The sequence below is a fragment of the Flavobacterium sp. UM26 genome (assembly GCF_057922445.1).
Genome location: NZ_JBVHCY010000003.1, coordinates 1 through 57671, shown reverse-complemented (window position 1 = coordinate 57671; position 57671 = coordinate 1). Strand labels below are relative to the sequence as shown.

Annotated in this window: 49 protein-coding genes and 1 tRNA gene (1 of these 50 running past the window's edge); 26 read left to right on the top strand and 24 right to left on the bottom strand. The window is 35.0% G+C overall.

The features are described 5' to 3' along the window. From ACZ1AQ_RS04670 to hemN, 7 genes are all read left to right on the top strand, one after another. Window positions 1–1330, top strand: the 3' portion of a protein-coding gene (locus ACZ1AQ_RS04670; protein WP_489631786.1) for a tetratricopeptide repeat protein. 65 nt of this gene lie to the left of the window's left edge; 1330 of the gene's 1395 nt are visible here — the last part of the coding sequence; its start codon lies beyond the left edge, outside the window; the stop codon is at window positions 1328–1330. Between the two features lie 2 nt (window positions 1331–1332). Then, a complete protein-coding gene (locus tag ACZ1AQ_RS04665; RefSeq protein WP_489631785.1) occupies window positions 1333–2082 on the top strand; it encodes a shikimate dehydrogenase family protein in 750 nt (249 codons plus the stop codon). A gap of 170 nt (window positions 2083–2252) precedes the next feature. Beyond that, window positions 2253–3011 carry a lipid A phosphoethanolamine transferase gene (locus tag ACZ1AQ_RS04660; protein ID WP_489631784.1) on the top strand — a complete coding sequence of 253 codons (759 nt, stop codon included), beginning with the start codon at window positions 2253–2255 and terminating at the stop codon, window positions 3009–3011. Window positions 3012–3151: 140 nt separating this feature from the next. After that, complete coding sequence (locus ACZ1AQ_RS04655; RefSeq protein ID WP_489631783.1) at window positions 3152–5110, top strand: DUF349 domain-containing protein; 1959 nt, start codon at window positions 3152–3154, stop codon at window positions 5108–5110. A 127-nt stretch (window positions 5111–5237) separates the two neighbouring features. Continuing rightward, the gene (locus tag ACZ1AQ_RS04650) at window positions 5238–5576 is read left to right on the top strand and encodes a hypothetical protein (protein WP_489631782.1); all 339 of its coding nucleotides are present in this window, start codon (window positions 5238–5240) and stop codon (window positions 5574–5576) included. 101 nt (window positions 5577–5677) lie between these two features. Further along, window positions 5678–6151: a hypothetical protein gene (locus tag ACZ1AQ_RS04645; protein WP_489631781.1), complete on the top strand. Its 474-nt coding sequence runs from the start codon at window positions 5678–5680 to the stop codon at window positions 6149–6151. Window positions 6152–6287: 136 nt separating this feature from the next. After that, window positions 6288–7652 (top strand): oxygen-independent coproporphyrinogen III oxidase, encoded by a 1365-nt coding sequence (gene hemN, locus ACZ1AQ_RS04640; protein ID WP_489631780.1) that lies wholly within the window; start codon window positions 6288–6290, stop codon window positions 7650–7652. Window positions 7653–7659: 7 nt separating this feature from the next. On the opposite strand, the gene ACZ1AQ_RS04635 is transcribed toward hemN, so the two are convergent. From ACZ1AQ_RS04635 to ACZ1AQ_RS04600, 8 genes are all read right to left on the bottom strand, one after another. Next, window positions 7660–8361, bottom strand: coding sequence for a sulfite exporter TauE/SafE family protein (locus ACZ1AQ_RS04635; RefSeq protein WP_489631779.1), 702 nt, complete (start codon window positions 8359–8361; stop codon window positions 7660–7662). Window positions 8362–8388: 27 nt separating this feature from the next. Continuing rightward, window positions 8389–8844, bottom strand: coding sequence for a FixH family protein (locus ACZ1AQ_RS04630; protein WP_489631778.1), 456 nt, complete (start codon window positions 8842–8844; stop codon window positions 8389–8391). A gap of 29 nt (window positions 8845–8873) precedes the next feature. Beyond that, on the bottom strand, window positions 8874–10292 hold the full coding sequence (ccoG, locus tag ACZ1AQ_RS04625) for a cytochrome c oxidase accessory protein CcoG (protein ID WP_489631777.1): 1419 nt from the start codon (window positions 10290–10292) through the stop codon (window positions 8874–8876). Window positions 10293–10376: 84 nt separating this feature from the next. Continuing rightward, window positions 10377–11321 carry a cbb3-type cytochrome c oxidase N-terminal domain-containing protein gene (locus tag ACZ1AQ_RS04620; RefSeq protein ID WP_489631776.1) on the bottom strand — a complete coding sequence of 315 codons (945 nt, stop codon included), beginning with the start codon at window positions 11319–11321 and terminating at the stop codon, window positions 10377–10379. A gap of 17 nt (window positions 11322–11338) precedes the next feature. Further along, a complete protein-coding gene (locus ACZ1AQ_RS04615; protein ID WP_438060115.1) occupies window positions 11339–11518 on the bottom strand; it encodes a CcoQ/FixQ family Cbb3-type cytochrome c oxidase assembly chaperone in 180 nt (59 codons plus the stop codon). A gap of 8 nt (window positions 11519–11526) precedes the next feature. Next, on the bottom strand, window positions 11527–13710 hold the full coding sequence (gene ccoN / locus ACZ1AQ_RS04610) for a cytochrome-c oxidase, cbb3-type subunit I (protein ID WP_489631775.1): 2184 nt from the start codon (window positions 13708–13710) through the stop codon (window positions 11527–11529). Between the two features lie 7 nt (window positions 13711–13717). Beyond that, a complete protein-coding gene (ccoS, locus tag ACZ1AQ_RS04605) occupies window positions 13718–13900 on the bottom strand; it encodes a cbb3-type cytochrome oxidase assembly protein CcoS (protein WP_064715144.1) in 183 nt (60 codons plus the stop codon). A 107-nt stretch (window positions 13901–14007) separates the two neighbouring features. Further along, on the bottom strand, window positions 14008–16398 hold the full coding sequence (locus ACZ1AQ_RS04600; RefSeq protein WP_489631774.1) for a heavy metal translocating P-type ATPase: 2391 nt from the start codon (window positions 16396–16398) through the stop codon (window positions 14008–14010). A gap of 109 nt (window positions 16399–16507) precedes the next feature. Between ACZ1AQ_RS04600 and ACZ1AQ_RS04595 the strand changes: the two genes are divergently transcribed. Next, window positions 16508–17188, top strand: a complete 681-nt coding sequence (locus tag ACZ1AQ_RS04595) for a Crp/Fnr family transcriptional regulator (RefSeq protein WP_489631773.1) — start codon at window positions 16508–16510, stop codon at window positions 17186–17188. Window positions 17189–17193: 5 nt separating this feature from the next. Here the strand turns inward: ACZ1AQ_RS04595 and ACZ1AQ_RS04590 are convergent, their stop codons facing one another. The 4 genes from ACZ1AQ_RS04590 to def form a co-directional block, all read right to left on the bottom strand. Beyond that, window positions 17194–18636 carry an APC family permease gene (locus ACZ1AQ_RS04590; RefSeq protein WP_489631772.1) on the bottom strand — a complete coding sequence of 481 codons (1443 nt, stop codon included), beginning with the start codon at window positions 18634–18636 and terminating at the stop codon, window positions 17194–17196. Between the two features lie 37 nt (window positions 18637–18673). Further along, window positions 18674–19447 (bottom strand): nucleoside triphosphate pyrophosphohydrolase, encoded by a 774-nt coding sequence (gene mazG, locus ACZ1AQ_RS04585; protein ID WP_489631771.1) that lies wholly within the window; start codon window positions 19445–19447, stop codon window positions 18674–18676. A gap of 80 nt (window positions 19448–19527) precedes the next feature. Next, the gene (locus ACZ1AQ_RS04580; protein ID WP_489631770.1) at window positions 19528–20001 is read right to left on the bottom strand and encodes a DUF5606 family protein; all 474 of its coding nucleotides are present in this window, start codon (window positions 19999–20001) and stop codon (window positions 19528–19530) included. 78 nt (window positions 20002–20079) lie between these two features. Then, a complete protein-coding gene (gene def, locus ACZ1AQ_RS04575; protein WP_489631769.1) occupies window positions 20080–20667 on the bottom strand; it encodes a peptide deformylase in 588 nt (195 codons plus the stop codon). Window positions 20668–20860: 193 nt separating this feature from the next. Here def and ACZ1AQ_RS04570 point away from each other — a divergent pair, with 193 nt between their 5' ends. Next, window positions 20861–23074: an FUSC family protein gene (locus tag ACZ1AQ_RS04570; protein ID WP_489631768.1), complete on the top strand. Its 2214-nt coding sequence runs from the start codon at window positions 20861–20863 to the stop codon at window positions 23072–23074. 51 nt (window positions 23075–23125) lie between these two features. On the opposite strand, the gene ACZ1AQ_RS04565 is transcribed toward ACZ1AQ_RS04570, so the two are convergent. The 3 genes from ACZ1AQ_RS04565 to ACZ1AQ_RS04555 all read right to left on the bottom strand — a co-directional run bounded on the left by ACZ1AQ_RS04565 (window position 23126) and on the right by ACZ1AQ_RS04555 (window position 25880). Continuing rightward, window positions 23126–24616, bottom strand: coding sequence for a malate:quinone oxidoreductase (locus ACZ1AQ_RS04565; RefSeq protein ID WP_489631767.1), 1491 nt, complete (start codon window positions 24614–24616; stop codon window positions 23126–23128). A gap of 131 nt (window positions 24617–24747) precedes the next feature. Then, a complete protein-coding gene (gene ruvX / locus ACZ1AQ_RS04560) occupies window positions 24748–25158 on the bottom strand; it encodes a Holliday junction resolvase RuvX (protein WP_489631766.1) in 411 nt (136 codons plus the stop codon). A 107-nt stretch (window positions 25159–25265) separates the two neighbouring features. Then, on the bottom strand, window positions 25266–25880 hold the full coding sequence (locus ACZ1AQ_RS04555) for a PAS domain-containing protein (RefSeq protein ID WP_489631765.1): 615 nt from the start codon (window positions 25878–25880) through the stop codon (window positions 25266–25268). Between the two features lie 271 nt (window positions 25881–26151). Here ACZ1AQ_RS04555 and ACZ1AQ_RS04550 point away from each other — a divergent pair, with 271 nt between their 5' ends. The 3 genes from ACZ1AQ_RS04550 to ACZ1AQ_RS04540 all read left to right on the top strand — a co-directional run bounded on the left by ACZ1AQ_RS04550 (window position 26152) and on the right by ACZ1AQ_RS04540 (window position 28959). Beyond that, the gene (locus tag ACZ1AQ_RS04550; protein WP_489631764.1) at window positions 26152–26967 is read left to right on the top strand and encodes a 2,3,4,5-tetrahydropyridine-2,6-dicarboxylate N-succinyltransferase; all 816 of its coding nucleotides are present in this window, start codon (window positions 26152–26154) and stop codon (window positions 26965–26967) included. 137 nt (window positions 26968–27104) lie between these two features. Continuing rightward, window positions 27105–28181, top strand: a complete 1077-nt coding sequence (locus tag ACZ1AQ_RS04545; RefSeq protein ID WP_489631763.1) for a glycosyltransferase family 9 protein — start codon at window positions 27105–27107, stop codon at window positions 28179–28181. Then, a complete protein-coding gene (locus tag ACZ1AQ_RS04540) occupies window positions 28171–28959 on the top strand; it encodes a glycosyltransferase family 2 protein (protein ID WP_489631762.1) in 789 nt (262 codons plus the stop codon). Before ACZ1AQ_RS04545 ends, ACZ1AQ_RS04540 begins: the two co-directional genes overlap by 11 nt. On the opposite strand, the gene ACZ1AQ_RS04535 is transcribed toward ACZ1AQ_RS04540, so the two are convergent. Both ACZ1AQ_RS04535 and ACZ1AQ_RS04530 read right to left on the bottom strand, forming a co-directional pair. Then, complete coding sequence (locus ACZ1AQ_RS04535) at window positions 28956–29726, bottom strand: lipopolysaccharide kinase InaA family protein (protein WP_489631761.1); 771 nt, start codon at window positions 29724–29726, stop codon at window positions 28956–28958. The two genes, ACZ1AQ_RS04540 and ACZ1AQ_RS04535, sit on opposite strands and share 4 nt — an antisense overlap. 17 nt (window positions 29727–29743) lie before the next feature. Further along, window positions 29744–30628: a hypothetical protein gene (locus ACZ1AQ_RS04530; protein ID WP_489631760.1), complete on the bottom strand. Its 885-nt coding sequence runs from the start codon at window positions 30626–30628 to the stop codon at window positions 29744–29746. Window positions 30629–30681: 53 nt separating this feature from the next. Between ACZ1AQ_RS04530 and glf the strand changes: the two genes are divergently transcribed. The 3 genes from glf (at window position 30682) to ACZ1AQ_RS04515 (ending at window position 33564) form a co-directional block, all read left to right on the top strand. Next, window positions 30682–31794, top strand: coding sequence for a UDP-galactopyranose mutase (gene glf, locus ACZ1AQ_RS04525; protein WP_489631759.1), 1113 nt, complete (start codon window positions 30682–30684; stop codon window positions 31792–31794). Then, window positions 31787–32551, top strand: a complete 765-nt coding sequence (locus ACZ1AQ_RS04520; RefSeq protein ID WP_489631758.1) for a DUF4422 domain-containing protein — start codon at window positions 31787–31789, stop codon at window positions 32549–32551. The genes glf and ACZ1AQ_RS04520 overlap by 8 nt, the downstream gene beginning before the upstream one ends. 350 nt (window positions 32552–32901) lie before the next feature. Beyond that, window positions 32902–33564: a peptidase inhibitor family I36 protein gene (locus tag ACZ1AQ_RS04515; RefSeq protein ID WP_489631757.1), complete on the top strand. Its 663-nt coding sequence runs from the start codon at window positions 32902–32904 to the stop codon at window positions 33562–33564. 441 nt (window positions 33565–34005) lie between these two features. Here the strand turns inward: ACZ1AQ_RS04515 and ACZ1AQ_RS04510 are convergent, their stop codons facing one another. Then, the gene (locus tag ACZ1AQ_RS04510; RefSeq protein WP_489631756.1) at window positions 34006–34962 is read right to left on the bottom strand and encodes an arginase; all 957 of its coding nucleotides are present in this window, start codon (window positions 34960–34962) and stop codon (window positions 34006–34008) included. Window positions 34963–34970: 8 nt separating this feature from the next. Then, window positions 34971–36254 carry an ornithine--oxo-acid transaminase gene (rocD, locus tag ACZ1AQ_RS04505; protein ID WP_489631755.1) on the bottom strand — a complete coding sequence of 428 codons (1284 nt, stop codon included), beginning with the start codon at window positions 36252–36254 and terminating at the stop codon, window positions 34971–34973. A 244-nt stretch (window positions 36255–36498) separates the two neighbouring features. On the opposite strand from rocD, the gene ACZ1AQ_RS04500 reads away from it, so the two are divergent. The 7 genes from ACZ1AQ_RS04500 to ACZ1AQ_RS04470 all read left to right on the top strand — a co-directional run bounded on the left by ACZ1AQ_RS04500 (window position 36499) and on the right by ACZ1AQ_RS04470 (window position 44435). Continuing rightward, the gene (locus ACZ1AQ_RS04500) at window positions 36499–36951 is read left to right on the top strand and encodes an Lrp/AsnC family transcriptional regulator (protein WP_489631754.1); all 453 of its coding nucleotides are present in this window, start codon (window positions 36499–36501) and stop codon (window positions 36949–36951) included. Between the two features lie 11 nt (window positions 36952–36962). Then, window positions 36963–38054: a cyanophycinase gene (locus ACZ1AQ_RS04495; protein WP_489631753.1), complete on the top strand. Its 1092-nt coding sequence runs from the start codon at window positions 36963–36965 to the stop codon at window positions 38052–38054. Window positions 38055–38108: 54 nt separating this feature from the next. Further along, window positions 38109–38963, top strand: a complete 855-nt coding sequence (locus ACZ1AQ_RS04490) for a cyanophycinase (RefSeq protein ID WP_489631752.1) — start codon at window positions 38109–38111, stop codon at window positions 38961–38963. Window position 38964: 1 nt separating this feature from the next. Then, window positions 38965–41166, top strand: coding sequence for a penicillin acylase family protein (locus ACZ1AQ_RS04485; RefSeq protein ID WP_489631751.1), 2202 nt, complete (start codon window positions 38965–38967; stop codon window positions 41164–41166). Window positions 41167–41349: 183 nt separating this feature from the next. After that, on the top strand, window positions 41350–42120 hold the full coding sequence (locus ACZ1AQ_RS04480; RefSeq protein WP_489631750.1) for a dienelactone hydrolase family protein: 771 nt from the start codon (window positions 41350–41352) through the stop codon (window positions 42118–42120). A 184-nt stretch (window positions 42121–42304) separates the two neighbouring features. Beyond that, window positions 42305–43318 (top strand): M28 family metallopeptidase, encoded by a 1014-nt coding sequence (locus ACZ1AQ_RS04475; protein WP_489631749.1) that lies wholly within the window; start codon window positions 42305–42307, stop codon window positions 43316–43318. Window positions 43319–43556: 238 nt separating this feature from the next. After that, on the top strand, window positions 43557–44435 hold the full coding sequence (locus tag ACZ1AQ_RS04470; protein WP_489631748.1) for a DUF4238 domain-containing protein: 879 nt from the start codon (window positions 43557–43559) through the stop codon (window positions 44433–44435). Between the two features lie 327 nt (window positions 44436–44762). Here the strand turns inward: ACZ1AQ_RS04470 and ACZ1AQ_RS04465 are convergent, their stop codons facing one another. The 5 genes from ACZ1AQ_RS04465 to ACZ1AQ_RS04445 all read right to left on the bottom strand — a co-directional run bounded on the left by ACZ1AQ_RS04465 (window position 44763) and on the right by ACZ1AQ_RS04445 (window position 47873). Then, window positions 44763–44966, bottom strand: a complete 204-nt coding sequence (locus ACZ1AQ_RS04465) for a hypothetical protein (protein ID WP_489631747.1) — start codon at window positions 44964–44966, stop codon at window positions 44763–44765. Window positions 44967–45225: 259 nt separating this feature from the next. Continuing rightward, window positions 45226–45299 (bottom strand) — tRNA-His (locus ACZ1AQ_RS04460). Between the two features lie 76 nt (window positions 45300–45375). Continuing rightward, window positions 45376–46092: a bacillithiol biosynthesis deacetylase BshB1 gene (bshB1, locus tag ACZ1AQ_RS04455; RefSeq protein WP_489631746.1), complete on the bottom strand. Its 717-nt coding sequence runs from the start codon at window positions 46090–46092 to the stop codon at window positions 45376–45378. Between the two features lie 227 nt (window positions 46093–46319). Further along, entirely contained in the window at window positions 46320–47420 is a 1101-nt protein-coding gene (locus ACZ1AQ_RS04450) for an isochorismate synthase (RefSeq protein WP_489631745.1), read from the bottom strand. A 27-nt stretch (window positions 47421–47447) separates the two neighbouring features. Continuing rightward, a complete protein-coding gene (locus ACZ1AQ_RS04445; protein ID WP_489631744.1) occupies window positions 47448–47873 on the bottom strand; it encodes a PaaI family thioesterase in 426 nt (141 codons plus the stop codon). Between the two features lie 169 nt (window positions 47874–48042). On the opposite strand from ACZ1AQ_RS04445, the gene ACZ1AQ_RS04440 reads away from it, so the two are divergent. The 4 genes from ACZ1AQ_RS04440 (at window position 48043) to purL (ending at window position 57444) form a co-directional block, all read left to right on the top strand. Continuing rightward, on the top strand, window positions 48043–49575 hold the full coding sequence (locus ACZ1AQ_RS04440; protein WP_489631743.1) for a hypothetical protein: 1533 nt from the start codon (window positions 48043–48045) through the stop codon (window positions 49573–49575). A gap of 295 nt (window positions 49576–49870) precedes the next feature. Then, entirely contained in the window at window positions 49871–51712 is a 1842-nt protein-coding gene (locus ACZ1AQ_RS04435; RefSeq protein WP_489631742.1) for an endonuclease, read from the top strand. Between the two features lie 180 nt (window positions 51713–51892). Then, window positions 51893–53662: an endonuclease gene (locus ACZ1AQ_RS04430; RefSeq protein WP_489631741.1), complete on the top strand. Its 1770-nt coding sequence runs from the start codon at window positions 51893–51895 to the stop codon at window positions 53660–53662. Between the two features lie 101 nt (window positions 53663–53763). After that, on the top strand, window positions 53764–57444 hold the full coding sequence (purL, locus tag ACZ1AQ_RS04425) for a phosphoribosylformylglycinamidine synthase (protein WP_489631740.1): 3681 nt from the start codon (window positions 53764–53766) through the stop codon (window positions 57442–57444). Window positions 57445–57671: the final 227 nt, after the last annotated feature.

Genomic DNA, 57671 nt, shown 5'->3' with positions numbered 1-57671 from the left:
AACCAACAAAGTATTCTTTTTCGACTCCGAGGAATTTGAAGAAATCATTCTTCATTACCTTGATATGGGAAAAGCCAACTTGGCAAAAAAAGCCTTAAAACTAGCACTAGATCAACATCCTAAATCTACTGGACTAAAACTTGTCCAAGTAGAGATGTTGGTTTACGATGATAAATTAGATTTAGCTGAAAAAATGCTCAACGAATTGTACGCGATTGAGCCAACAAACGAAGAAATTTTTATTCAAAAAGCAAATATTTGGTCTAAAAGAGACCAACACGAAAAAGCAGTTGAACAGCTTAAAATTGCCTTAAAATACACTGATGATTACGCCGATGTGTACAACTTAATAGGTATGGAATATTTGTTTATGGATAATTTAGAATTAGCCAAACAAAGCTTCATCCAATGTTTAGAAGAAGACATAGAAGATCAATCTGCTTTGTATAACGTGGTGTATTGTTTTGAATTTTTAGATCAAAACCAAGAAGCCATAGCCTATCTCATCAAATACATCGATAGAAATCCCTACAGCGAAATTGCTTGGCATCAGTTAGGACGTTTACATTATAGCGTAAAAGAATACGAAAACGCCATTCGTGCTTTTGATTACGCTACACTCATTGACGAAGAATTCTTGGGCGCTTTTATGGAAAAAGCAAAAGCTTTAGAACGTCTAAAAAAATACGAAGAAGCCATTGTCAGTTACACTAGAACGATAGAATTAGACGATGCAACTTCATATGCCTTACTTCGTATTGGAAAATGTTATGAAAAATTAGGAAACAAAGCATTAGCGCTTAAATTTTTTAACCAAACGGTTCATGAAGATCCGCTATTAGATAAAGGCTGGATTGCCATTACTGATTTTTACATGCGTCAAAAAAACTACCAAAAAGCGTTGTTTTTTGTGAATAAAGCTTTGTCTATCGACAATCAAAATCGTTTGTATTGGAAACGCTATGCCACTATAAACAAACAAATGAACTTCTTTGAGGAAGCAGAATTTGGATATCGAAAAGCAGTAGAATTTGGCGATTATCAATTGGACACTTGGTTGTTTTGGGTTGATATTTTGCAATTTTTAGGTGAATTTGAAACAGCCATACAAACTTTGTTACAAGCTGCCGAATTTTTCCCAGAAGAAAATGAGATAGAGTACCGATTAGCTGGACTATATCTTATGATTCAAGAAGAAAGTAAAGGAAAAACCCATTTAAACAATGCTCTACGACTTAACTTCGATAACTACATTTTAATAGAAGATTTATTTCCAGTAGTTTGGAACCGAAAAATGGTTCAAAACTATATAGCAAAACACAAAAAATAACAATGATTGATTCTTTAAAGATGCGTTTTGGATTACTCGGACGCAATATAAGCTATTCATTTTCTAAAGGTCATTTTACAGAAAAGTTCAAAGACCCAATTTTTGAGGGCTATACTTATGAAAATTTTGACATTGAAGACATTAACTATTTTACCGAATTAATCAAAAACAATCCCGATCTAAGAGGACTAAACGTTACCATACCCTATAAAGAAGCTATACTCCCTTTTTTGGATAAAATTTCAAAAAAAGCATCAGTAATAGGCGCCGTAAATACGATTAAATTCACAAAAAGCGGAAAACTCAAAGGGTATAATACCGACTATTACGGATTCAAAAAATCATTAGAACCCTTATTACAACCTCATCACACAAAAGCGCTGATTTTGGGCACAGGTGGTGCTGCGAAAGGTGTTGCATTTGCTCTTGACGAGTTAGGCATTTTGTATACTTTTGTTTCTAGAGAAAACAAAGAAAAAACTATCCGCTACGACTTATTAAATGAAACCGTATTTGAAAACCATACAATTATCATCAATACCACACCATTAGGAACCAGCCCAAATACTGATAACTTTCCGGATATTCCTTATGAGTTCTTTACAGAAAAGCACATTGCTTATGATTTGATTTATAATCCCGCAGAAACTGTTTTTCTAAAGAAAGCCAAAAAACGTGGAGCCCAAACCAAAAACGGATTAGAAATGCTCATACTTCAAGCCGAAAAAGCTTGGCGAATTTGGAATAAATAGAAACTCTTATTATTCATAAAGTAAACATCAAAAGAATTCATTTGATGTTTTTTTTTATGTTTTTGAAGCAAATAGAAAATGTTTTTCAACAACAAGACTGAAAATCAAACCACAAACACCTAACAATCAATATATTTAACTAAATTAGCTCAACATAAATTTATTTTTTTATGAGAAAGCTATTGTTAGTTTTTTACTTTATAAGCTGTTACTCGGGCATTGTGGAAGCTCAAGACAAAAAAACGATTCGTAGCGAACAAAACCCTTTTTCTGAAGCTCGATTTACTTATTTTAAAGAAACGATAGTTTTATTCAATGAGTATTTAGACACTAAAAACGGATCATTTAACACCACTAATTTTCGTATTTTAAAACCCATTGGAAATCGCGCTTGGACAATTCGTTTTGACGCTCCTTTGATTTCTACAAATTCAAATACCAACAATAAAACTGGGCTTGGTGACCTTAGTTTCGCTACTTCATTTATACCCTATTTAACAAAAAAATCAGGTATAGCAACTCGGGTTAAAATAGCTTCGAATTCTGCAAACAACCCTAACTTTGGTTCTGGAAAATGGGTAATTTCACCAGCTATTTTTTATGGAACGTATATCGATACCAACAAAAAACTGCTGTTGATTTCAGACCTAGAATATCAATTTAGTTTTGCTGGCTCAAAAAATAGAGCTGATATTCGAACAACTGTACTTGAGAGTACTTTAGTGTATTCTTTTGCTAAAAATTGGGTCAGTTCAAACATTGCTTTTCGTTACAACGAGACTAGACAAGGTTTTCAAAATAGTGCATTTGTAGAATTCGGCAGAAAACTAACCCCCGATTCTTTGTTTTACATTCATCCAAGTGTAGGTTTCGGAGGGCAAAAATCATACAATTATGGTATTGAACTTGGAGTTGTTATTTTGTATTAATATAAATTTCGATAAAATTATCACAAAAAAAAGCACTTTTTTTAAAGGATAATCGCTATAAACTAAGGAAAAATTTTGCAATTAGCCAATCCTTTAGTACCTTTCGCATTCTTAAAAATTAACCCTAAACATTTCATAAAATGTTAGAAGAAAAGCATGATAACCTGCCCGATGCAGATGGAAGCCAATTATCAGAATCTATTGATAACCAAAACACTATCGAAAGCAACCTTGATAGTGACACAATTCCTGCATCAAGCTCAGAAGAATCTTTCACTGAGAATCAAACTATTTTGGATGCCATTGCTAATACCAATGCAGAAGAAAGCGAAGATGAAACTATTAAAGAACGTCACGATATTCCTATGCTTGACTATGAAGCATTGGACATGGAAACGCTTGTAAATGAACTAAAACGATTAGTCACTACTGAAAAAGTAATGTCTATCAAAGAACATGTTGAGGAGATAAAAAAAGCGTTCTTGGCGAAATATCATCATCTTTTAGAAGAGAAAAAAGAGGAATTTCTAGCAGAAAATACTGATCCAAACGAAACGTTTGAATATCATTTCCCCTTAAAAAGCAAGTTTGATCAATATTACACACAATTCAAAGAGAATAAAAATGCTCATTTTAAGAGTCTACAAACTAGTTTAAAGAGCAATTTAGAAACGAGATTAGCCATCGTAGAAGAGCTTAAAAACCTTATTGATCCGCAAGCTAATATCAAAGACACGCTAAAACATTTTAATGACTTAAGAGAGCGTTGGAAAAATGCTGGACCAATCCCTAAGGACAAATACAACCACGTTTGGAACAACTATCATTTTCATGTAGAAAATTTTTATGATTATTTGCATTTAGATCGTGAAGCAAGAGATATTGATTTTAAACACAACTTGGATTTAAAACTCAAAATTATTGCTAGAGTCGAGGAATTACTTCTTGAAGAAGATATCAATAAAGCATTCCGTGAATTACAAGATCTACATAGAATCTGGAAAGAAGATATTGGTCCTGTTTCCAAAGAACACCGTGATGAAATTTGGAATAAGTTTAGTGAATTGACTAAACAAATGCACGACAAACGTGAAAAATTGTTCGAAAAACAAAGAGGATCAGAGCTAGAAAACTTAGCAACAAAAAAAGAAATCATTGCAAAGATTGAACAATTAGCTACTGAAAAAGTCAATGCACACGCTCAATGGTTGATACAAATAGAAAAAGTAGAAGCGTTAAGAAATGCCTTTTTCACAGCTGGAAAAGTACCTTCTGATGTAAATGAAGCAACTTGGGCTGCTTTTAAGACAGCGGTAAGAAACTTTAATAGTTTCAAAAATTCGTTCTATAAGGATATCAAAAAAGACCAAACTGAGAATTTAAATAAAAAAATAGCTTTGGTGACTAAGGCCAAAGAACTACAAGAGAGTGAAGATTTTGCAACCACTACTCCAATAATGAAACAAATTCAAGAAGAGTGGAAACAAATTGGTCACGTACCAAGAAAATATTCCGATAAAATTTGGAATGAATTCAAAGAAGCGTGTAATCATTATTTTGCAAAAGTAAAGGAGCACCGCAATGAAGAAAACAGCGAGGAAATTGCAGCTTTCGAAAATAAAAAAGCGTACTTAGAAACCCTCAAAGAATTTCAACTTACTGGAGATCACAAAACCGATTTGGATGCAATAAAAAAACACATCGAAACATGGAAAAACTTTGGAAAGGTTCCTTTCCCAAGAAGACATATTGAAGGTAAATTCAATAAAATCTTAGACGCCTTGTTCGAAAAGTTGAGTCTTAGCAAAAAGGAAACCGATATGATGCGTTTTTCTAACCGTATGGAAAACTTATCCGAAAGTAATGACATACGTAAGTTAGATAACGAAAAGATTTTCTTAATGCGTAAAATTGAAGAAGTCCAAAACGAAATCTTTCAATTAGAAAACAACATTCAGTTCTTTACCAATACAAAAAACTCGAAGAAAGAAAATTCAATCGTGCTTGAGGTGAGAAAAAATATCGCTATTCACAAAGAAAGTCTTGAAGTGTGGAAAGAAAAACTGCAACAACTCAAAAATTTAAATTTAGAACAATAATTACTTAAATCCTCAATGTGAAAAAATTGAGGATTTTTTTTATCTGTGCTCTAAAGAATTAACAATCATTTAAGTCTATTAGTTATCCAAAGAAGCAAGAGAATTGTAGTTTTGTCAAATGACTTTCTTGCGTAAAATAGTATTGCTTTCAGGATTATTGTTTCTGTTTTGTCTTGCACAAAGCGAAAACAAAAGTCAGAATGTTTCAATTGAAGCAACACAAAAGGCTACAAATTTACAACAACAGTTTGTCAACTCATCTTATTTCATTCAGCCGACAACTGTTCATTTTACAGGTTTAAGTAACCGTTTTCATACACCAAATTTTGCCATATTCAGTGCGCTTTTTTTTACGCTTAAAATTGTAAAAACCGAAGAAGTTGTTGCTAAAGCATTTTCTTCGAAAAACATTAATAGAATACCTTTCGTATCATTTTTACTCTTTCCTGTCCATTATTTTTGGTGATAGCATTGAAATAATTGCAATTAGATACTCTTTGTATCGCAAAACTGATTTTCAAAAATGAATTTCAGTGTTTCATTATTTACCATTTAAAACAAAAAAGCATGGATACAGCAGTAACAATTATTGGTTTAGTAATAACCCTTTTAATAGCCATACCTCTATACTTTGTTATAAGAGGAAACAACAACAACAAAAAGAAAATTAAAGCAATACAAGCCCTTCATAATCCAAATAATACCTTAGATTTTGAAGAAACCGAAAAGCAGAACAAGAAAGTTTTTTCGATTGACAAAAAGAATAAAGCTTTTCTTTTTATTGATTTTAACCCTAAAGAAACGTTCTATAAATTCTTTGATTTAAATCAAATCGTAGGCTGTCACATGCTTTACACAACAGATCCGAAAACAAATAAAACAGTAAAAATTGAATTTGAGTTGTTGTATAAACATATCAATAAAAAAGAAGTTTTTACTGTTTATGATGCAAAATTCGATCCTATCAATCAAATCTGTCTTTTTGAAGATGAAAAACTAGCCAAAAACTGGAGACAAAAGATTAATTCTTTATTGGTATAACAGCATAATGCATACATAATTAACAACTGAGGAAAGATTTTTTTTATTCTTTTCTCAGTTTTTTAGTGTTTATGATAAATATCATTTCCTTGGGGAGCAATAACAGATATTTTTGTAGTCTAAATTTAAGTTAATTATGAAAAAAAATCTAATTCAAAAATACAACGTGCCAGGACCTAGATATACTAGTTACCCAACGGTACCGTATTGGAATGAATTGCTTTTTTCTAAAAACTTATGGATAGAAACACTAAAACGCTCATTCAAAGAAAGTAATTCTACTGAAGGCATTAGTTTATACATTCATTTGCCTTTTTGTGAAAGTCTTTGCACCTTTTGCGGATGCAACAAAAGAATTACAAAAAATCATAATGTTGAGCATCCTTACATCGAAGGATTATTAAAAGAATGGGATTTGTATTGTGAACTACTAAAAGAAAAACCATTCATAAAAGAGATTCATTTAGGAGGAGGTACTCCCACTTTCTTTTCTTCGGAACATTTAGAAAAATTAATTCATGGTATCTTAAATAAAGCACATAAAGCTCCAAACTATGAATTTAGTTTTGAAGGCCACCCAAACAACACCACTAAATCACAACTTCAATCACTGTATAACTTAGGTTTTCGAAGAGTAAGTTTTGGCGTTCAAGATTATTCAGAAAAAGTTCAAAACGCCATCCATAGGATACAACCTTTTCATAATGTAGCCAAAGTAACTTTTTGGGCCAAAGAAATTGGATATACCTCAATAGGTCACGATATTATTTTTGGTCTTCCGTTTCAAAAACTTGAAGATGTCGTTGATACCATTGAGAAAACAAAATCATTACATCCTGATCGATTAGCATTTTATAGCTATGCGCATGTACCATGGATAAAAGGAAATGGACAAAGAGGTTTTAAAGATTCAGACATTCCAAAAGACGAAGAGAAACGTAAATTGTATGAAGTTGGTAAAAAGTTATTGAGTAAAAATGGTTACCATGAGATTGGAATGGATCATTTTGCTCTAGAAGAAGATAGTCTTTTTGATTCCTTCAAAAACAAAAAACTACATCGTAATTTTATGGGGTACAGTTCCTCAAAAACTCAACTAATGATTGGTTTAGGTGTATCCTCAATTAGTGACAGCTGGTATAGTTTTGCTCAAAATGTCAAAACCATCGAAGAATACTATGACTGTTTACAAAAAGAGGAATTACCAGTATATCGTGGACATATTTTAACTCCAGAAGATTTAATCATCAGACAACACATTCTTAATTTAATGTGTCAATTTCAAACCTCTTGGAAAAATGAAAATACATATTTTGAAGAACTTCCTGAGGTTCTTACACAACTAGAAGAAATGCAAAAAGATGGTCTAATTTCCATAAAGAATCAAAAAATAACTGTCTTAGAGGCTGGAAAACCTTTTGTTCGTAATATATGTATGGCTTTCGACTTACTATTAAAAAGAAAAGCACCTGAAACGGCGCTTTTTTCTATGACTGTATAAACTTACTTTAATGGCAATTGGGATTTTGTTGCACAAATAAGCTTGTTGTATTAGGCGAAATATATGGAATCCCTAAACCTAAACCTCTTAGAATAAACAATACACCAATAACAACAGCAACATAAGGAATTATCTTTTGAATTTTATTCCTAACAGCCAGCGTCAAGAAAGAGTTGATATATACTACTGAACTCATCAAAGGGATCGTTCCCAATCCAAATAACAACATATAAAGTACGCCAAGCTCTGGACTTTGCATAGCAATAGCACCAAACAAAGCTACATAAACCATTCCGCAGGGTAGAAATCCATTAAACAAACCAATTGTAAATAATGATTTGTACGTTTTTTGCTTGAATTGACTTCCTAGTTTTTGCTTCAAACTAGAAATTAATCGATAAATGGGTTTTGAAAAATTGTACTTTGCAAAAATATTTTCTGGAATTAAAACCACTACAATCATTACGATACCGATAACAATAGAAAGTTTTTGCTGAATTCCAGCCATAAAAAAGCCTTTGCCTAATAGTCCAAAAAGCAATCCCATACTTCCGTAAGCTATGAGCCTACCAAAATGATAGGTCAAAATTTGAGTTACCTTCTTAGCCTGATTCGTGCGATCTACTGGTAAAAGCATTGCTATAGGTCCACACATTCCAACACAGTGAAAGCTACTTATTAATCCAAATAAAAAAGCGGTATAAAGCATTTGAAGATAACTTTAAGTATTAAACACTTACTTAATGTAAATCGTTTCTTTGGTCAAATATGCTTTGCCTTCATACTGCCATTCCATATTGATGTCCCAACTTCCTCCAACAAGATTTGTCTTGGGAATGTGCAAAACAGATTCTGCCAAAGCTAATTTTACTTGAAAATCCAATTTCTTATTGGAAGGACGGTATAATGCTACAGTACCCGTAATTTTTTTAGGATCAAAGTTCGCTGGAAAAGTAATTGTAACTTCATTTTCTAATTGTGTTACTAAAGGCTTATTAGGCAAATCTTGCGCATTTTGAACTCTTTGCATTTCTTCTTGATAATGAATATCATGTTTATAATACTCTTCAACCACTAAGTCATTATCGTATTTAGAATCAGATTGTACTTTTACAACAAAGTAGAGGATAAACGTCATAAACAAAGCAAAAGCTACTACAATGTATGTCCCCCAATTTAACTTTAATTTCATCTTTTATAATTTAATAATTAAAAATAGTGCTAATCGAAACTACGTGGTCCTAAAAAATTGGTCGCTGTAGTTTGAATTAACTCATCACCTTCATAAACTTCTATTTCAACTTTTGTTTTATCGCTCTCTAATAAATATTTATTGATTTCGATAAAAAGCGTTCCGCTACTCATACCTTGCCTTGGCACCACAAAATTTTGTTTTCCCACTACATTCAATGTTCCTTTAATATCTTTTAATTTAAAGTGAACATCTTTAATCTCATTATTGGACTTATTGATGATTTTGAAGGTATACACATTACTGATGTTATTCCCTTTGTGTTGAAACAATTGTCCAGGCAAGCGTAAAATAGACGTTTCTATTTCTGCACGTAAAAACAACAATCCAGAGAGAATTCCAATTAAAATTAATAACACAGCACTATAGCCTTTCATTCTAGTTGTAAACTTGAACTTTTCGTTTTTCTCGATTTCATCCTCTGAAGCATAACGAATTAATCCTTTTGGCAAGCCTACACTTTCCATAATTGTATCACACTCGTCAATACAAGCAGTACAATTGATACACTCTAATTGAGTTCCATTTCTAATATCAATTCCGGTAGGACAAACGTGTATACATTGTTTACAATCAATGCAGTCCCCTTTTCCAGTTGTCGCTCTATCTTCTTGCTTATTAAACTTTGCACGTCCTTTTTCTTTTTCACCACGCACAAAATCATAAGCGACATTTATTGATTTATTATCTAATAAAACACCTTGTAAACGACCATATGGACAAGCAATAATACAAACTTGTTCTCTGAACCAAGCGAAGACAAAATAAAATACTCCTGTAAATATCAATAGAGAAATTAAAGTGCTCAAATGTCCTTTAGGCCCATCTTCAATCATTTGAATCAATACATCACTACCTATCAAATAAGCCAAAAATACGTTGGCAATAAAGAAAGAAATCAAAAGAAAGATAAACCATTTTGTAACTTTCTTTCTTATTTTATCGGCATTCCACTCTTGCTTATCCAACCGAATTTGAGCTCCGCGATCACCTTCAATCCAATATTCTATTCTTCTAAAAACCATTTCTAAGAAAATGGTTTGAGGGCAAATCCATCCACAAAAAATACGTCCAAAAATCACAGTAAATAGTATTACAAATACTACTCCCACTATCATGAACAAAACAAAAAGATAGAAATCTTGCGGCCAAAATGGAAAGCTAAAAATATTAAAACGACGTTCTAGAACATTGAACATCATAAACTGATTGCCATTTATTTTTATGAATGGATTGGCAACAAGAATAATCAACAAAAAATAACTCAACCATTTGCGATAGTCGTAAAATTTACCCGAAGGTTTTTTGGGATAAATATACTTTCTATTGCCTTCTTTATCGATAGTTGCAATACTATCTCTAAAAGATTCATCAGGTAAAACTGCCATGGTTTTTTGATTTTAATAGACTTTTAAAACGACTGTGTCAAAGCAAAACACTTTGACACAGGCTATATAATTATTTGAATTATATTATTTAACTTGAGTGCTATCTTTCGCTACAGCAACTGGAGCAGCGGCACCATCTGCTTTTGGAGCAGCATCATCTACCCATATTTCTCCTTCGGGAGCTTTAGCATCTTTAGGATTGCTACCTTGTAACGATAAAATATAGCTCGCAACTTTTTGCATTTCTTTTGGTTTTAATGTACCTTTCCAAGAAATCATTCCTTTTCCGTCACGACCACCATTCATGATCGTATGAAAAACGTTTTTGATTCCTCCCCCCAAAATCCAATGATCATCGGTTAAGTTTGGACCAATTTGTCCTCCTGCATCTGCACGGTGACAAGCTACACAATTCGTAGTGAATATTTCTTTTCCAATAGCTAATTCAGCTGGATCAGTCAACAAAGTAACCGTTTTCTCATCCATCAAATCAGGAGCTGTTTTCATATATTCAGCCACTTCAATTTTGGCTTGAGCGATTTCATTTTTCAATTCTGTTTCTTGATCAGGTGCACCTAATATTTCATAACGAATTAAATATACAGCTGCAAAAACAATACAAGTATAGAATAAATACACCCACCATGGTGGCAAGCTATTATCTAACTCACGAATACCATCATAATCGTGATCCAAAAGCAACTCTCCTTCTTTTTCAATTGGAGCCGATTTGGTCAATTTTTTCATTAGGTTTTTGTACCAATCACTTTCTCCTAAACTTACGGAAGAAGCTTCCTCTAATTTGGCTTTTTGCTCGTCTGTCAGTAAACTATAAGTAATGGCATCAATAGCGCTAACGGTAATCTCGATGGCAATCAATAAGAAAAGAAAAACAAACAAGAACACCGAAACCATTGGAAATTTTATAAAAGCAGGACGATCCCCTGAGTCGATAAAATACTCCATCGCACCAAAAACAGCGAAGAAAATAAGGGGAACCCTAACGTATACTGGAATTAATTTTTTCATTTTTTTACGCTTTAAAATTATACAGAAGGATTGTCTTCAAGTGGAATATTGCTCATTTCTTGAATGGTTTCTTTTTTATATGAAAACACCCAAAAAGCTAATCCTACAAAGAAGAAAAAGAAAATCAATAATGAAAGTACTGGATAAATTGCAATCCCTGCAATTGTCTCCATATTGTGTTTAATTTGTTCAAACATTGTCTTTCTTATTTATTGTCCTTTACTTTGATATCAGTACCTAAACGTTGCATGTAAGCAATCAAAGCTACAATCTCTCTTTCGTTCATCGGAACAAATTTCTCCCCTCTTGCCTCTGCTTTCTTTTTACTTTCCTCGTAACTTTTTACGAAGTCGGGATCATTTTTCAAGCTCTCTTCAATTTTGATAGCTTGTGCTCTCAAATCTTTTTGTCCGTTTGCAATTTGTTCCTCAGTATATGGAACTCCTAAGGTAGCCATGGCTTTCATTTTCTTTTCAGTCATAGAAACGTCCATAGGTTTGTTATCAAACAACCATTTGTAACTTGGCATAATAGAACCTGCTGAAATACTTTGCGGGCTCCAGAAATGGTTAAAGTGCCAGTTATCGTTGTATTTTTGACCAACACGTTGCAAATCTGGACCTGTACGTTTTGATCCCCAAAGGAATGGATGATCGTATACAAATTCGCCTGCTTTGGCCTGAGGACCATAACGTTCTACCTCACTTCTGAATGGTCGAACAGATTGAGAGTGACAGCTAACACAACCTTCACGGATGTACAAATCACGTCCTTCTAGTTCTAGAGGAGTATAAGGTTTAACACTCGCTATGGTTGGAATATTCGATTTAACCATAATAGTTGGAACGATTTGAATAATACCTCCAATTAAAATAGCTATTGTAGCCAAAATTGCCATTTGTATTGGTCTTCTTTCTAACCAAGTATGGTATTTTTCTCCTTTAAAGCGTTTGTTACTTACTTCCTGCAACGCTGGAGCTTCAGCCAATTCATCTTCAATAGCGTCGCTGTTGCGCACGGTTTGTACAATGTTATACACTAACACCAACATTCCCGCTAAATATAAAGTACCACCAACAGCTCTCATCCAATACATTGGTATAATTTGAGTTACTGTTTCTAAGAAGTTTCCATAAGTTAATGTTCCATCAGGATTGAATTGTTTCCACATTGAAGCTTGTAAGAAACCTGCAACATACATTGGTAAGGCATAAAGAATAATTCCTAAAGTTCCAATCCAAAAGTGGAAATTCGCCAATTTAGTAGAGTATAAAGTCCCTTTTGACATTCTTGGGATTAACCAATAAATAATACCAAAAGCCATAAATCCGTTCCAAGCCAAGGCTCCTACGTGTACGTGTGCAATAATCCAATCCGTATAGTGTGCAATAGCGTTAACATTTTTCAGAGACAACATTGGTCCTTCAAAAGTTGCCATACCATAACCCGTCATTGCTACTACGAAGAATTTCAAAACAGGCTCAACTCTAACTTTGTCCCAAACTCCTCTCAAAGTCAACAATCCATTAATCATACCTCCCCAAGATGGAGCAATCAACATTACTGAGAAAACTACTCCTAGGTTTTGTGCCCAAGTAGGCAATGCAGAATACAATAAGTGGTGTGGTCCAGCCCAAATGTATAAGAAAATCAGAGACCAAAAGTGAATGATTGATAAACGATAAGAATAAACAGGACGATTGGCTACTTTAGGCACAAAATAGTACATCAATCCTAAGAACGGTGTAGTTAAGAAAAATGCTACTGCATTGTGACCATACCACCATTGTACTAAAGCATCTTGAACTCCAGCATAAACTGAGTAACTTTTTAATGCTGAAATAGGTAATTCTAAACTATTGAAGATATGTAAAACAGCTACGGTAATAAAAGTAGCTATGTAAAACCAAATCGCTACATACAAGTGACGCTCTCTTCTTTTGAGCATTGTTCCAATCATATTGATACCAAAAACAACCCAAATCAACGCAATAGCAATATCAATTGGCCACTCTAACTCAGCATATTCTTTTGATGAAGTGTATCCTAACGGCAAAGAGACTGCTGCGGCAACGATAATTAACTGCCAACCCCAAAAATTAAGATTACTCAAAAAATCGCTAAACATTCTGGCTTTTAGTAATCGCTGTAAAGAGTAGTAAACACCAGCAAACATGGCATTTCCTACAAAGGCAAAAATAACAGCGTTAGTATGTAAAGGTCTCAATCTACCAAAACTTAACCAAGAAATTCCCTCGGTTACGTTTGGAAACAGAAACATAAAAGCCAAAATAAGGCCCACAAGCATTCCCACAACTCCAAAAACGATGGTTGCGTAAATGAACTTCTTTACAATTTTGTTGTCGTAATAAAATTGTTGCATTTCCATAATTAAATTAGTTTTCTTTTGTTATTGTTGATTTTTGATTTTTTTTGGCTAACTCATCATCAAAGAGCATTCGCACAGAAGGGGTGTAATCGTCATCGTATTGTCCGGTTCTTACTGCAATAACAAAAGCAACAAAAAAGCCTATAGCGACAAAAATACTGATGGAAATTAAAAGATAAATGACACTCATACTATAAGTTTTATATGGACAAAAATACCTTTAAGAAAAATTTCAAAATATGACTTTTATCATATTTAATCTTGTTTTGTTAAAATTATGCAAAAAAAATAATATTACTACCTTAAACTGTTAGTTTTTTTTCGTGCGTAGTAATTACTCATAATCGTTACAAAACTCACTATCGTAATGGTACTCAGAGGCATAATGATGGCAGCAACCAATGGCAAGAGGTTTCCAGTAATGGCAAATGATAGCCCTACTACATTATACAATAAGGACAATCCAAAGCTCATTTTTATGGTTTTTATAGCGTCTTTGGATAGGTTTAAAAAGTAGTTTAATTTGAAAAATTCTGATGCATCGAGAATCGCATCACAAGCTGGTGAAAACACATTTACATTCTCTGAAATTGAAATTCCAACATTACTTTGAGCTAAGGCTCCGGCATCATTTAAACCATCACCCACCATCATCACATTTTTACCTTGCTCTTGCAATTGTTTGATAAAAGCTAATTTTTCATCTGGCTTTTGATTAAAAACCAATTCCACGCCCATAGGAAGTAATTTTTGTAAAGTAGGTCTTTCGCCTTCGTTATCTCCCGATAAAATCTTTATTTCATATTTATTGTTCAATACTTGAAATAAATCCTCTAAACCCGTTCGATATTCATTATTAAACACAAAATGACCATAGTATACCTCATCAATTTTAATATGAACCGCGGTTAGCTGTAACCCTTCCTCTTGTACTTTGCCCACAAAAGAAGCGGAACCAATTTGAATTTGCCTGTCAAAAATCTTGGCTTGAATTCCTTTTCCCGGAATTTCATCAAAAAGAATGACCTTTTCTCTTTTGGTTTCAGGTAAAAAGTCATAGAGCATTCTACTCAAAGGATGGTTAGAAGCTCTTAAAACACTTTTAATCAAAGCTTGTTCTTCAACGCTCAACTCGATACCCTTATAACTAATATTTGATTTTTTATTGGTCGTTATAGTCCCTGTTTTATCAAAAACTATAGTATCGACTTTGGCCAATTGTTCTATTACCAAAGCATTTTTGAGATAGAACTTTTGTTTTCCCATAATTCGTAACACATTCCCCATAGTAAATGGCGCGGTCAAAGCCAAAGCACAAGGACAAGCAACAATCAAAACTGCTGTGAAAACATTGAAAGCAGTATTGGCATCAAAAAATATCCAATACCCAAAACCTGCAAATGCAATCAATAACAAAATAGGGGTAAAATAACGCGAAATCGCATCGGTAATGGTTTTGTGTTTTTGCTCGACTTTCTTCTGAAAAACATCATTGCTCCACAATTGCGTCAAATAACTTTGAGAAACAGAATGCAAGACTTCCATTTCAATAACTTTCCCTATTTGTTTTCCTCCGGCAAAAACCTTATCGCCTGAACTTTTTACAATCGGAATCGCTTCACCCGTAACAAAACTATAATCGATCTCTGCTTTTTCGCTAATTAAAATACCATCAACAGGTATCAACTCTTGATTACGAATCAATAAACGATCCCCTTTTTGGATATCAAAAACAGGTATACTTTCTTCGGAAGTATCAGGATTAATTCTAGTTATAGCGATAGGGAAATAAGATTTAAAATCTCTTTCGAAACTTAAAAAACTATAGGTTTTTATCTGAAACATTTTCCCCAAAAGCATGAAAAAAATCAGCCCACATAAACTATCAAAAAATCCAGAACCGTAGTCCATGATAATATCAAAAGTACTTCTGATAAACATAACCACTATCCCAAGCGCAATTGGAATATCAATGTTGAGCATTTTGGAACGAATACTTTTATAAGCCGAGACATAATATCCACTTGCCGAATAAAAGAAACTGGGTAAAGAAAGGGCAAAAATCAACCAACGAAAAAAACCTCGATATTGATCCAACCAATATTCTTCAACCTCGAAATACTCAGGAAAAGAAAGCAACATGATGTTTCCAAAACTAAAAAATGCTACTCCTAACTTATATGTCAAACTTCTATCGATAATTTCTTTACCCGTCTCATAATTTTCAAGACTTATATAAGGTTCGTAACCTATAGAACTCAAAAGATAAACAATATCTTTTACCGTTACCAAACTTGGATTGTAATTGATTCTAACTTTCTTCTCTGGGAAATTAACCTGCGAAGTATTGATTCCAGTTTGTAATCGTTGCAGATTTTCTAAAATCCAAATACAAGAACTGCAATGAATATGTGGAATATTTAAGGTAATGATTTCGGTGTTTTCTTCTTGGAAATCTAGAAGCTTAGTAACAATGGTTGGATTATCTAAAAAGTCGTATTTTCCTTCAATATCAAGAGGTGTTGCTCCAGGTGATTGTTCAAAATCATAATAGCAAGAAAGGTCATTCGCACTAAATATTTCATAAACCGTTTTACAACCGTTGCAGCAAAAAACTTTAGTGTCGAAATGGATTTCTTCAGCCTTCTCAATGTCTAAGCCGCAGTGAAAACAATTTTGTTTTTCCATATTTTATTGTTACTGTTAAAGTGCCGCAAAGGTTACAAATTGATTAACCTAAAAATATGATTTTTGTCATAAATTTGCTTATTTTTGCCGAAAATTATTCCAAGCACAAATGAGTAAATGTGAGCACTGTATTGTACGTGAATTTAGTTCTTTAAAAGCACTAAATAAAGAAGAATTATTAAAAATTGCTAGCTGTAAAACTTCCTATACTATAAAAAAAGGAGAACCTATTTTTGAAGAAGGAGAAACCATAAATGGTGTGTATTGCATCAAAGAAGGTTTTTGTAAACTTTCTAAACTAAGCACTAACGGAAAAGATCAAATTGTTAAACTCGTTAAAGCGGGCGAACTTTTAGGTCAGCGTTCGATGGTTAGTGACGAACCAGCCAATTTAACAGCAGTTGCACTTGAAGATATGGAAGTATGTTTTATTCCAAAATCTGAAATTTTGAATTTCTTCAATAAAAACAATCAATTCTCATTAGGAATGATGAAAAGTATTTGTGGAGATTTGAAAGAGTCTGATTTACATGTAGTCTCTATGGCTCAAAAAACAGTAAAAAACAGATTAGCCGAAACCTTAATTTACCTACAAGAGACTTTTGGAAAAAATGCTGATAATACCTTGAAAATCCAACTTTCTAGAGAAGAATTAGCAGGTATGATTGGTACTGCAACCGAAAGCTGTATTCGTATTTTATCCGAATTCAACAAAAGCGGCTTGATTGAATTAGTGGGCAAAAAAATCGCCATTAAAGACTTGAATAAACTAAAAAAAGTAGCCGAATAAACGCGTTACTCTTTCTTAAAAACAGCATAGTAAATAGGAATTCCCAAAGCAACAATAGCTAGACCGATACCAGTATTTACTGTCTCATACACTAAAAGTGTCAAGCATATCCCTGTAGCAACTAGAGTGTAAAGTGCAGGAACAATAGGATATCCCAATGCTTTGTATGGTCGCAACGCGTTGGGTTCTTTTTTTCTTAAAACAAAGACACCTAATATCGTTAAGATATAAAACAACAGGGAAGCAAAAGTGGCATAGGTCAACAAATCGCCAAACTTTCCGGAAACACAAAGTACAGATGCCCAAATACATTGTACCCAAAGCGCCTTCGCTGGTACTTGATGTTTGTTGAGTTCGGTAGCTTTTCTAAAAAACAATCCTTGATTAGCCATTGCGTAAAACAACCGACTACCTGATAGAATTAATCCACTATTACAACCAAAAGTGGAAATCATTATTAATGCCGTCATCACGAAAACGCCCGTATTTCCCATAATCATACTAGCAGCCGCAGCCCCTACTCTATCATTAGAGGCAAACATAATTCCATTTGCAACTACATCATTACTATTAGGAGTTCCGTGTAATGGCAATAACGATAGATAAGCTAAATTGGCCAAAACATAAATCACAGTAACTATCAAAGTTCCCAAAAACAAACTTCTTGGAATATTTTTCTTGGGATCTTTTATTTCACCCGCAATAAAGGTGACGTTATTCCATGCATCACTAGAAAATAATGAATTAATCATTGTAGCAGTGGCAGCTCCTAAAATTGCTGTACCAACTAATTTTGTCACGGTAACAGAACCATCAGGATGCACAACTGTCTTACTAGCCTCCCACATATTGCTAAAATTAGCCGACAAAACATCTTTTTGTAAACCAACATAGATTCCTAATATTATAAGCGCAAAAAGAGCTATTAATTTGGCCGCTGTCAAAACTAATTGAATCCACTTGCCGTTCTCGATTCCCTTAGTATTAATATAAGTCAAAATAAAAATACTAAAAACCGCAAGTACCTGTTTATTAGAAAAAACAAAACTCCCAGATTGAAATAAAACGGTATCCAAAACAGGAAAAAATACAGCACTGTAATTCGCGAATGTAACAGCGATAGCAGCAATTACGCCCGTTTGTATCACCGAAAAAACCGTCCAACCATAGAGAAAAGAAACCAAGCGACCATAAGCTCTTTGAATGTAAACAAACTGACCTCCGGCATTAGGCATCATTCCAGCTAACTCTCCGTAACTCAAAGCTGCTGCAACGGTAATCAAACCGGTCACAACCCAAATCAATAGCAACCATGCGGCAGAACCAACATCTCTGGCCATCGCTGATGTAACAATAAATATACCTGAACCAATCATAGAACCAGCTACTAAACTTGTTGCATCAAGTAAGCCTAATGATCGTTTTAATTCGGTTTTGTTTTCTGACATGTAAAGTAGAATTTTATAAATGAGAGGTTATTTTTCTTTAAAGCTTCTTGGCTTCATTCCAAAAAACATCCATTTCAGCCAAAGTCATATCCATTAGTGGTTTCCCTAGTTCTTCTGCTTTGCTTTCTAGGTATTGAAATCGCTTGATAAACTTTTTGTTGGTTCGTTCCAAAGCATCTTCAGGATTGATATTTAAAAAACGGGCATAATTAATCATTGAAAATAAAACATCTCCAAACTCCGATTCCATTTTGTCTTGATTTCCCGATGTCACTTCTTCTTGAAGTTCTTGCAATTCCTCTTGCACTTTGTCCCAAACTTGATGGGGTTCTTCCCAATCAAACCCAACTCCTTTTACTTTATCTTGAATTCGGCTAGCTTTCACCAAGGCTGGTAAACTTCTAGGAACGCCTTCTAAAACTGATTTTTTTCCTTCTTTCAATTTAAGTTTTTCCCAATTTTGCTTTACCTCTTCCTCATTTTCTACAACAGTATCGCCATAAATATGAGGATGACGATGAATGAGTTTTTCACAAATTTCATTGCAGACATCGGCAATATCAAAATCTTGTGTTTCGCTTCCTATTTTGGCATAAAAAACCAAATGCAACAGCAAATCGCCAAGCTCTTTTTTGACTTCATTCAAATCATTGTCTAAAATAGCATCGCCTAATTCATAGGTTTCTTCAATGGTTAAATGACGTAAGGATTGCATGGTTTGCTTTTTGTCCCATGGGCATTTTTCTCGCAAGTCATCCATTATGTTCAATAATCGATCAAAGGCTTCTAATTGCTTGGCTCTATTATTCATGGTCATTGGTTTTTGGTAAAAATAAAAAAATCCTGTCAAGAAAACGACTCAACAGGATTTTATATTGGTTGTAATTACTACTACTCTTTTTTAGTTTTTGCTTTTTTAGGCTTTGCTTCGGCAGCTACTTCCTCAGTAACGGATTCTTCTTTTCCTACAGCTGATGGAGCATCATCTGTAACCAAACCTCTTTCTTGTAATATATTGTACCAGTTCAAGATTTTTTTAATGTCTGATGCGTATACTCTTTCTTCATCATATTCAGGAAGCACTTCTCTAAAATAAGCATTCAAAGTAGCGTTGTCTTCTTTATGAGAAATAGCTTTTCCGTTGTTCTCTTTTTTAGCAATATTCGACATTACTTCGGCCAATGGCTTCTCAGCATCATAAGTATAAACAGAAATTTCAGTCAACAAACTCACGTTGCTTTTTAAACTTACTGTTACTTTTTTTCCATCTAATAAAGATTCAGCAACAAAACCTGTTCTAGTTTGTACTTTCAATGCAAATAAACCTGGTTTACCTGAAATCGCTAAAATTTTTTCTAAATTCATTGTATCTATTTTTATTGTTGGTTGTTCATAGTTTGGCTTGCAATATTTTGAAAACAAGCCGCAAAACTACACCCTAATTTATCTTCCTTTTTTGGCAAAAAATTTCATTCGATAATCTTGAAACGTTTTCCCTTCTGTAATATTTTTGAGTTTCTTTTGAATTAATCTTTTTTTCAAAGATGATATTTTATCAGTGAACAAAATCCCCTCAATATGATCGTATTCGTGTTGAATAACTCTTGCAATTAAACCATCAAAAACTTCGGTTTTCATCACAAAATCCTCTTCACAGTATTCTATCGTCACAATCGGTTTTCTGTAAACGTCCTCGCGAACATCTGGAATACTCAAACAACCTTCATTAAAAGCCCATTCTTCACCTTCTTCTTTGATGATTTTGGCATTAATGAAAGTTCTTTTAAAACCTTTTAGCTGTTTTTGAGCCGCTGTTTCTAAATCGTCATCATCACTAAACGGAGTGGTGTCTACAACAAACAATCGTAAAGGTAAACCTACTTGCTCTGCAGCCAAACCAACTCCAGAAGCATTATACATGGTTTCGTACATGTTTGCAATTACTTCATTTAAGTTAGGATAATCTGGAGTAACTTCTTCTCCAACTTTTCTTAAAACCGGATCACCGTACCCTATAATTGGTAAAATCATTGTTATCGTAATTAAGTTTATGCCACAAAAGGGTTCTTTCCTTTTTTATTGGTTGGCAAAAATAGTAAAATTTCAACAATGCCGAATTCCTAATGAAGAATAAGTTTCGTTTTTCCTGAATTAACCAAATTCGAAGTACAATTGTATCCTTTAAGAAGTGCACAATTCTTACCTTTGACATGAAATTACCACCATGATTGAAGAAATAAGAAAATTTGCCGATAGTACGCATTTCACCAATGCTCTGAAAGTTACCATAGCTACAGTAACTCCTGTGTTGTTTTTTGTTTACTTGGGACATTTTGAAATAGGCTTTACAATTGCGCTTGGTGCTTTTTTCACCTACCCAAGCGATATTCCTAGCAGTTTAAAACACAAAATCAATGGTCTTATTGTGACTGCCATCTTGGTGGCTTTTGCTAATTTATTGGTCAACCTAGCCTATCCTTACGGCATTATTTTCTATCCTCTTTTTGGGCTTCTTATATTTCTATTCTCGATGATTTCGGTATATGGACAAAGAGCAACAGCAGTTTCTTTTTCGTGCTTATTGTCTATTTGTTTGGCTTTTGCTCATTTGCATTCAGGATGGGAAATGCTACAATATTGTGGATTAATGTTTGCTGGAGGCTTATTTTATCTTTTGATTTCGTTGCTTTTTTATTATCTAAATCCTTATCGATTTATTGAATTACAACTGGCTTCGTGCATTGATTTGACAGCCAAGTATCTAAAACTAAGAGCCGATTTATGGAAAATTGACGCCGACAAAAAAACGATAACCGAAAAACAACTGGCCTTACAAGTCGAAATCAACACCAATCACGAAAACATTCGAAAAGTGCTGATAGGCAATCAATCGCTTTCTTCGGATTCGGCTCAAAACCGAAAACTCTTGATTGTATTTGTGAATCTAGTCGAAATATTAGAGTTGGCATTGGCCACTGCTTTTGATCACAAAACACTACACGAAAAATTTGATGCGCATCCCCAAGTTATCAAAAGCTACTCGACAATTGCTACAAATTTGAAAAAAACATTAAAGCAGCTGAGTAAAAACATCGAAAACAGAACACAATACCGTTCCAAACATTCGTTAGTAGATGATTTGAAAAAATTTGAAGCTACTATTTTAGAATATGAAAAAAATCTAGGAGAAGATTTAGCAAAAGAAGGAGTGATTATGTTGACTACCATGTTGCATTATGCCGAAAGTCAGGTCGAAAAAATAAAGATTATTGAGCGTGCTTTTAATCTAAAAATAAAAGAGGAAGATGTGAAGGTACATCGAAAAGAGTTGGAAAAATTCCTAACACCTCAGTACTATCCTTTGTCTACATTTATTAATAACTTGAGCTTCTCCTCTACCCTTTTTAGACATTCCCTACGACTTTCTATTACCTTATTATTTGGCTTTTTGATTGGAACCTTTTTGCCTTTTCAAAATGTTTTTTGGATTTTACTCACTATCATCGTAATCATGCGACCCGGATACGGGTTGACCAAAGAACGATCTTTTCAGCGAACTTTTGGAACTTTCCTTGGAGGCTTCATTGCTTTTGGCTGTATTTATTTCATTAACAATAATGTAGTCTTGAGTTTGATGGCTATTTTATGCGTTCTTTTAGGTATGTCTTTTACTAACATTAGCTATAAAACGAGTGCTACTTTTGTGACGATGTATGTGGTTTTCTTGTACAGTATACTTACACCCAACATTGCTAATGTGATCGAATTTAGAATTATTGACACCATAGTTGGAGCTGTTTTGGCTTATACTTTCAATCATTTTGTTTGGCCTTCTTGGGAATTTATAAATACCCCCAACCATATAGAAAAAGCCATTCGAGCCAATAGAAAATACTTGAATGAAATTGCTCTTTTCTATAACAAAAAAGGAAGTGTTACCACGGTTTATAAAGTCGCTAGAAAAAATGCCTTTATTGAGATTGGAAACCTTATGGCATCGTTTCAACGGATGAGCCAAGAACCCAAATCACAACAAAAAAAGATTGCGCAAGTATACAAATTGACCGTTTTGAATCATACCTTACTTTCTTCCATTGCTTCAATGGGAACGTACATTCAATCACACCAAACAACGGCTGCTTCTAATGCTTTCAATCGTGTGATGGCGACTGTTTTACAAAACTTAGACCAGGCATTGCTTGTTTTGAATCCTTCGTATTCCTCTGAAACCAATCCGATTTCAACCTCTGAAAAAGCAAAAGGATTTACGGAACTTATGGCTATTCGCTTAAAAGAAATCACAGAAAAAGACACTTCTGACGCCGCCAATAAAATTTTGATGCAAGAAGCCCAACTTATTATTGAACAATTGATTTGGTTGATTAATCTTTCTGAGAATATTCTAAAGAACACGAAATTATTAGTAGAAAAAGAATAAAAAAGCCTCAATTTCTGATTGAAAAAGAGGCTTTCTAAAACTATTGTTATTTTATAATTTCAACACTTCAGCAGCATTTGCTCTAACTTCGGCCAACAAAGCTGGATTTTCATTCAACGCTTGACCATAAGAAGGAATCATTTTTTTGATTTTCTCTTGCCATTCTGCAGATTGCATTTCTTCGACAAAACATTTGCTAATTAATTCTAGCATAATACTTACGGCAGTAGAAGCACCAGGAGACGCACCAAGTAGCACGGCCAAACTTCCGTCTTGAGTATTGATTACCTCTGTTCCAAACTCCAAAACACCACCTTCTAACTCATCTCTTTTGATTACTTGCACACGTTGTCCAGCTTTCTCTAAATGCCAATCTTCGGAAGAAGCATTTGGAAAATATTCTTTTAACGCTTCGATACGCTCTTCTTGAGTAAGACGTACTTGTTCGATTAAATATTTAGTCAATGGCCAATTTTTTAATCCAGCAGAAATCATCGGGTAAATGTTATCCAACTGAATTGATTTTGGTAAATCAGTATAAGAACCATTCTTTAAAAATCGGGTAGAGAATCCAGCAAAAGGACCAAACAACAAGGCTTTTTGTCCATCAATCATTCTTGTATCCAAGTGAGGAACCGACATTGGAGGTGCACCAACACTAGCTTTTCCATAAACTTTAGCGGCATGCTGCGCAATAACTTCAGGATTAGTACACTTTAACCATTGTCCGCTAACTGGGAAACCGCCGTATCCTTTTCCTTCTTCTATTTTTGCTTTTTCTAACAACGGTAAAGAACCACCACCAGCGCCGATAAATACAAACTTAGTGTAGGCTTTTCTTTTTTGTCCAGTAGCTAAATCTGTGATTTTAATTCTCCAGCGCTTGTCCTCTCTTTGTTTTAACTTTCTAACTTCGTGGTCAAAATAGATAGTCACTCCATCCAATTGCGTAAGATAATGCAACATCTTCTTGGTCAATTCACCAAAATTCACATCGGTTCCAATATCCATTTTGGTAGCTGCTACCTTCTCTGATGCTGTTCTACCATTCATAACCAATGGCATCCATTTTTTTAATGCTTCAAAATCAGCAGCATACTCCATATCCTTGAATAAAGGACTTTTTTGAAGTAATTCAAATCTATTTTTGAGAAACTCTACATTTTTTTCTCCCCAAACAAAGCTTAAATGAGGTACTTTGCTAATAAACTCTTCGGGAGTAGTAATTTTATTTTGTTGAATGAGATAAGCCCAGAATTGCTTAGAAACCTCATACGATTCGGCAATAGCAATTGCTTTTTTATCCGAAATATTGCCCTCTTTATCTTCAGGTGTATAATTCAACTCACAAAAAGCAGAGTGTCCAGTCCCAGCATTGTTCCAAGCATCAGTGCTTTCTAATGCAGCTGCATCTAATCGCTCAAAAATTTCAATTTGTAAATCGGGTTGTAATTCTTTCAGTATCAAACCTAGCGTGGCACTCATAATTCCTGCACCAATTAAAACCACATCGCTATTGGTACGTATTGTTGTATCTGGCATAATCATTATTTTTTTTAAAGGTGCAAAAGTAGTCTTTAAAAAATCAAAATAAAACCAAATTTGTAAAGAGTTAATTTACAAAACCAACAATAGAAATAAAGTATGTTATAAGTCAAACTAAAGAAAGATAACTACTTTCGGTTCAGATAATCTTGTAGCATTATTGTAGCCGATATTTCATCGATTAGCGCTTTGTTTTGGCGTTGTTTTTTGCTTAATCCGCTATCAATCATGGTCTGAAAAGCCATTTTGGAAGTAAATCTTTCATCGACACGAATAACTTTCATATCGGGAAAATGATTGGTAAAATGCGTCACAAATCCTTTGATGATAGAGGCGCTTTGTGAAGGCTCTCCATTCATTTGTTTAGGCTCACCAATTAAAACTGCTTCGACTTTTTCTTTGGCAAAATAATCCTTCAAGAAATCAATTGTAGTAGCCGATGGAATTGTTGTTAAACCTGAAGCAATAATTTGCAACTCATCAGTAACCGCTATTCCAGTGCGTTTTTGTCCGTAATCTATGGCGAGAATTCTTGGCATTTGTAACTTTTTTATTGGAGCAAAGATACACAAAGAAATGTATCGAGTAAAAAAACACAAACCGCTCCATAGAGTGAAAGCGGTTTGGATATTGTAATGCAAAAAAACTAAAGAATACCGAAAAAACGTTTAAAGAAACCTCTTTCTTCTTCAACCGCGATTGGAGTATCTGGTTTTTGAGAACGTTCGTAATCGGTAAATAAATCATTAATGTATTCTACGTATGAACGATTTTTTTCTTCTAAAAAACCTATTAAATATTTTTCGCTGTATTCAACCCCGCTTGCCTTCTCAATTTGTAACAACTTTCTATATAATGGTTCAATATGATTAGTGATAATTTCTTGAGGAACCGCTCTTCTTCTGCCAAAGTAATGGGTAATTTCACCTTCTTCATTTTTGGTTGATTCAAAATCAGTAACCACCCAATAGTATCTTCCTGATTTTGCTAGATTTTTAACCACTGCGTGAAAATTAACCCCTTGTTTTAGATTTTCCCATAGAACTTTAAAAAGTACTTTGGGCATGTCTGGATGCCTAATAATGCTATGAGGTTGCCCCATAAGTTCGTAATCTTCGTATCCGCAAACATCTACAAAAACCTCATTAGCATACTCAATGATGCCTCGATGATCGGTTTTACTCATAATAATTCTAGACTTGTCCCATACTACTTCTTTGTCAATAATTACTGGTTGTTTAAATAATTCGTTGGTTTCCATTTTTAATAAATATTTTGTTGGTTTCTTGTTGAGTGCAATGCTAACGGACTACAATGCATGAAACAAAATTATGTATATCACATTTTTTAAAACATGATTTTTATCATTTGCCTTTCCGATATCGATATCGACACTAGATTTCGCTTTATTTACAGGCCTATAATTCAGTTTTTCTTAATTTTTTTTCACAAAAAGATTAAAAATGTTACTATTAATTGAACAAAGTTAGATTTACAAAAAATCGAATTATCTTTGCAAAAAATATTTTCACATGAACAAATTACAAACTATTATAGAACAAGCTTGGGAAAACAGAGCTTTATTACAAGAAACCACCACAACTGATGCAATTAGAGAAGTAATCGAATTACTTGACGCAGGTAAACTTCGTGTTGCAGAACCTGTAGGTGATGGATGGCAAGTAAACGAATGGGTAAAAAAAGCAGTGGTAATGTATTTCCCTATTCAAAAAATGGAAACTTGGGAATCTGGAATTTTTGAGTATCATGACAAAATGTTATTAAAAAGAGGATATGCTGAAAAAGGAATTCGTGTGGTTCCCAATGCCGTAGCTCGTTATGGAGCCTATATCTCTAGTGGTGTGATTTTAATGCCTAGTTATGTGAACATTGGAGCTTATGTAGACGAAGGAACTATGGTAGATACTTGGGCTACAGTTGGAAGTTGTGCACAAATTGGTAAAAACGTACACTTAAGTGGTGGTGTTGGAATTGGTGGTGTGCTAGAACCTTTACAAGCAGCTCCAGTAATTATTGAAGATGGTGCTTTCATTGGCTCACGTTGTATAGTTGTTGAAGGTGTTCACGTAGGAAAAGAAGCGGTTCTTGGAGCTAACGTTTGTCTAACTGCCTCTACAAAAATTATTGACGTTACTGGTGATGAACCTGTTGAAATGAAAGGCTTTGTTCCTGCACGTTCAGTGGTAATCCCAGGAAGTTATACTAAAAAATTCGCTGCTGGTGAATTCCAAGTTCCTTGCGCTTTAATTATTGGAACTCGTAAACCTTCAACAGACTTAAAAACCTCACTAAACAATGCACTTCGCGAATATGATGTAGCGGTTTAATCTCAAAAAGATACTACTGAAATTCCAAATTCCAATTGACTTCAAGAGGAATTTGGAATTTTTTATTTCTAGAACAAATTAGCAATATTTGTTTTTTTTGCTTCAATTTGTAGCTGTAAAAAAGATGCCGAAATAAAATGAAAATATTAGTCATACAACAAAAGATGATTGGTGATGTTCTTATCAGTTCTATCATTTGTAATAATCTAAGAAAAGCCTACCCGAAAGCTCAAATTGATTATTTGGTTTATGAAACTACAACTCCAGTTTTGGAAGGAAATTCAAGTATTGACAACATCATTTTATTTCAAGAAAAACATCGTAAAAGCAAACGTGCTTTGTTACAATTAGGACTTTCCATCCGAGCTACAAAATACGATATATTAATTGATGCGTACTCAAAACTAGAAAGCTGGTTAATTGTAGCCTTAAGTGGTGCTAAAAGAAAAATATCCTATAAAAAACCAGGACGCACTTTTTTATACACTGATAATGTTCCGTTTGAAGCTTATCCAGAAACCAATCTTGGTTTAGCTATCGAAAGACGCCTTTCGTTACTTAAACCGTTAGGATTATCAATATGCATAGATCCTTTACCTCAATTATTCGTAACAGATGAGGAAACCAATAAAGCAAAGACACTTTTAGAACAGCATCTTGTAAAAAGCGATAAAAAGAAAATTATGATTAGCCTTCTGGGTAGTGAGAACTTAAAAACCTATCCACTGCACTATATGGCTACAGTAGTAGATAGCATTGCTACTAATAGAGATGTTGCGATTCTTTTCAATTATTTTCCAAAACAGTTAGAAGCTGCCAAAACCGTTTACAATGCTTGCCAAAAAGAAACCCAACAAAAGATTTATTTTGAGGTATTAGGAGGAGATTTGCGCTCTTATATAGCCCTTATGAACGAATGTGACGTGATTATAGGCAATGACGGAGGGGCGATCAATATGGCAAAAGCGTTAAACAAACCTTCTTTTATAATCTTTTCGCCTTGGATAGAAAAGAAAATCTGGGCCACTTTTGAAGATGGCATTCGACACTGTTCCGTTCATCTTCAAGATTTTAAACCTGATTTATTTGCTTCAAAATCAGAAAAAGAGCTTAAAAAAGAGGCGCTTGAATTGTATCAAGAATTCAAACCTGAATTTTTCCTAGAGCAGTTAAATCAATTTCTAGATCAAAATATAACTGATTTTGAAAAGTAGTGGTTACATTTCTGCAAAATTAGAAAAGGGTTTAAGTGCTTTAATAATTACTTTCAATGAAGAAAGTAATATAAAAAGCGCCATCGAAAACTTGGCTTTTGCTGATGAAATCATTATTGTAGATTCGTACAGTACAGATGCTACAGTGAGCATTGCGTCAAGTTTTGAACATGTAAAAATCATCCAACACAAGTTTGTCAACTACGCCGACCAACGTAATTTTGCTATTAATTTGGCTTCCTATCCATGGATTCTTTTTATTGATGCCGACGAAAGAATCAACCCAGCTCTCGAAGAAGAAATAAAAAACATCATTCAAAAAGAAAACGCTATTGTGGCCTATGAATTCAGTCGAACTTTCTTGTTCAATAATGAACCCTTACATTTTAGTGGCTGGCAAACCGATAAAATTTATCGCCTTTTTCGAAAAGAGAATGGTTACTATGATTGTAACAAAATAGTTCACGAAAAACTGATTGTAAATGGAAAATCAGGCATAGTTAAGAATAAGCTCCTGCACTATTCTTATACTGACTATTTAAGTTACAAAAACAAAATGGCACAATATGGAAAAATGAAAGCTATTGAGGAATTGAACAAAGGTACGGTTCCAAATATTTTTCATTTTTATGTTCGACCAGCGTATCAATTCCTATATCAATACTTTATTCGATTAGGAATATTAGACGGAAAGAAAGGAATGATTATATGCTATTTGAATGCTTACAGCGTGTATATACGCTTTAAAGAATTAAAAAAATTACGTTCGAACAACTAAGCCTTCCAAAATTTTAATTTCTTTTTCAATCGCTGCTTTTTGGCGAATTTTTGTTGAAATTCTTGGGTAAAAAACCACATTTTTTCAAAAACAATTTCTTTAGGTTGGGGATAGAACTTTGCATATTCCTCACTCATTACAGCAATCATTTCCTTTTTGGGTGTCAATCGACTTAGGTTTTTCATTCTCATATCAAAATCCATAGTGGAATGAAAATTCATTCTATTCAAGTCAACCAAATAAAAAGCATAGTGCTTCTCTCCTACTTTTTTAATTAAAGTATTCCCTGGCGAATGGTCCAAAAACTCAACCCCATTCTCGTGTAAGTCGAAACAGAATTTTGTAAATTGTCTTAAAATAATTTCGTTTTCAGGATAATCTGGAATTTCAACCAATTCACGAAACGTTAATTCTGTAACCAAATGTTCGCTTACGTAAAAACTTGTGGTCAAGCCAAGCCAATCATAGTTTTCTAAAAAAGCTATAGGTTGTGGGGTACCAATTCCTTTTTCTAGCAAAGTCGTTGCGTATTCAAAAGATCTTCTAGCTTTTGACTTTCTAAAATAACGATATGCTATTTTATTAATTAAATGAGGAGATTTGAAAGACTTTATATTCAAACATAGGTCACCAATAGAAAAGAGTTTAATAACATTTCTTTTGCCTTCAACAAACGAAACACCAGATGAATCAAAAGATTGTATACTGGAAATAATTTCATCTTTAGATAATGAAATAAACTTTGAAAAGGAAACAATATTTTTCAACGAATAGAATTTATAAATTAGACTTTACCTTTTAACTTTTTCATAAAGAACTTGAAGCGCTGTCCTAAATTTTTAAAAAACACCTTCTTCTTAGAAACCCTCAATGAGCCATGGGTTTCTAACCATTCTTTAACTTCTTTAATATCTTTGGTAGGCAAGAAACCTAACTTCTTCCATCGTTCAGGTTCAATAAAATAAAAGTTTCTATATTCTTTGTAATTATGCTCATTTACAACTAACCATTTATCCATAAACTCTGAGTTTATCTGAGTATTATGTCCCCAATTTTGAAGCTTAAATCGCAATTCTTCTTCACTTCTTGACAAGGATTCGTGCAATACAATAGAATCGGTATAAATCTGACGACCTTTGATTCTTCTTCCATTTTTATAACTTGGGTAGTTTGTAGCAAATACAGCCTTTAAAGGCTTGTCTACATATAAAATTCCATTTTCTGTATATTTATATAACATAACCCAAAAGGCAAAAATTTGAATTGGTTTCTCTTTGGGATTAATGAGGTAAGAATCATATTTTCGTAAGGTAGTTACAAATTTTTTAAAATCAACAAAGTATTCATCTGCATCAATTTGTATCAACCAATTGCCTATTCCCATTTTCTCTGCAAGCATTTTTCGCTCTCTAATCTCACACTGCATAGTAGTAAAATGGCTTACAAAAAAATCGTCTTCATAAATTACAATTTTGCGATCTTTATCATAAGTGTCTATCCATTCAAAAAAAGATGGGTCAATAAAAATGTCTTCCCCTTTCCAAGTTTTTCTGTTGATATCAATAGCCAAAAAAACAGAATCGGCCTCAGAGTAGACTGTGGGTATAGCAGTTTTCAGCAATTCATAATCATAAGAAACCAAAAAACCAACTTGAATTTTTCCTGCCATTTTTATCATATTAAAAGTGGTGCAATTTAGGATTTAATATCTAATTTTGCTTCATGAAAAAGAAATATGATTATCTAATAGTAGGCTCAGGACTATTTGGAAGTGTTTTTGCTCACGAAGCAAATAAGGCTGGTAAAAAATGCTTAGTTATTGACAAAAGAAATCATTTAGGAGGTAACGTGTACTGCGAAAAGGTAGCAGACATTAATGTACATAAATATGGTGCACATATCTTTCATACCAATGATAAAAATTTGTGGGATTATGTTAATCAATTTGTAGAATTCAATAACTACATCAATGCTCCACTAGCTTATACCAAAGGAAAGTTGTACAACTTGCCGTTCAACATGAATACTTTTTATCAATTATGGGGCACCAAAACACCTGAAGAAGCACAAGCAAAAATTGATGAACAAATCAAAACTTATGGAGTACAAGAACCCCAAAATTTAGAAGAACAGGCGTTATCTTTGGTAGGAAAAGATATTTACGAAAATTTCATCAAGGAATATACAGAGAAGCAATGGGGTCGAAAAGCATCGGAATTACCAGCTTTTATTATTAAAAGATTACCTGTACGATTTACTTTTGATAACAACTATTTTAATGACAAATATCAAGGAATTCCAATTGGTGGTTATAACAAATTAATTGATGGTTTACTAGAAGGTATTGAATGTAAAACCAATGTAGATTTTTTCAAAGAAAAAGAATACTACAAAAGTCTGGCTTCTAAAATTGTATTTACTGGAAAAATAGATGAGTACTATGATTTTCGATTAGGGGTATTACAATACCGATCCTTACGCTTTGAAAATGAAACTTTAGAGGTTAAAAACTTTCAAGGAAATGCAGTTATAAATTACAATGACGCAGCATACGACTTTACCCGTATTATTGAACACAAACATTTTGAATTTGGAAATCAAGCACAAACGGTAATCACAAAAGAGTATCCTCAAGAATGGAATCGGGAAAACGAACCCTTTTACCCTATAAACGACCATCAAAACCAAACAATCTTTGAAGCATACAAACAACTTTCTCTACAAGAGAAAAATGTGATTTTCGGTGGAAGATTAGCCGAATATAGATATTATGATATGCATCAAGTAATCGCATCTGCTCTACATAAATCAAAAATAGAACTTCAGAATGACTAAAATATTTATCGTTACACACGAAAAAAATCCAATCTTAGTAAATGATATCCTTGAGCCTTTTCAAGTTGGGAATAATAAGGACATAAATCCAGGAATAAAAAGGGATAACACTTTGGATAATATTGCTAGTAAAAACAGTAATTTTTGCGAATTAACTGCAGCGTATTGGATTTGGAAAAATTATAATGAAGCAGATTATGTTGGCATTTGCCATTATCGAAGATATTTCAACTTCTTTAATCCTATTTATAACTTAAAACCTTCCGCTCAAAAAAAAATAAGTACATCAATGTTTAAACAAACCAAAACATGTACTAGCTCAAGTGAAACTTTAGATAAAAAAATCAATGCCATATTTAAGGATTACGACATCATCCTAACAAGACCCTATACCTTTAAAAAAACCACACTAACGAAAAATTACTGTGACGACCATCGCCCTGAAGACTGGGAATTGACAAAAAAAATAATCATTGAAAAATATCCTGACTATAAAGATAGTGTAGGTCTGTTTTTAGACAATGGGGTTCTTTTTCATATGGGAAACATGATGATTTGTTCGAAAAAACTATTCGATGAATACCACGAATGGCTATTTTCAATCCTTTTCGAATTGGAATCAAAAATAACCATTCCTGAAGACCCCTATCAAGCCCGAGTTTTTGGTTTTATATCTGAAAGACTTATTAATCTTTATGTCTACCATAATCAATTAAGAATAAAAGGAATACCAAGCTATAAAATCATTGATCTTTAAATAGCACAAACACATTTAAGGTTAAGTTTACAAAAAAGCTACAGAATATTCTTTTACCGTTTTTTTTAATCATGTGAAATTTACTTACAAAAAAATAATTGTATACAAAGTAAATTGCAATACTATTTTCTAAAAACACCAAGCTTTATTTGTAGTTGTCCTCTTCTCATAATAAGAATTTAATCAAATATGCAGATTTAGATAGAGCGCTAGCAATAAGACAAGATCTATTAATCTCTTTTAATCGAAACTGAGAATTACATGAAAAAATTATCAACAGTTTAATTAAAGTAATTTTTTTAAAATATTTTTTTCTTAATTTTATGCTAACAACCTAAAAATCAGATAAAATGAGAACAAGTAAAAACTTTATGTTACAAGTTGCAGTATTATTTATTGTTACTTGTTTTGGATTTGCACAAAACAATTTGCAAGATTTAGTTGGTGACAAAGCAACGTATTTAGACCAATCTATGCGAGACAAAGGATATAAGTTTATAAGCACCTCTAAAGGTGGAGATAGTTCTTATCAAAATTGGTATAGTAGTAGTAGAAACAGATGTGTAACCGTAAAAATTAATGACGGAAGAATTGAATCTATAGTCAATTCAACTTTAGCAGATTGTGGCAAAAGTAATTATAACAACAACTACAACAGCTATAACAATAACTACAACAATAATCGATACGATGATAATCGATACGATGATAATCGCTATGACAACAACCGCTCAGATATGGTAGTCGTTTATAGAGATGCCAACTTCAGAGGACAAAGTTCTAACTTAAGTATGGGTTATCATGATTTTAATGATCTTGGAGTTGGCAATGATAGAATATCATCGATAAGAATTCCCAGAGGATTCTCAGTAACCGTATATAGTGACGCTAACTACAGAGGTAGAAGCAGAACATTTACCTATGATGTTGATAATTTGCAAGATTTTAACGACAAAGTTTCTAGCATTATCATAAATAAAAACTACGGCCAACAAAACAGAAAAAAATATTAACGCCTAGTTCAAGTAAACCCTTACTACAGAACCGTAAGTATTGAAATTCTTTCTTACGGTTTTTTTATTTTTAATTATTCTTACTCTTTACAATTATAGATAAAACTATATCTTGTATTATTTAATCTTTCCAAATCAAGCTAAACCAAAATTATAATAATAAATCTATTTTCTCCTTTGGAATAAATTACAACAATTGACAGAAATACTTAAAAAAAGTATGTATAATTAAATAAAGAAATTCTAAATACTCATAAAATACAATTTGTAAACATTGCATAAAATCAAAAAAAGCCTTGTAAAAGATAATTTTACCATAGAAAAGGTATTACTTTTCAAAATTGATTATAGCATATCTATAATTTTAATTAAAAAAAAGACTTAAAATCAAAACGATTTTAAGCCTTTTCAACTAAATCAACATATATAAAAAAAACCTACTTACTCAATGGGTAAAACTAATGTTGAAGTAACTGCCTCGAGTACCTGAAATGCCGTCTCAGCCATCTTGTTCCCTTTAGTATCCAATAACGGATTCACCTCAACTACTTCTATACAAACTACTTTTTTGGTTTTAATGATTTGATCAATTATAGCAATCACTTCATATTGATCAAATCCTTTGGCTACTGGTGTTCCTGTCCCGTATGAAATTAAATCGCAATCCATTGAATCAACATCAAAGGATATGTACAAAACTTCGCAATGAGACAGCTTTACCAAAGCTTCTGCCACACAAGTTTCTAAACCTCTGTAACGTACTTCGTCTACTTTATAATTGCGAATAGACAATCGTTCCATTTGTTGATCTTCGGCTTCTTCGGTATCGCGAACTCCAAAATACACCAAATTCTCAGGCTGTATTTTAGGTCCTTTGTACCCAATTTGCTTCATATCTTCCCAATACTTTTGAGTATCAGGATCTACATCATTTGTTTTAGAATCCAAATTATCATTTGCCAATGCTGCCGCCAAAGGCATACCGTGAATATTCCCTGATGGCGAAGTATAAGGTGAATGCAAATCGGCGTGCGCATCAATCCAAATCACACCAACATTTTGCTCAGGAAATGCAGATTTTATGCCACTAATCGTTCCTAACGCCGAGGAGTGATCTCCTGAAAGCACAATAGGAAAATAATCTTTTAAATTTTTCTGAATCGAGTTATTCAAACGAACACACTGCTCCACTACGTGCTCAATACGCTTGGCTACTGTGCTTCGATCTTTATCATAAATCGATTCGTTATGGGTTTTGATATCTTCAAAGGGAAACTGATTAAAATAATCACTCCCTTGATTGATAGCTGCAATTTCAATAGCGTCTACACCCAAATCAGAGCCACGAGTACCCGCTCCAATATCGGATCTATTTTTAATTAATTTAATGGGCTTCATACAACTTCCTAGATAAAGTCATTTAACGCTTTTTCAATAATAGCTAAACACTCTTTGATTTGCTCTTCGGTAATCACCAATGGTGGGGCAAAACGAATTTTGTTGCCATGAGTAGGTTTAGCCAATAAACCATAATCTCTAAATCGCAAACAAATATTCCAAGCTAAATCAGATTCCTCATCGCTGTTGATGACAATTGCATTCAACAAACCTTTTCCTCTCACCAATTCAATCAATGGATTTTTGGCAGCTATATCATTTAAACCTTCTCTTAATATATTTCCTAGACGATCAGCGTTAGCAGCTAAATTCTCATCTTTTATCACCTCCAAAGCAGCAATAGCCACAGCTGCAGCCACTGGATTTCCGCCAAAAGTAGAACCGTGTTGCCCAGGTTTGATCACATTCATAATCTCATTATTGGCCAAAACTGCCGAAACTGGATACACTCCACCAGAAATCGCTTTTCCTAGGATAAGAATATCTGGTTTTACTTCAGGCATTTTAGAACAACCTTTTTCACAAGAACAATTTCCGCAAGTAGCCAATAAACGACCGGTACGAGCGATTCCTGTTTGCACTTCATCGGCAATAAAAAGAGCATTATGTGCTTCACAAAGCGCTTTAGCTTTTGCCAAATAGCCTTCGGACGGAACATAAACCCCAGCTTCACCTTGAATAGGCTCTACTAAAAATCCAGCAATATTTGGCGAAGATTGCAATGCTTTTTCTAAAGCATCGATATCATCATAAGGAATTCTGATAAATCCTTCGGTGAATGGACCAAAACTTTTACGCGCTCCTTCATCATTAGAAAAAGAGATAATTGTAGTAGTTCTTCCGTGAAAGTTGTTTTCGCAAACAATCACTTGTGCTTGATTTTCTGGAATACCTTTCACCTCATATGCCCATTTACGGCATAATTTCAAAGCAGTTTCTACCGCTTCAGCTCCAGTATTCATTGGTAATACTTTATCGAAACCGAAGTAATCCGTAATGTATTCTTCGAAAACACCTAATTTATCATTGTGAAAAGCACGAGAAGTTAAGGTCAACTTTTGTGCTTGCTCTACCATTGCTCCAACAATTTTTGGATGACAATGCCCTTGATTCACGGCTGAATAAGCAGACAAAAAATCAAAGTATTTTTTCCCATCAACATCCCAAACATAAACCCCTTCCCCTCGCTCTAAAACTACCGGTAACGGATGATAATTATGTGCGCCGTATTGGTCTTCTTTTGCAATCAAAGCTTCAGATTTTGAAGAGAGAATTTGTTCTGTATGTATCATTTTATAGGTCTTTAATTAATATTTCAGATACAAAAGTAATATAATTAATTTAAATATTTCTAAAAAAAGTAAATTTTGACTTAAATTTTTCTTTAAAAAAATATTTTTTGATTTTTTTTCGACTTATTAAAGTCATTTTGTTATTTTTGAAATCGAATTTGAGCTTTCATTTTGAAATGAAATAAAAATAATTACTTTTATAAATGAAATAAAAAGTGATTTTAACTTAAATATACATGAAAAAATGGAAGTATTAGACGAATTTGACATCAATATTATTAAGGAATTAGAGAAAGACGGAAGAATGGCTTTTTCAGCTATCGCCACTAGTCTCAAAATTTCAAATACAATGGTGCATCAACGAATTAACCGATTGATTGAACACGGCGTGATTACTGGTATTAAACCCGTAATTAACGAGAAAAAAATTGGTTATGACTGGGGTGCTTTTACCGGTATTACCTTAAATAAAGATGCCGATTCAAAAAGAGTTATTGACGAATTGAAAGAAATTCCAGAGATAACCGAATGTTATTTTATTACCGGCTCCTTTACCTTATATATAAAGTTGATTGCAAAAGATCACGAACATATGAGAAAATTGCTGTATGAAAAAATAGATAACATTCCGGGTATAGCCAAAACCGATTCCATTATCGAGTTAGGCTGTGCCTTTAAGCGCAATGTAACCTTATAAACCACGTAATAATGTTCCCTGATTTTCTAACCAAACCAACCAAAAATGGCATTTTACTAGCTTCTTCTTTTCTTTTATCATTCAGTTTACTGGCTTGTAGTAGTGATTCTAACGAATCCGAAAAACCAACTCCAACTCCTGCTTATAGCCCTATCCCCTCTTCTATAGGAATGGTAGGAGACCCAAAAGATGTCACGGTAGCGACTAGCGCTGGGACAGTTTTAATGGGGGGCTCTACTGATGTAGACAGTGCAATGAAATGGATGATCAACAAAAGCATCGGAGGAGATGTAGTAATCATTAGAGCATCAGGGGCAACAGGTTACAATCAATACTTATACGATTTAATAAAAGTAAATGGCATCAGCCAAGTAAATTCTGTCGAAACCTTACTTATAAACAGTGCCGAGCTTGCCAACAATCCAAAAGTAGCTGAACGCATCAAAGAAGCCGAAATGCTATTTATTGCTGGTGGAGATCAAGCCAATTATATCCGATTCTGGAGAAATACTCCTGTAGAAGAAGCACTGAATTACCTAATTAATGTAAAAAAAGTACCCCTTGGAGGAACTAGTGCTGGTTGCGCCATTCTTGGCGAAGCTGTTTTTACCGCCGAAAACAATACCATAACTTCCGAGGAAGCGCTTTTAAATCCTTTCAATTCAAAAATTACTTTAGCAAAAAGCGATTTCATCAACAATCCTTTTCTTAAAAACACAATTACCGACACCCATTACAACAATCCAGACAGAAAAGGCAGACACATTACCTTTTTAGCTCGTTTAGCCACTGATTTTAACTGGCAACAACCCAAAGGAATCGGGGTGGAAGAAGAAACTGCGGTTTGCATTGACGAAAACGGAAAAGCAGTAGTTTACGGAACTGGAACTGCTTATTTCTTGAAAGGCAGTAGTGAAAAACCTGAAAAATGTAGTCCAAACAATAAACTCAATTGGATCAATAATAAAAAAGCCATTCAAGCCTACTTAATCACAGGTAAAGAAAATGGAAATGGTTCTTTTGATTTGACCAATTGGAGCACTGTTTCTGGAGGAACCTCCAAAAATATGTATGTTACAGATGGTGTTCTATCGATAGAATAAATCAGATAACATCATCTCATCCTGAATACGTTTTCACTATTAATACCATTTATTATGCAATTGCCAAAAGTAAGATTATCACAACTTTTTATTACCCTACTTTTACTATCAACCACTATAGTTGAAGCTCAAAAAAACAAAGGAAAATTATTCATCATTGGTGGCGGAAAACGCTCCGATGTATTGATGAATCAGATGCTAAAAGTAGCTGACTTAAAAACCAAAGACTTTATTGTGGTGCTTCCGATGTCTAGTGAAGAACCTGATAGTGCTTATATTTATTTCAAAAAACAGTTAAGCAAATTAACCCCACACCCTATCGTGATGCTCAATTTTGACAAAACCACTAGTCAAAATAAAGTTCTTACGGATTCGTTGCAAAAAGCCAAACTCATATTCATAAGCGGTGGAGATCAGACCCGATTTATGGGAGTCGTTCGTGGTACTCCGATTTATGATGCCATTCACAAAGCCCATCAAAACGGGAGCACTATTGCAGGAACTAGCGCAGGTGCGGCGGTTATGTGTGAAAATATGATTACGGGGAACCAAAAATTAGAAACCAAATACACTGAAACTTTTGATAATATCCGTTATGACAACCTTGAAATCAACTCAGGTTTGGGCCTTGTAAAAAACGTAATTATTGACCAGCATTTTCTAAAAAGAAGTCGTTACAATCGCTTACTGACAGGCTTAGTCGATTTTCCAAATCACGTTGGAATTGGCATTGACGAAAGTACCGCCATTGTTGTGAGAGACAAAACTGTCGAAGTCGTAGGCGAAAGCGAAGTCATCGTGGTTAAAAATCCTAAAGAAATCAAGAAAGCATCCAAAAATCATCTTGTGAGCATCAAATCTTTAGAAATGAGCGTTTTGATTGAAGGTCAAAAATTTAATATCCAATAAAATGAAAACACAACACTATTTGGCGATTGTTTGGATGCTACTATTGAGTCCACTGACATCAATTTGGGCACAACAATTAACTGCTGCCGAGGTAAAACGAATGGAGCAACAAGCCAAACAAGTTACTATCATCAGAGACAATTGGGGCATTGCTCACGTATACGGAAAGACTGATGCTGATGCGGTTTTTGGTATGTTGTACGCGCAATGCGAAGACGACTTTAAACGTGTCGAAATGAACTATATTGATAAGTTAGGACGTTTGGCTGAAATAAAAGGCGCTAGCGTTTTGTACAACGATTTAGAAACCCGTTTACTTATTGACGCCGAAGAAGCCAAAGCCGATTACAAAAAAGCGGCACCTTGGCTCAAAAAATTAATGAACAGTTATGCCGATGCCATCAACTATTACTTGTACAAACATCCTGAAGTAAAACCATTATTGCTGACGCGTTTTGAACCTTGGTTTCCTTTACTTTGGACCGATGGCAGTATTGGCGCGATTAGCACAGCCGATTTAACCACTGGTGAATTGAAAGCTTTTTACTCTGGCAACAACGACAAAGTCGCTTATGTAGAACGAGACGTGAATGTCCAAACGGGGTCGAATGGATTTGCCATTGCGCCTTCAAAATCGGTAACGGGTAATGCTCTTTTGTACATCAATCCACACACTACTTTTTATTTCAGACCCGAAATCCAAATCAGTAGTCAAGAAGGATTAAATGCCTACGGAGCCGTGACTTGGGGACAATTTTTTATTTACCAAGGTTTTAATGAAAACTGTGGCTGGATGCATACGTCTTCGAATGTAGATGTAGCTGATATGTATGCCGAAAAAATAGTCGACCAAAAAGGGAAACTTTTTTATGAATACGATGGAAAATTATTGCCAGTAAAAGAAAAAAATATCGTTCTAAAGTATTTGGATAAAGGACAAATGGCCTCCAAAACCATCAAGACCTATTCTACAATTCACGGTCCGATTATGGCTAAACGAGACGGAAAATGGATTAGTTTGAAATCCAAAAACCGCAATATGGAAAGTTTGGTCCAAAGTTGGGTTAGAACCAAATCAAAGGATTTCAAGGACTACCAAAAAGCGATGGATTTAAAAGCCAACACCTCCAACAATACAGTGTATGCCGATAACAAAGGCAACATAGCCTATTGGCACGGGAACTTTATTCCGATGCGCGACAAAAGCCTCAATTGGGCAAAAGTAGTCGATGGAAGCACCTCCAAAACCCAATGGAAAGGTTTGCATCCCGTTGCTGAAACCGTGCATTTGTACAATCCAAGTAACGGTTGGTTACAAAATTGCAACTCTACACCCTATTCTGTAGCAGGCAAAAATAGCCCAAAAGAATCCAACTATTTACCATATATGGCGCCTGACGGAGAAAACTTCAGAGGAGTTAATGCCGTTCGTATTTTCAGCCAAGACAAAAAATACACGCTAGACGATTTAATTAAGGATGGTTACGATACCAAACTTTCGGCTTTTGAAGTGTTACTTCCTGCTTTGATTGCTAATTTTCAAAAAGACGCACAAACTCAAGAACCCAAATTCAAAGATTTGGAAGCTCCAATCCAAGTGTTGAAAAATTGGAATTATTACTCCAATGTAAATTCTGTGGCAACCACCTTGGCCAATGAATGGGCGTTCAAATTGAATCCAATTTTACAAAAAGTCTACATCGACGAAGGCGAAAAAGACCAAGTAGAGAATATGACCGAGTTTGCCAAAATAGCTGGCATTGATGATATGCTACCACAATTAAGAGAAGTTATACAAGAACTGCGAACTAAATTTGGGAAATGGGAAGTTCCGTGGGGCGACATCAACCGTTTTCAACGTCCTTCGGGAGATATTGACTTAACGTATGACGACAATAAAGAAAGTTTAGCAATGGGTACCGCTTCTGTATTGTGGGGAAGTTTACCTGCTTTCAAAAGTTCGTATCAAAACAACAGCAAAAAACGATACGGTTACAACGGCAACAGCTTTATTTGCGCGGTTGAATTTGGTCCAAAGATAAAAGCCAAGTCTTTATTGGCAGGAGGAAATTCAGGAGACCCCAACTCGAAACACTTTTTTGACCAAGCCAAAATGTACCAAAACGCCCAATTCAAAGACGTTTTATTTTACAAAGAAGATGTCCAAAAAAATGCTGAGAAAACCTATCATCCAGGTGAGTAATCTCAATCTATAACTCAAATGCCCTCGTAAATTTTTCACGAGGGTATTTTTTTTGACTAATATTACTGATATTTGTTAAAAACTAACCCTATGAAATCGCCATTAACAAAAGTTTGTTGCAAACAAACACCAATAAGAAAAAGCGATTCCATATATGACCGTTAACAAATAACTTTTACATATATGAAAAATATAACAGTCCTTTTCTTTGCATTACTTTGTACCCTGTCAGGCAATGCCCAACTAAAAGCCATTTCCTATCAAGATGGCAATCAAAAACTAAACGGCTTTGCGATTCAACCTAAGAAAAAAAGCAGCCAAAAACCAGGCATCCTGATTCTTCCCGCGTGGAAAGGTATCGATGACCATTCCAAACAAACCGCAATCGAATTATCAAATCTTGGGTATCACGCCTTTATTGCTGATATTTATGGCGAAGGAAACTACCCAAAAGACAATGCCGAAGCTGGGAAAAATGCAGGTTATTACAAAAAGAACACCGATTTGTATCAAAAAAGAATTAGTCTAGCCTTGGCACAACTCATTCAATCAGGCGCTAATGCTGATAATATTGCCGTGATTGGTTTTTGTTTCGGAGGAACAGGTGCTTTAGAAGCCGCACGAGGCAATATGAACATCAAAGGAGTGGTGTCCTTTCATGGTGGCTTAGGTAAAGATGCCGCTCGTACCACTACTCCAATCCAAGCTAAAGTTTTAGCTTGTCACGGTGCCGATGACCCCTTTGTACCCAAAGAAGAAATTGCAGCCTTTCAACAAGAAATGCGTGACGCCAAAGCCGATTGGGAAATGATTTATTATGCCAATGCCGTGCACTCCTTTACCGATCCAAATGCAGGAAACGACAACTCCAGAGGAGCCGCATACAATGAAAAAGCTGCAAAACGTTCCTTCGAACACATGCAACTTTTCTTAAACGAAATTTTAAAAAAATAAAAAAGTTAACCGCAGAATACTTCGTCTATTCACCTTCGCTCGAGTCACAAATTAAACTATGCCGATGTAAACATATTTTTTGAATTTGCTATAAAAAACACAAAACTTGAAAAAAATCAGCGAATCTGCGGTAATCAAAAAGCACGAATAAAGTATAATTTGCGTTAAATAAAATCCTTAAAAAATGATACAAAAAGCATTAGTATGTGCTGTACTTGTTAGCCTTTCCTGTACGGCACAAAACAAACCCAAAGCAGCACCCATAGAAAAGTACCTGGCTACCATTACCCAAACCGACCTCAAAAAACACCTGACTATCGTAGCTTCCGACGAAATGGAAGGACGCGACACAGGAACCGAAGGTCAAAAAAAAGCCGGTCGCTATCTTATCGAACAATACAAAAAAAACGGCATTTCCTTTCCCGATGGTGCTACCGACTATTACCAAAAAGTACCCGCCGAGTTCATGAACACCCGTTACGGATCAAAACTCAATGACTCCGAGAACATTTGGGCTTTCATCAAAGGAACTGAAAAACCAGACGAAATCTTGGTTATTTCAGCCCATTACGACCATGTAGGTGTTAAAAATGGTGACGTTTACAACGGTGCCGACGACGATGGCTCAGGAACCGTGGCGCTTTTAGAAATCGCACAAGCCTTTCAACTGGCAAAAAAACAAGGTCACGGACCAAAACGTTCCATTTTAATCTTGCATGTAACAGGCGAAGAACACGGCTTGCACGGTTCTCGTTTTTATGCCCAAAACCCATTGTTCCCCTTAAAAAACACCATCGCCGACATCAATATTGACATGATTGGACGTCGTGATTTTGACCATCCCAAAACCAACAATTACGTTTATGTCATTGGTGCCGATAGATTGTCGAGTCAACTACACGAAATCACAGTGGCCGCCAACGAAAAATACACCAAATTGGATTTGGATTTCAAATACAACGACAAGAAGGACCCCAATCATTTCTATGAGCGTTCCGACCATTACAACTTCGCCAAAAATGGCATCCCGTCGGTATTTTTGTTCAATGGTGTGCACGAGGACTACCATAAAAAAACCGATGAAGTCAGCAAAATCGAGTTTGATGCCCTAGCCAAAAGAACCCAATTGGCCTTTGCTATGGCTTGGGAATTGGCCAACAGACCCGAACGCATCGTAGTAGACAAACCTTTACAATAGTTGACTTCTAAGGAGCAGGAAAAATAGGCTTTTTGGCCAGCATAGGTCCCGCCATCCGCTATATCTTTGCTTTTTTAAAGAAAAAAAGCAAAGGATGCCGCTGCTGTCGGGGCTAAAAGGAAACATTTTTGATGATTTGAGAAAAAAATAAAGCGAAACGAACCTTCTAGTTGTATTGAGAGAAAGTTTGATTCGTATATACACAAGTTGGCAGTAATATTGCCACAAAAACAGAAAAATGAGTATTACAAAAAGACATCATTATATTCCTGAATTCTTTATAAAAGGATATGTTGGAGACGATAATATGGTTTCTGTTTATAATAAAATAACTGGAAAATTGGACAATTTACGTAAAAGTCCAAAACAAGTTTTTTTTGAATGGAATAGAAATACATTCAAAATAAATGGAGAAGATAATGATCTAGTTGAAAAACTTTACCAATTCGGAGAAACCAAATTTTCTGAAACTTATAGAAAGATAATTGGAAACCAAGAAAATTTCGAATTTAATGCTTTCGAAAAACTCCATCTAATGTATTTTATTTCACAATTACATTGGCGTGTTCCTAATCAAGACATTCAATTCCTTGAAAATTTAAATAAACTAATTCCCGAAAATTCAATGATCCAAATTCGAGATAAAAATTCTGGAAAAAGTGTATCGCCAAGGTTGTTTAGTGATTTAATTAACAATCCACCAATTTCTGAAGCTTTTAAGATGATAAAAGCAATGGAAGATTTTGAAGAAATCGCAAAAGAAGTCATTATTGAAAACTGGAAATTATATTCTGTTGGAACAAATCTTCCTCAATTAAATTTATTATCAGACAATCCAGTAATAATAAGAAATCCTAACAGCAATATTCTGAAATCTGAATTAATTTTTTCTCTAACAAAAGGAATTACTATTTATCATACGAATGGTAAAAGTTTAAATGAAATTCCTGCAGAAAATCGATTAAGAGTTGATGTATTAGCTTTTTTACAATCAAATAAATTTGTTTGTGGGCCAAAAGGTGAATATCTAAAAGATATAGCTGAATATGCAAAGTTTTATGATACTGCAAATAAAATTGAAAAATTAAAAGAAAATGTATTCGATATCTTTAAATAAAAAATACTACTGCCAACACACGCTACAACGGATTTGGGCAATTGGCTTAATGGAAAGTTGGTTTTGTATTTGTGATGATTTGGTAAATCTGTGAATACGCGCATTTTAGTCTCAAACCGAATGTAGCAATAAGATGCTAACAATATTTTAAAAAACAAAATGACTACAGAACAAGTAATAGGATTTACAAAATTGCTAAGCAAAATAGTTTTTTTGGCAATAACTTGTTTATTATCATTTGCGTATGGTACAGCTTTGTCAATGAAAATTGAACATCCAAACTTTAAAAATTTACCAGTAAGTGATTTTTTTATTTTTGGTACTATACTAATTATTATGATTTTTATTAATCTTAAAGTCTTTGGAATTTTGAAAAGCCGCTCCGTAACAACTAGCTAATTCATCGCTCAAGCTGCGAATATCTCCAACTTCCCACGATTCTAAATTTATGTTGTAATTCTTGTAAATTCCAAAAATACCCCTACCATTTATTTGCTCAACTTCAATTGGAATGGGCTTTAGCCCATTCATTAAAATGAGTTTCTTATTCGGCTTTAGCCAAAATCTATAGTGATTTTGGCTAAAGCCAATATGGAGCAAATGCTAATTTAATTCCTCCAGATAAATCTGGAGGCAATTAAAAATGAAAAAACACAGTCCTAAGCTAAGTTCCAATCAGAAAGATTTTCTACTATAAAAAAACACTTCCCTCAAAAACATAGAAAAAAAGCAAAGCCTTCACTACAACCCACAAAAAAAGCCTTGAATTTCTTCAAGGCTTTTTATTTTGGGTGGCTGACCGGGTTCGAACCGGCGACCCGCGGCACCACAAACCGCTACTCTAACCAGCTGAGCTACAACCACCATTTTGCTTAGCGGTTGCAAATATAGAACAATTGTTTGCTTCTGCAAAGATTTTTTCAAAAAAAATACTATAATTTTACTTCAAATCACTTAAGCTATTGACAGCCAAATACCTTTCGGCGGTAAAACCTTCGGCGTGTTCGAGTCCTGTTAAACGTCCTAAATCTCGAGAACGATAATTCAAGCTTTCCAAGAAGTTTTTGCTAGAAATGGGCGATTCGGGTTCTTTGGAATTAGGGTCGTAAAACTGAGAACTATAGGCCAAAATAGCCGCTGTTTTTTGCTCCACGTAACCTGTAATATCGACTACGAAATCTGGCACAAGGTTTTTCCACTGCATGTAATGGTAAACGACTTTGGGGCGCCACGCTTTTTGTTCTTGACCATCTAAACTGGTCGAAATCCGAATCAATCCTGATAAAAAGCAAGCATCCGAAACCAGTTGGCTTCCTTTGGGATGGTCGATATGGCGGTCATCAACGGCGTTACACAACACGATTTCGGGTTGGTATTTGCGAATCATTTTTATGATTTCGAGTTGGTGAGCTTCGTCATTCACAAAAAAGCCATCTCGAAACGCTAAATTCTCACGCACCGAAACGCCTAAAATTGCCGCGGCTGCTGCGGCTTCTTTGTCTCTAATTTCGGCCGAACCTCGTGTGCCCAACTCCCCTCTCGTCAAATCTACGATGCCTACTTTTTTTCCTAAAGCGACTTCTTTTAAAATTGTGCCAGCACAGCCCAACTCTACGTCGTCTGGATGGGCACCAAAAGCTAATATATCTAGTTTCATATATTTAAAAATTTAAACAGCTAAGGCTGCTGTTGACTTTGTATGATTAAAATTTTTTCTTTTACCCCAATAACGACTCACAAAATGGAACCCAAAAAATCACTTTGTTGCTCTCTAGCCCCGATGGTAGTGGCATCCTTTGCCTTTTTTCTTTAAAAAGGCAAAGATATAACGGACAGCGGGACTATTGCTGGCCAAGAAGCCTTTTGTTGCTGCTCCTTAAAATGCTACTTTTCAATTTTACCTAAGACGCTTTTCATTGTCATTGATTTGTTGACACTTTCCTCCCATTCTTTCTCTGGAATGCTTTCTAAAGTAATGCCGCAACCCATATATAAATAAGCTTTTGCTGTATCAGATTTGTCTTCACTTTGCTTAATTTGCATACAACGCAAATTTACAAATAAATGAGATTTTGGTTTATTCAGATAATCTCCTTTTACATTTAGCTCACCCAAAAAGCCGGTATAATAACTACGGTCGTAGCCTTCATTAGCCAAAATAAAATCTTTGGCTTGCTGCTTGGGTAATCCGCAAACGGCGGGGGTTGGATGCAAAACTGAGACCACTTCTTTTAAACTCGAACTTCGTTTTAGCACGCCTTCGATATCTGTGTTGATATGTAGTAACTTTCCTGCTTGAATTGTATATGGACTAGAAAGTACAATCTCAGCAGTATGGTTTTTAAGACTATCTAAAATAGAATCTGTAACATATTGTTGCTCTTTTTGTTCCTTACTTCCCCATACTGCTGTACGTTTTTTGGGGTCAACGATTTGTGTTCCAGCCAAAGCAGTGGTGTAAAACTTAGATTTGTTTGCCTTCAACAATCGTTCGGGTGTAGCGCCCATCCATAGCCCTATTTTGGGATGAAACCAACAATACGTTAAAGCAGTAGGATACAAAGAAATTAATTTTTCGAAAGTAGAAACTACATCAAAATTGGATACATTGACCTCTTCTTGTCGAGACAACACTACTTTATCAAAAACTCCTTTTTTAATCGTTTCGACTCCTTTTTCAATTAGTGCTAGAAAATGATTTTTCGCCTCCTGATTTTCATCTGAAGAAGTAACTTTTATTTCTTCAAACTCAACGGTTGGCACAATCGTTTCCCATTTAACAGACTCCTTGAGTGGAATCAAAATCACCTGATTCCCATTGAAAGGAGAAAAAACAAAGCCACTTTCTTTAAAATCATCTACGAAAAACAAGTGGTCATTTTTTTGAAAAAAACCTATTAACTTACTTTTATTAGGTTTGTGATAGATAACGAAAGGTAAGTTTAAGGCAATTTGCTGCTGTACTTTTATAAAAAAATCAATCATAACCGCAATTTTATGGTTCGTAAATAATTAAGCCTTTTTTTGCAAAACCATATTGGTCAATTTGCATAAGGAAATCAAATTTCCGGCTTCATCGGTGATTTTTATTTCCCATAAATGCACCGTTTTACCTTTGTGAATAATTTTGGCAGTGCCGAAAACTACGCCTTCGCGTATGCTTTTTAGATGGTTGGCCGAAATTTCAATCCCGCGAACTTCTTGCTCTTTAGGATTGATAAAAAAGTGGGAAGCCGCACTCCCAACACTCTCTGCCAAAGCAACCGAAGCACCGCCGTGCAACAATCCCATAGGCTGATGTACTGCTGAATTGACTGGCATTTTGGCCACCAAAAAACCTTCGCCAGCATCTATATATTCTATATTTAAGGTCTCCATCAACGTATTCTTCGAAAAGTCATTGCAAAATTGGAGCATTTTTTCTTTGTCTATTTCCATTGTCAGTATATTTCCCGTAAAAATAAGCGAACTAATTGGTCAGTACAAACCTATCACTGTTTTTTAGTATAATTGACTATATTTAAAGGCAACAGCCATCACCATCAAATTTGTAGGATTTGCGATGGCATATTCTAATTAATCGTTATTTTTACCAAAAAAATAAGAAATGCGCTCCATTGCTACCGTATTTATTCTTGGAATTATACTGCTTCTGGCTTCTTGCCGAGCTGATTTTGAAACTGTGGCTAGCACAGGTGATTTGAAATTTTCTAAGGATACGGTGTATTTAGACACGGTTTTTACCAACATTGGCTCGAGTACTTATCAACTAAAAGTCTACAATAAAAGCAAAAACGACATCAATATTCCGATTATTCAATTTGAAAAAGGACTCAATTCGAAATACAGAATGACCGTAGACGGACAGCAAGGAACTGCGGGTAAAATTTTCAAAGACATTACGTTGTTGGCCAAAGATAGCTTGTATATTTTCATAGAAACCACAGCAAATATCGCTGATGCCAACCCTACTGATTTTTTGTATACGGATAAAATTCAATTTGATAGTGGCGCCAATTTACAAACGGTTGAATTGGTTACGCTAATTCAAGATGCTATTTTTCTTTATCCACAACGATTCGCAGATGGCACGACCGAAACCCTCCCGATTGGAAGCGAAAAAATAGAAGGTTTTTATTTGGACGAAAATGACCCAATCAATGGCAATGAGTTGCATTTTACCAAAACAAAACCCTATGTTATTTATGGTTATGCCGCAGTTCCTTCTGGAAAAACAGCTGTTTTTGATGCAGGTGCTCGGGTGCATTTTCACGCCAATTCTGGATTAATCGTAGCCAATCAAGGAAGTATTCAAATCAACGGAACCACCTCGACCACAAAAGCTTTAGAAAATGAAGTCATTTTTGAAGGCGATCGTTTAGAGCCCGGATTTTCTGATGTTGCAGGACAATGGGGAGCGTTATGGCTAACCAACGGAAGCACCAATAACCGCATCAACCATTTGACTGTAAAAAATGCAACCATCGGACTTTTGATTCAAAATAACGATGGAACTACAGTACAACTAAAAAATACTCAAATCTATAATTCTAGCAACTACGGCATTCTGGCTCAAACTGGAAAAATCGTAGGCGAAAATGTAGTAATAAACAATGCAGGTGTAGCGAGTTTGGCTTGTTTGTATGGTGGTGAATATCATTTTACCCATTCTACTTTCAATAACAATTGGAACAGTTCTTCACAAGTCGCAGTTTTGGTCAGCAATTTTATTACTGGCGCCGTTCCTGAATCTAAAGATTTAACGCAAACTACTTTTAACAACTGCATCATTTATGGTTCTTATGCCAATGAAATGTTGTTGAATAAAAAAGCTACTTCGGTTTTCAATTATCAATTCAATCATTGTTTGCTCAAATTCAACAATAGCAATAATTCATTTACTAATGACCCTTTGTATCAGTTTGAAACGGATGCTACACACTACAGTGGGATAATATTAAACAAAGACCCAAAATTTTTCAAAGTCAATCAAAACCAACTCAACATAGACAACACTTCTGCGGCATTCGCCAAAGGAAATTCTAGTTATTTAATTCCGCTAGATATTTTAGGAACAAGCAGAACCTTACCTCCTGATTTGGGTGCTTATCAAAATAAAGCGTTTCCTAAAACCAATTAATACATTCTTTTCTAACAAACTAATTCATCAGCTTATTCATTCTGCTGATGCAACTACTTGTACTTATCCGTTAATGCATTTTTTCAAAAAAAATCATTAATAACTTTCCAATTCCTCAAAAAACAATACAATATTCTACTTCATTTAAATAAATAAGAAAAACCATATTTAAATTACTTTTTCTTAACACATTGTATAACAAAAAAAGTTACTTTTGTTAAGAAACCTATTTTATTTCATTGAAAATCAACAGTATAAAATCCCTAATCTTTTAACTTAACTTAAACTATTACTTATGAAAAAACACTACTTTTTACTTCTTATTTTCTCGTCTTTGATTGGATTTGCGCAAATCCCTTCTGGTTATTACAGCACCGCTACTGGGACTGGCTATACTTTAAAAACCCAACTGTACAACATCATCAAAGGTCACACCGACAATGGCTACGCTGGACTATACACGACCTATCAAACCTCTGATATCGATTCTTTTTATGAAAATGACGGAACCATTTTAGATATGTATTCCGAAAAACCATCTGGTACAGACCCATACAATTACAGTTCGGGGTCTACACAAAGATGTGGCACATATGCCGTGGAAGGTGACTGCTACAATAGAGAACATATTATTCCGCAGTCTGTCTTTAACTCTGCTGCACCAATGGTTTCTGATGCGCATTTCATTACTCCTACTGATGGAAAAGTAAACGGACAGCGTTCTAATTACCCACACGGAAATGTTGCTACAGCAAGTTGGACATCATTGAATGGAGGAAAACTAGGCTCAAGTGGTGTATCTGGGTATAGCGGAACTGTTTTTGAACCAATAAATGAATTCAAAGGCGACATTGCTAGAATGTATTTCTACTTCGCCACTCGATACGAAAATACCGTAGCAGGCTATCCTTTTGCAATGTTTGATGGTTCAAGCAACAAAGTTTTCACCACCGCTTTTTTAAATCAGTTACTAGCGTGGCATACACAAGATCCTGTAAGTGCAAGAGAAATCGCCAGAAACAACGCCATTTATGCCAGACAAAATAACCGTAACCCCTATATTGACCACCCTGAATATGTTCAAGCAATTTGGGGTTCTGCTCCATCTTCTGATACGCAAGCACCAACTATTCCAACCAATTTAACAGCCTCTGCTATTACAACTTCATCTGTTACCTTAAATTGGACTGCTTCGACAGACAATGTGGGAGTAACTGGGTATACTATTTATATGAACAATACTCTCAAAACTACTGTTACTGGCACAACTGCCTCTATAACAGGATTGACTGCTTCTACCGCCTACTCTTTTTATGTAATTGCAAAAGACGCTGCAGGAAATAGTTCAACAAAAAGTACTACCATTACTGCAACAACTAGTAGCGGTGGATTAGCTGCAACTGATTTACTTTTCTCAGAATACATAGAAGGTTCATCAAACAATAAAGCAATAGAAATTGCCAATAACACAGGAGCTGCAGTAAACTTATCGAGCTATACCATCAAGAAACAAACCAATGGTGCTGGAGCTTGGAGCACGGGACTAACTTTGTCAGGAAGTTTAGCTAGCGGTAATAAATTTACTATCGTGAATAGTTCAATTGCATCTGCTTGTTACCCAAAAGCTTCCGCCAATATTTCAACAGCCGCAACCGAATTGACCTTTAACGGAAATGATGCTGTAGGTCTTTTTAAAAATGGAGTTTTGATTGATATCATTGGTACTTTCAATGGAGGAACGGCTAATTTCGCTGCCGATGTAACTTTGAGAAGAAAAGCAACTGTAACTTCACCTAGCACGACCTTTAATCTTTCAAGCCAATGGGATTCATTCACAACAGACACTTGCAACAACCTTGGTAGCAAAACTAGCGCTAAAGTGAACAAAGAAGAAGTAACTGATGTCGATGTAATTTCTATTTACCCAAATCCTTCTCACGGTGATTTTACGATTAATTACAATAATTCTAACAAAAACTATTCTATTCAACTTATCTCATTGTTAGGACAAATCATTTTTGAGAAAGAAAACATTACGCAACCTTCGGTGACCCTAAACACTATTCCAAAAGGATTTTATTTGGTCAAAATAGAAGACACTACACAAACGGTCTATAAAAAGATAATTATCAACTAATTACAATCTGTTTTAGCATAAAAAACGACACAATTGTGTCGTTTTTTATGTTAACTGTAAACTTTTTTCTCCATATAAAGAATAAAAACCAATCCACTAATATTTAAATATTTCTTAACCTAGGTTCCATTTGTAAAGAATAGCTTTACAAACTGTAAACATCTTATCCCATTTCACATTATGAAACAAATCTACTCCCTACTTTTATTAGTACTCTTTTCAGCGAGTTTTGCCCAAGCTCCAGCTGGATATTATTCCACCGCAACAGGTACAGGCTACACGCTAAAAACTCAATTGTACAACATCATTAAAGACCACACTGTTATTGATTATGCAGGGTTATATGTCACCTATCAAACTTCTGATATTGACAATTTTTTCGAAAAAGACGGTTCCGTTTTAGATATGTATTCTGAGAATCCTGCAGGAACAGACCCATACAACTACAGCATTGCTGCCACTCAAAGATGTGGTAATTATACTAATGAAGGTGATTGTTATAACAGAGAACACATTATTCCGCAATCCGTTTTTAATGAGCTTTCACCAATGGTTTCTGATGCCCATTTTATTACGCCAACCGACGGAAAAGTAAACGGAATCCGTTCTAATTATCCGCATTCTGTGGTTGTAACACCTTCACAAACTACATTAAATGGAAGCAAACTGGGAACAAGCACAACAGCAGGTTATAGCGGACTTGTTTTTGAGCCCATCGATGAATTTAAAGGAGATATTGCAAGAATGTACTTTTACTTTGCTACTCGATATGAAAATACCGTAGCAGGTTATAACTATGCTATGTTCAACAATACCAGCAATCAAGTTTTTACCACTGCTTTTTTAAATCAACTATTAGCTTGGCACAATCAAGACCCAGTAAGCGCAAGGGAAATTGCAAGAAACAACGCCATTTATGCCAGACAAAACAATAGAAATCCATTTATTGATAACCCAAACTATGTAACCGAAATTTGGAAAGCAGGCACCGTTGATACTGAAGCACCAACTGCTCCAACCAATCTAGTAGTAAACGAAACCACTACCAATTCTGCAACGCTAACTTGGACTGCTTCAACAGATAATGTGGGCGTTACAAGTTATGATGTATATTTAAATGGCACCTTGAAAACTTCAGTAACTGGGGTAACCACAACTATCACTGGTTTAGCCGCAGAGACAACTTATACCTTTTATGTAATTGCTAGAGACGCTGACAGAAATTCTTCTGTGGCGAGTACTTCTGTAACTGGAACTACGAAAGCACCTGCTGCAGGAACAACCGCTTGTGCTTCTGAAGATTTTCAAAACATTCCAGCCAATGCTACTTCTTATGCTACTCAAACCTGGACTAATGCTGGAATCACTTGGACTGCAACCGATGCAAGAACCGACCAAACTTTAAATTCTAGAGCTATCACTATAAGAAATGGTTCACTCACTTCTTCTTCTGTGGCTAATGGAATCAAAGATTTGACAGTTACGACTCAACTAATTTTTACTGGAACGGCAGGAACTTTTAAACTCAATGTAAATGGTACCGAAGTAGGAACAATACCTTACAGTGCTACAGCGACAACCACAACCATTTCTGGTATCAATGTAACAGGAAATGTTGTCATCAGTATAACAGGAAACAGTACTACTTCAAACAGAGTACGATTTGATGACCTTTCTTGGAGTTGTAACACAGTACTTGCGGTAAATGAATTAGAAAAAGAAAGCTTTGCCATTTATCCTAATCCTTCCAATGGAAATGTTAAAATAAATTTTGAAAGTTCTAATGACAAACACACAGTCGAGGTATATTCAGTTTCGGGACAAAAAGTTTTTGAAAAAGAGTACAATAATACCCCTAATGCTTCTGTAAGTAATCTTCAAAAAGGATTTTATTTGATTACCGTAACAAAGGAAGGAAAATCAACAACCAAAAAACTAATTGTAAATTAATTAACCACAAAATAATTTTATTTAAAGCGGCAGCAATTGCCGCTTTTTTTTTAGGCCTTAATTAACTAAATTTGCACCGCAATACAACAAACCCTACAACAATGATTCATTTCTTTGAAAACCAAAGTAACACTGTTTTTGCCGTACAAACGCAGAACGAAATTTCGGCTCAAGACATCTCAAAACTCAACTGGCTATTTGCAGATGCCACTAAAATAGAAAAATCCGTCTTGTCGGATTTTTTTGTTGGACCACGCGCCACTATGATTACGCCTTGGAGTACCAACGCAGTAGAAATTACTCAAAATATGGGTATTTCTGGTATCATCAGAATCGAGGAATTTCAACGTGTTACCGAAGATTTTTCGGATTTTGACCCTATGCTTTCGCAAAAGTTTAGCGAACTCAATCAAGATATTTTTACCATCAATATCCAACCAGAACCTATTTTGGAAATCGATGATATTGAAGCCTATAACCAATCCGAAGGATTAGCCTTAAGTCCAGAAGAAGTGGAGTATCTTTCTAATTTAGCCACTAAATTAGGTAGAAAATTAACCGACTCCGAGATTTTTGCGTTCTCGCAAGCGAATTCAGAGCACTGTCGCCACAAAATTTTCAACGGAACTTTTGTAATTGATGGCGAAGAAAAACCGACTTCTCTTTTCAAATTAATTAAAAAAACGTCAGAAACGAATCCAAACGATATTGTTTCTGCCTATAAAGATAATGTGGCTTTTGTAAAAGGACCAAAAGTGACACAATTTGCACCAAAAAGTGCCGACAAACCTGATTTCTACGAAGAAAAAGAATTTGACGCTGTCCTTTCCTTAAAAGCTGAAACCCACAACTTCCCAACTACTGTAGAGCCTTTCAACGGAGCGGCGACAGGTTCTGGAGGAGAAATTCGTGACCGTTTAGCTGGTGGACAAGGTTCGTTGCCTCTAGCTGGTACAGCGGTTTATATGACTGCCTATTCTCGATTAACTTCCTTCGACTCCGCTCAGGATGACAGACCTTGGGAAAATGGAATGGCAGAAAGACCTTGGTTGTACCAAACACCAATGGATATTTTGATTAAAGCATCCAATGGAGCGTCTGATTTTGGAAACAAATTCGGACAACCATTGATTACCGGTTCTGTTTTGACTTTCGAACACGAAGAAAACAACCGTAAAATTGGTTATGACAAAGTTATCATGCAAGCGGGTGGAATTGGTTACGGAAAAGCAAATCAAGCAATTAAAAAGAAACCTACCGCTGGCGATAAAATCGTTATTTTAGGTGGAGAAAACTATAGAATTGGAATGGGTGGTGCTGCGGTATCTTCAGCTGATACAGGTGCTTTTGGCTCTGGGATTGAATTAAACGCTATCCAACGTTCTAATCCTGAAATGCAAAAACGTGCCGCGAATGCCATTCGTGGACTAGTAGAAAGTGACCACAACCCTATCGTATCCATTCACGATCACGGTGCGGGTGGACACCTAAACTGTCTTTCGGAATTGGTAGAAGAAACTGGTGGATTGATTGACTTGGATAAACTTCCAGTAGGTGACCCAACACTTTCTGCTAAAGAAATCATTGGTAACGAATCGCAAGAGCGTATGGGATTGGTGATTGGCGAAAAAGATATGGACACCTTACAACGTATTGCTGACAGAGAACGCTCTCCAATGTATCAAGTAGGTGACGTGACGAACGACCATCGTTTCACTTTTGAATCCAAAACTACAGGAGTAAAACCTATGGATTATGCTTTGGAAGATTTCTTTGGAAGTTCTCCAAAAACGATAATGACTGACAAAAAAGTAGCTGTAAATTACACAGAACTAAATTATACTACTGAAAATATCCCTAACTATCTTAATCAAGTACTGCAATTAGAAGCTGTTGCTTGTAAAGACTGGTTAACCAATAAAGTAGACCGTTGCGTGGGAGGTCGCGTGGCCAAACAACAATGTGCAGGTCCATTGCAATTACCACTTAACAATGTGGGAGTTATGGCTTTGGATTTTAAAGGCAAAGAAGGAATTGCGACCACTGTAGGTCACTCACCAGTAGCTTCGTTGATAGACCCTGTAGCAGGAACAAGAACTGCTATTGCAGAAGCACTTTCAAATATTGTTTGGGCTCCTTTAAAAGACGGTTTACAATCGGTTTCTTTATCGGCCAACTGGATGTGGGCTTGTAAAAACGAAGGCGAAGATGCTCGTTTGTACGAAGCAGTGCAAGCGTGTTCTGATTTTGCCATCGAATTAGGAATCAATATCCCAACGGGTAAAGATTCGCTTTCTATGAAACAAAAATATCCTAACGACGAAGTAATAGCACCAGGAACAGTGATTATTTCGGCAGCAGGAAATTGTACCAATATTACCAAAGTTGTAGAACCTGTTTTACAACGCAATGGGGGCAACATTTACTATTTGAACTTATCTCAAGATAGCTTCAAATTGGGAGGTTCTTCGTTTGCTCAAATTTTGAATAAAGTTGGTACCGATGTGCCAAGCATTACCGATGCAGCTTATTTTAAAACAGCTTTCAATACCTTACAAGACGCTATCAAAAACCGCCAAATTAAAGCGGGTCACGACGTAGGTAGCGGTGGTTTGATTACTACTTTGTTAGAGCTTTCGTTTGCCCAAGTAGACTTAGGCGCTACGTATGACTTGAGCGTTCTTGGCGAAGCCGATACGGTTAAAACATTATTTAATGAAAATATTGCTGTAGTGTTCCAAGCCGATGCAGCCATTGAAGCCCTTTTTGCCGCTCAAAATATTGAAATTTTCAAAATTGGAACCGTTACCGAAGGAGATTTGGTGACTATCAAAAACAATGCAGATACGTTTACTTTTAATGTAAATGAAACAAGAGATACTTGGTTTAAAACGTCTTATTTATTAGACGCTAAGCAATCTCGTAACGGCATGGCTGAAGCGCGTTATGCGAACTACAAAAACCAACCATTAGACTATCAATTCCCAGCGCATTTTGACGGAAAGAAAGCTACCATTGACGCTAGCAAACCTAGACCAAAAGCAGCCATTATCCGTGAAAAAGGAAGTAATTCTGAGCGTGAAATGGCCAACGCAATGTATTTGGCTGGTTTTGATGTAAAAGATGTACATATGACCGATTTGATTTCAGGTCGTGAGACCTTGGAAGACATTCAGTTTATAGGTGCTGTGGGTGGTTTCTCTAACTCGGATGTTTTAGGCTCTGCCAAAGGTTGGGCAGGTGCTTTCTTGTACAACGAAAAAGCCAATACTGCATTGAAAAACTTCTTCAAACGCGAAGATACTTTATCTGTGGGGATTTGCAACGGTTGTCAGTTATGGATGGAATTAGAATTAATCAATCCAGAACACAAAGTTCACGGAAAAATGCACCACAATACTTCGAACAAACACGAGAGTATTTTTACCTCGGTAAAAGTGCAAAAAAACAACTCGGTTATGCTTTCTAGCTTAGAAGGCGCTACACTTGGGGTTTGGGTGTCACACGGTGAAGGAAAATTCCATTTACCTGAACAGGAAGCCAATTACAATATTGTTGCAAAATACGGTTACGAAGGCTATCCTTCTAACCCAAATGGTTCGGATTACAACACGGCCATGCTATGTGATGCTACTGGTCGTCACTTGGTGATGATGCCGCATATTGAGCGTTCTATTTTCCCTTGGAACTGGGCACATTACCCAGACAACGGACAAAAAGATGAAGTTTCGCCTTGGTTAGAAGCTTTTGTAAACGCTAGAAAATGGATTGAAAAACAATAAAACATTTTTTACTTTTTTATAAAAAGCTCATTCAAACAGGAATGAGCTTTTTTTATCAAAAGTTAAAATGATAATGGCAACAAGAAAGAGATAATTTTTCCTCTTAGCCCCGATTACTATGATATATACAAACTAAAAATTTATTTATTTTTTAGTTTAAAAAAAGACATAACAAGCCTTCGAATAAGAATTACACGAAGGTTTGTTGTGCCTTTCATAAGTTATTT

Coding starts and splice junctions, on each gene's coding strand:
- ACZ1AQ_RS04550 (WP_489631764.1), top strand. CDS start 26,152: ATGAACAAATTACAAACTATTATAGAACAAGCTTGGGAAAACAGAGCT.
- ACZ1AQ_RS04655 (WP_489631783.1), top strand. CDS start 3,152: ATGTTAGAAGAAAAGCATGATAACCTGCCCGATGCAGATGGAAGCCAA.
- hemN (WP_489631780.1), top strand. CDS start 6,288: ATGAAAAAAAATCTAATTCAAAAATACAACGTGCCAGGACCTAGATAT.
- ACZ1AQ_RS04475 (WP_489631749.1), top strand. CDS start 42,305: ATGATACAAAAAGCATTAGTATGTGCTGTACTTGTTAGCCTTTCCTGT.
- ccoG (WP_489631777.1), bottom strand. CDS start 10,292: ATGGCAGTTTTACCTGATGAATCTTTTAGAGATAGTATTGCAACTATC.
- ACZ1AQ_RS04580 (WP_489631770.1), bottom strand. CDS start 20,001: ATGAATTTAGAAAAAATTTTAGCGATTTCAGGTAAACCAGGTTTATTT.
- ACZ1AQ_RS04520 (WP_489631758.1), top strand. CDS start 31,787: ATGACTAAAATATTTATCGTTACACACGAAAAAAATCCAATCTTAGTA.
- ACZ1AQ_RS04630 (WP_489631778.1), bottom strand. CDS start 8,844: ATGAAATTAAAGTTAAATTGGGGGACATACATTGTAGTAGCTTTTGCT.
- ACZ1AQ_RS04435 (WP_489631742.1), top strand. CDS start 49,871: ATGAAAAAACACTACTTTTTACTTCTTATTTTCTCGTCTTTGATTGGA.
- ACZ1AQ_RS04600 (WP_489631774.1), bottom strand. CDS start 16,398: ATGGAAAAACAAAATTGTTTTCACTGCGGCTTAGACATTGAGAAGGCT.
- ACZ1AQ_RS04590 (WP_489631772.1), bottom strand. CDS start 18,636: ATGTCAGAAAACAAAACCGAATTAAAACGATCATTAGGCTTACTTGAT.
- ccoN (WP_489631775.1), bottom strand. CDS start 13,710: ATGGAAATGCAACAATTTTATTACGACAACAAAATTGTAAAGAAGTTC.
- ACZ1AQ_RS04510 (WP_489631756.1), bottom strand. CDS start 34,962: ATGAAGCCCATTAAATTAATTAAAAATAGATCCGATATTGGAGCGGGT.
- ACZ1AQ_RS04500 (WP_489631754.1), top strand. CDS start 36,499: ATGGAAGTATTAGACGAATTTGACATCAATATTATTAAGGAATTAGAG.
- ACZ1AQ_RS04570 (WP_489631768.1), top strand. CDS start 20,861: ATGATTGAAGAAATAAGAAAATTTGCCGATAGTACGCATTTCACCAAT.
- ruvX (WP_489631766.1), bottom strand. CDS start 25,158: ATGCCAAGAATTCTCGCCATAGATTACGGACAAAAACGCACTGGAATA.
- ACZ1AQ_RS04665 (WP_489631785.1), top strand. CDS start 1,333: ATGATTGATTCTTTAAAGATGCGTTTTGGATTACTCGGACGCAATATA.
- ACZ1AQ_RS04480 (WP_489631750.1), top strand. CDS start 41,350: ATGAAAAATATAACAGTCCTTTTCTTTGCATTACTTTGTACCCTGTCA.
- mazG (WP_489631771.1), bottom strand. CDS start 19,447: ATGAATAATAGAGCCAAGCAATTAGAAGCCTTTGATCGATTATTGAAC.
- ACZ1AQ_RS04515 (WP_489631757.1), top strand. CDS start 32,902: ATGAGAACAAGTAAAAACTTTATGTTACAAGTTGCAGTATTATTTATT.
- ACZ1AQ_RS04620 (WP_489631776.1), bottom strand. CDS start 11,321: ATGAAAAAATTAATTCCAGTATACGTTAGGGTTCCCCTTATTTTCTTC.
- glf (WP_489631759.1), top strand. CDS start 30,682: ATGAAAAAGAAATATGATTATCTAATAGTAGGCTCAGGACTATTTGGA.
- ACZ1AQ_RS04635 (WP_489631779.1), bottom strand. CDS start 8,361: ATGCTTTATACCGCTTTTTTATTTGGATTAATAAGTAGCTTTCACTGT.
- ACZ1AQ_RS04430 (WP_489631741.1), top strand. CDS start 51,893: ATGAAACAAATCTACTCCCTACTTTTATTAGTACTCTTTTCAGCGAGT.
- bshB1 (WP_489631746.1), bottom strand. CDS start 46,092: ATGAAACTAGATATATTAGCTTTTGGTGCCCATCCAGACGACGTAGAG.
- ACZ1AQ_RS04530 (WP_489631760.1), bottom strand. CDS start 30,628: ATGGCAGGAAAAATTCAAGTTGGTTTTTTGGTTTCTTATGATTATGAA.
- ACZ1AQ_RS04440 (WP_489631743.1), top strand. CDS start 48,043: ATGCGCTCCATTGCTACCGTATTTATTCTTGGAATTATACTGCTTCTG.
- ACZ1AQ_RS04445 (WP_489631744.1), bottom strand. CDS start 47,873: ATGGAAATAGACAAAGAAAAAATGCTCCAATTTTGCAATGACTTTTCG.
- def (WP_489631769.1), bottom strand. CDS start 20,667: ATGATTTTACCAATTATAGGGTACGGTGATCCGGTTTTAAGAAAAGTT.
- purL (WP_489631740.1), top strand. CDS start 53,764: ATGATTCATTTCTTTGAAAACCAAAGTAACACTGTTTTTGCCGTACAA.
- rocD (WP_489631755.1), bottom strand. CDS start 36,254: ATGATACATACAGAACAAATTCTCTCTTCAAAATCTGAAGCTTTGATT.
- ACZ1AQ_RS04595 (WP_489631773.1), top strand. CDS start 16,508: ATGAGTAAATGTGAGCACTGTATTGTACGTGAATTTAGTTCTTTAAAA.
- ACZ1AQ_RS04470 (WP_489631748.1), top strand. CDS start 43,557: ATGAGTATTACAAAAAGACATCATTATATTCCTGAATTCTTTATAAAA.
- ACZ1AQ_RS04465 (WP_489631747.1), bottom strand. CDS start 44,966: ATGAATGGGCTAAAGCCCATTCCAATTGAAGTTGAGCAAATAAATGGT.
- ACZ1AQ_RS04565 (WP_489631767.1), bottom strand. CDS start 24,616: ATGCCAGATACAACAATACGTACCAATAGCGATGTGGTTTTAATTGGT.
- ACZ1AQ_RS04545 (WP_489631763.1), top strand. CDS start 27,105: ATGAAAATATTAGTCATACAACAAAAGATGATTGGTGATGTTCTTATC.
- ACZ1AQ_RS04485 (WP_489631751.1), top strand. CDS start 38,965: ATGAAAACACAACACTATTTGGCGATTGTTTGGATGCTACTATTGAGT.
- ACZ1AQ_RS04615 (WP_438060115.1), bottom strand. CDS start 11,518: ATGTTTGAACAAATTAAACACAATATGGAGACAATTGCAGGGATTGCA.
- ACZ1AQ_RS04495 (WP_489631753.1), top strand. CDS start 36,963: ATGTTCCCTGATTTTCTAACCAAACCAACCAAAAATGGCATTTTACTA.
- ACZ1AQ_RS04645 (WP_489631781.1), top strand. CDS start 5,678: ATGGATACAGCAGTAACAATTATTGGTTTAGTAATAACCCTTTTAATA.
- ACZ1AQ_RS04660 (WP_489631784.1), top strand. CDS start 2,253: ATGAGAAAGCTATTGTTAGTTTTTTACTTTATAAGCTGTTACTCGGGC.
- ccoS (WP_064715144.1), bottom strand. CDS start 13,900: ATGAGTGTCATTTATCTTTTAATTTCCATCAGTATTTTTGTCGCTATA.
- ACZ1AQ_RS04555 (WP_489631765.1), bottom strand. CDS start 25,880: ATGGAAACCAACGAATTATTTAAACAACCAGTAATTATTGACAAAGAA.
- ACZ1AQ_RS04490 (WP_489631752.1), top strand. CDS start 38,109: ATGCAATTGCCAAAAGTAAGATTATCACAACTTTTTATTACCCTACTT.
- ACZ1AQ_RS04450 (WP_489631745.1), bottom strand. CDS start 47,420: ATGATTGATTTTTTTATAAAAGTACAGCAGCAAATTGCCTTAAACTTA.